Genomic DNA, 56990 nt, shown 5'->3' with positions numbered 1-56990 from the left:
GGTTAACCCCCCAGAAAAGGGGAGCATTATTCACGAATGAACTGTTATAGTCTGCGCCAGTTGAATTGAACGGCTTGACTGTACGCGCCATCATGGCCGACGCACGGTGAGCCAAAAGACCCCACGTCTGGCCCTTAAAAGCCGGACGGAAGCCTCGTGAAGCCGATTGCAGGGCGGCTCCACGAGGCTTTAATTTTTGGGGCGAATGTCCGCTATTTCGTTCGGGAGCGTTGCCCCGGTTGCAGCACGGCATTGCCGAGGCGCGTAATCGCCGCCCGCAGCGCGTCGCTTTCAATCCCTTCCATCATCGTTTCCAGACGCCGGGCTTCCGCCTTTGGAAGCGGGCACATTGTGCGGCGCAAACGATGGGTTTGCGACACCGGCTTCTGGACGATGCGGACCTGGCGGATGGCGGGATAGCCGAAGAAGCTGTTGATGCGGTCGATCAACTCATCCTGCGCATGGGTGAGAAACAGGGCGCGCGCACCCTCGCAGGCAATCACGAGCTGGCCGGGCCGGTAACCGTCTTCCTGACCGGGTTCGCCGCGCCGGGGCCAGACGATCCGTTCAGGCCGGGTGCAATCGGCGAACTCGGCTCCGGCAATTTCATCCCACGAGCCGAGCAACGCGGTGGAAATGCCGGCGCGCCTTGCCAACATGGGGTCCATCAGGCCGTTGGCGATGTCGGAAATGGGCTGCACGCCGCGCTTCTTGTAACTCATGTATAAAGCATTCCGACTGGTTGAACCGATGGGGTCTATAGGCCAACTATAGGGCAAAATTCCCAACGGCCCAAATCATGATCGCAAAAACGACCCAACCACCCGAGGCCGCCCGCCTTCTTGCCTGGTATGACCGTCACCACCGCGACCTGCCCTGGCGGGTTTCGCCGCCCATGCGCGCACGCGGCATCAAGGCCGATCCCTACCATGTCTGGCTGTCGGAGGTGATGCTGCAGCAGACGACCGTGACCGCGGTCAAGCCCTATTTCGCCAAGTTTCTGGCGTTGTGGCCGACGGTTTCGGATCTTGCCGCCGCCCCGACCGAAGCGGTCATGGCCGCCTGGGCGGGACTTGGCTATTATGCCCGCGCCCGCAACCTGAAGAAATGCGCGGAGGCGGTCGACCGTGATCATGGCGGACGTTTTCCGGAAACCGAAGCGGCGCTGAAAAGCCTGCCGGGCATCGGCGACTACACCGCCGCAGCCGTCGCAGCCATCGCCTTCGATGAACAGGCGGCGGTGATGGACGGCAATGTCGAGCGGGTGATTTCGCGCTACTACGCAATCTCCGAGCCGCTGCCCGGTTCGAAACCGGCGATGAAGGCGAAGGTGGCCGCGCTGACGCCGGCCGAGCGGCCCGGCGATTTCGCCCAGGCGATGATGGATCTCGGCGCGACAATCTGCACGCCGAAGCGGCCGGCCTGCGCGCTCTGTCCTTTCCGGGCGGAATGCCGCGCGCTTGGAGAAAGCGATCCCGAGCTTTTTCCGGTGAAGGCCGCGAAGAAGGACAAGCCTGTCCGCCGGGCCGCCGCCTTCGTCGCCTGTTCACCGCAGGGCCGCATTCTTCTGCGCCGGCGTCCGGAAACGGGTCTCCTGGGCGGCATGACGGAAGTGCCGGTGACACACTTCACCTCCCGCCGGGATGGCGAGACATCCCCCGATGCCGCCCCCTTCCCCGCCGCATGGCAACCGCGCGGCACCGTCATTCACGTCTTCACGCATTTCGAATTGCGGCTCGATGTCTATGGCGCCGAAACGCCCGAAACGCCGCTGGCCGACGGCTGGTGGGAACCGCTGGCCAATCTGGATGCGCAGGCCTTGCCTTCTGTCATGAAAAAGGCAATCGAAGCGGCTATGTCCCGCGTCTGAAATCATCGAGGAACACCGCCATGACCGCCCCCATCCGCCACATCGTCTTCGATATCGGCCGCGTGCTGATCCATTACGATCCGGACATTCCGTTCAGCCACATCATTCCCGACCCCGAGGAACGCCGGTGGTTCTTCGCCAATGTTTGCACCCATCACTGGAACGAAGAACAGGACCGGGGCCGCGAATGGGACGAGGCCGAGGCGGAACTGATCAGCCAGTATCCGGAATATGCCGACAAGATCCGCGCTTTTCGCGGCCACTGGCACGAAATGGTGCCGCATGCCCTGGAAGACAGCGTGTCCATCATGCTTTCGCTGATTGCCGCCGGCCATGACGTGACCATGCTGACGAACTTTGCCCGCGACACCTTTGCCGAGGCCCGGCAGCGCTTCAATTTCCTCAATGCGCCGCGCGGCGTGACGGTTTCGGCGGAGGTTGGCCTCATCAAGCCAGACCGGAAGATTTTCGAGCACCATGTCGCGACTTTCGGCCTGACGCCGGAAAACACGCTGTTCATCGATGACGTGCCGGCAAACGTGGCGGGCGCACAGGGCGCCGGCTGGCAGGCCGTTCAGTTTACCGGGGCGGAGAAGCTGCGGGCCGATCTGTCCGCTTTCGGGATCGCCGCCTGATGCCGGTCACGCGCGCCTGCGGCCAAAACCATGGGCACGCGGAATGCCGTTCTGGAGGGCCGGCGCGCCGCCACGGGAGCGCGTCTGGGCCGAAGCCTCCTTCAGAATATCGGGAATGCCGGCATAACGCGCCGCACGGACCGACACGCCATTGATGCGACGGTCGAGATCGTCCTCCTCATCCGCATCGAGAACGCGGCCGTGACCGGGCGGCATGCCATAGCGGTTTTCACCCGTTGTGCCCTGCATGCCGAAGGTCTGGGCCAGCCACCACACCGTTCCAACACCCGGAATGAACGCGATCAGCGTCCATAATCCCGAAAGATCACGATCGTGCAATCGCTTGCTCGACAGGGCGAGCGACGACCAGACTGCAAACATGAAGATGGGCGCCATCCACAGGCTCATAACCGTTTCATCGATCTTGGCGCCATGGCGGGTGAGGACGAAGGAGAAGACGAGCGTCGCAAAACCGGATGCAATGAGGATGATCTGGGCCAGCGTACCCAGTGCGAAACTCAGCCGGCCGATCCGCCCGCTGAACGAAAACAGAAGATAGAACAAACGGGACATGATCGCCTCCGATGCCTTTGCCAATGGGGCATGTTCACCGGATCAATATCCAGTCCGGTCATGTCATGCCTGATTTTTCCAAATGGCTGCCGAACTCAATCCTCGCGTCCGAAACCGCGGGCTCAAGGGCGGGCGGTTTGTCCCGCAGACATCGCGGGTGCATATCCGACCTTCACTCTCCCACAAATTGTTTTAAAAAATGATTGCGCCCGATCCGTGTCCGGACCGGGCGCCTGTTCCCCCAATGGGACTGAAGGTACTAAACCATCGGGGGCACACTTCGAGCAGGCCTGCAGCCAGGGATTACTCCAGACCTGCCAGTTCCTTGCGAATGCGGGCGCGCAGGTCGTCGATCGGACGCAGGCACCCCTCCTCTTCAAAGTGCCAGAATGTCCAGCCGTTGCAGGCATCGAGACCCTGGACACGCGCACCGAGCCTGTGGATCGACCCGGATTCCCCACCGGCAGCCAGCGTGCCGTCCGCGCGGATGATGGCGCTCCAGCGACGCCTTGCGTCGGTGAGCACCTGTCCGGGACGCACGAGACCGCTTTCCACCAGCACGTTGAAGGCAACGCGCGGTTCGGCCTTCTTGCCGGTCATCACCGTCAGTTCCGCCTTGCCCAACGGCTCGACGGCGGCGATGCGGGCGGCTGCCGCTTCAATATAGCTTTCCTCGCGCTCGATGCCGACAAAGTGGCGGCCGAGGCGCTTGGCGACGGCACCCGTGGTGCCGGAACCGAAGAAGGGATCGAGAACCACGTCACCCGGCTTGGTGGACGCCATGATGATGCGGGCGAGCAGCGCTTCCGGCTTCTGGGTGGGATGCACCTTCTTGCCGTCCTCATCCTTCAGGCGTTCGCCGCCATTGCAGATCGGGAACAACCAGTCGGAGCGCATCTGCACGTCGTCGTTCGACGCCTTCATCGCATCGTAGTTGAAGGTATAGCTCTTGGCCTTCGGATCGCGGCTCGCCCAGATCAGCGTCTCGTGGGCATTCTGGAACCGGCGGCCCTTGAAATTCGGCATCGGGTTCGTCTTGCGCCAGATGACATCGTTCAGGATCCAGAAGTTGAGATCCTGAAGCGTCGCGCCGACGCGGAAGATGTTGTGGTAGGAGCCGATGACCCAGATCGTGCCATGCGGCTTCAACACACGGCGGCAGGCCAGAAGCCAGGCGCGGGTGAAGGCGTCATAGGCCTCGAAGGAGGCGAACTGATCCCATTCGTCATCGACGGCATCGACCACCGACTGATCCGGACGGGTCAGCATACCGCCAAGCTGGAGATTGTAGGGCGGATCGGCGAAAATCGCATCGACCGACTGGTCGGGAAGCGCCTCGAGGGCTGCGACGCAATCCCCCTTGATGATGGTGTCGAGAAGAGACCGGGGGCCGGCGGACTGCTTGTACAGTTCGCCCAGACGGAGGACAGACGCCATTTTTGAACTCGCTCGTTACGCTTACTCGAAAAACTCTTTGTGGCTCCTATGGTTACTGAAGATGGTTACGAAAGTCTCAACGCCTTCGCACTGCCGCGAAAAAAGCGGGAGAAGCGTGGTTAACGGGTGGGTGCCTTGAGCAAGCCACCGACATGGGCTAAAAACCCTCCATCCTTGACGATGCGCAGTTGCACGGGCGCTGCCTTCCACATTTTCCAAAGCTGAAAGAAAGACGGCCATGAGCAGTTTCGACCTGATTATTTTCGATTGCGACGGTGTTCTGGTCGATTCCGAAATCATCGCCGCGGAGGTCGAATCCGCCCTGTTGCGTGATGCCGGCTATCCCATCACGCCCGAGGAAATGGGCGAGCGCTTCGCCGGTCTCGTGTGGCGCGACATTCTCTTCGCGGTGGAAAAGGAAATCGACGTGCCGCTTTCAGCCTCGCTGATCGACAAGTCGGAAAAGCTGCTCGACGCCCGGCTGGAGCGAGACGTACAGATCATTCCCGGCGCGGCCGAAGCCATTGCGAAGCTCGCCGGCCCGCGCTGCATCTGCTCCAATTCCGGCACCGACCGGCTTGCCATGATGTTGAAGAAGGTCGGGCTCCACAGCGCCTTCGCGCCGAACATCTTCTCCGCCAAGGACCTTGGCCCCGACCGGACCAAGCCGAAGCCGGACATTTTCCTGCACGGCGCCAAGAAGATGGGCGGCGATCCGCGCAAGACCGTGGTGATCGAGGATTCCGTCCACGGCATTACCGGCGCCCGCGCTGCCGGCATGCGCGTCATCGGCTTCACCGGTGCCTCGCACACCTATCCAAGCCATGCCAGCCGCCTGATGGATGCCGGCGCTGAAACCGTGATCGCCCGCATGAGCGACCTGCCCGCCACCATCGAGGCGCTGGCAGCCTGGGACGGGGTAGCTTGAGCCGTCGGCTCGCACTTTCAGCCGGCCTTCTTGTCTTCCTGCCCGGCACTGGGGCGCTGGCGGATGCAAAGATCGTGTGCACCCTTGTCGCGGATGCCGCGACAGGTGCTGTACTTTTGGAACAGGGCGACTGCCAGTCCCGCGTCACGCCCGCTTCCACCTTCAAAATACCGCTGGCGGTCATGGGCTATGACGCCGGCGTGTTGAAGGACGCAAACAATCCCGTAATGGCCTTCCGCAAGGGCGATCCGGACTGGGGCGGCGCCAACTGGACGCGCAACACCGATCCCGCAAGCTGGATGCGGTATTCCGTGGTCTGGTATTCGCAACGCATCACGCATACCATGGGCGCGGCCGAACTCACCCGCTATGCCCGGTCCTTCGGTTACGGCAATGCCGACTTCACCGGCGATACCGGAGAAAACAACGGGCTCGACCGAGCGTGGATCGGCTCCTCGCTCAAGGTTTCACCGCGTGAACAGGTGGCCTTTCTGCGCAGACTGATGTTCGGCACCCTGCCCGTGACCAAAACCGCGATGGCGAACACCCGCGCCATCATCGAGAGCCAGGCCGTCGATGGCTGGACTGTTCATGGCAAGACCGGAACCGCCTATCCCCGCAACAAGGACCGCAGCTTCGACTACGCCCGCGGCTTTGGCTGGTATATCGGCTGGGCGGAACGCCAGGGCACGACCCTCGTCTTCGCCCGTCTGACACAGGCCCGCGAACGCACCAGCGGTTCCCCCGGAATGCTGACGCGCGACGGGCTGCTGAACGACTGGCCAGCACTTGCCGCACGGTTCAAGCCATAGGTGCGGCACGGCACTGCTAGACGGAAACGCTTGACGGCTGGAGGCGCGCGCATCACCCTCTGCCGAAAGACAAGGGGAATTTCCGGATGGCCGCACCACTTCTCGTTCGCAACCACAATTACCGGCTGCTGTTTTCCGCTGGCGCGCTGACCAATCTCGGCGACGGCGTGATTTCGCTGGCGCTGCCATGGCTTGCGACGCTGATGACACGCGACCCCATGGCGATTTCTGCCGTGGCCGCCGCCGGGCGCCTGCCCTGGCTGTTTTTCGCGCTGCCCGCCGGCGTCATCATCGACCGGGCCGACCGGCGCAAGCTGATCGCTCGGGCCGACCTGTTGCGTGCCGCCATCATTCTCGCCATCATGGTCCTGGCGCTCGGTTCGCCGCAACCGGCGGCAGTCTGGGTTCTCGCGGGCCTTGCCTTCCTGCTCGGCTCGGCCGAGGTGCTGCGTGACAACGCCGCCCAGACCATCCTGCCCGCCATCGTCGCGCCGCAGGATCTCGAAGCCGCCAACGGCCAGATGTGGAGCGCGGAGCAGTTGACCGGCCAGTTCATCGGACCGCCGCTCGCCGGCCTTTTGATCGGCGCGGGCATAGCCCTGCCCTTCGGGCTCGATGCCGCGGCGCTCGTGCTGGCGGCGGGCCTCGTCTGGCTCATCACGCTGCCGCCGCAGATGCGGGTTTCCAGCCGGTTCTGGCCGGCGCTCGTCGAGGGCATCCGCTGGATGCGCGACGACAAGCCTTTGCTCCGGCTCGCCGTCGTGCTGGGACTGGTGAACTTTCTCTACATGATGGCAACGACGATCACCGTGCTCTTCGCGCAGGAGGTTCTCGGGCTTTCCGCCGCCGGGCATGGCGTTCTTCTGTCGATCGCTGCCGTCGGCGCCGTCGCCGGCAGCCTCGGGGCGCCCGCCATCGTCGCGCGGATCGGCACGCAGGCAAGCCTCTTTACCGCCCTGACCATCTGGGGCCTCACCTACGCGGTCATCGGACTGAGTTCGAACGCCGTCGTCGTGGCCGCGGCCCTCTTCACCCTCATGACCGGCTCGATGCTGTGGAACGTCATCACCGTATCCTGGCGGCAAAGGCGCATTCCGCCCGCCCTGCTCGGTCGGGTCAACAGCATCTATCGCTTCTTTGGCTGGGGCTCGATGCCGCTCGGCGCACTTGCCGGCGGTATGATCGTGTCGCTGGTGGAAACCGAAGCCGGGCGCGAGATGGCGCTTCGCGCGCCCTTCCTCACGGCAGCAGGCGGCAGCGCGCTTCTGCTTCTCTACGCCTTGTTCCGGCTGAGGTTGAAATAAGGTTTAGCCTTACTTCTTCTTTTTGCCGGTTGCCTGCGGGGCGGTATCGAAAGCGATATAGACCTTGGCGTTCTGGCCGGATGCGGCCGGGATCGAGACGTCGGTCTTGTTGAACAGGAACTGGCCGGAGAGCGAGTCAGCCGGAATGTCCACCGGGAAGGAAACGAGTTGCGAGTAGATCTGCTCCTCGACCTGCATCTGGTTGGTCTCCGTCACAGTGACACGCACCGGAAGGGTGATGCTGCCGGCCTTGCCGAGCGGGCCGGCGATGATGCGGCCCTGAGCCATCACATTGATGGTGAGCTGGTTACCGTCGGTCGAGCAGGTGCGCGTCGTATCGGCGAAGGAGGCCTGATAGACGAGCTTCGAGGGATCGTTCTCGCCGCCCTTGGCATAGGCGCGATGATAGGCGGTGCCGTCGCGCAGATAGATCTGCGGGCAGCTTGCCTGAACCACGGCGGCATTGATGGAGGATGAATTGGGCGGCAGGGGTGTCTGCGTTTTCGGCGCGGCATCGGAAAGGCTGGACGAAGAGTTGCAACCGGCAAGAACACCGAGAAGCGAGAGCGAAACAACAGCGCGCGAGACTTTGAACAACACGGAAACTCAACCCTTTTGCATTCAGGCGTCACACGCCCGCCACATCCGACGTTACAGGCCTTTCCTGACCCATGGTGATGGTCTATACCAGCGGCGCATTGAAAAATCGAGGGTAAGCGGCATCACGGACCTTTTTTCGCTGGGACGCGCGAAAACCGGACCGGGCCGATTTTCCCCCGCCAGAAATTTGGGAAGACGCCGTGGACTATATTTCGACCCGGGGGGAGGCTCCGGTCCTCTCATTTTCGGAAGCATTGCTGGCGGGTCTTGCCCGCGACGGAGGGCTTTACGTTCCGCGTGAATGGCCGCAGTTTTCCAAGCGCGACATTCGCGCGCTGCGCGGCAAGTCCTATCAGGAGATCGCTTTCACGGTGCTTTCGCCCTTCGTCGGCGACGAAATCGCACCGGAAAAATTCCGGGCCATGATCGATGAGGCCTATGCCACGTTCCGCCATCCGGCAGTAGCGCCGCTGGTCCAGACCGGGCCAAACGCCTTCATTCTCGAACTCTTCCACGGCACGACGCTCGCCTTCAAGGACGTGGCGATGCAGCTTCTGGCACGCCTGATGGACCATGCGCTGGAAAAGAACGGCGAGCGCGCAACCATCGTCGGCGCCACCTCCGGCGATACCGGCGGTGCGGCCATCGACGCCTTTGCCGGCCGCTCGCGCACCGATGTCTTCATCCTCTTCCCGGAAGGCAAGGTTTCGCCGGTGCAGCAGCGCCAGATGACGACACCGACCGCCGAAAACGTGCACGCGCTGGCGGTACGCGGCAATTTCGACGATTGCCAGAACCTCGTCAAAGCCATGTTCAATGATGGCGCCTTCCGCGACAAGGTGCGCCTTTCGGGCGTCAATTCCATCAACTGGGCTCGCATCATGGCCCAGATCGTCTATTATTTCACCTCGGCCGTTTCGCTCGGCGCGCCGGACCGCAAGGTGTCGTTCACCGTGCCGACCGGCAATTTCGGCGATATTTTCGCCGGTTATGCCGCCAAGCGCATGGGCCTGCCCATCGGCAAGCTCATCATCGCCACCAATGAAAACGACATTCTCTCGCGCATGCTGAAGACCGGCCGCTACGAGATGAAATCCGTGAAGGCAACCACCTCGCCCTCGATGGATATCCAGATTTCCTCCAACTTCGAACGGCTGCTGTTCGAGGCCTCCGGTCGCGACGCCGGCAGCGTGCGCAGCGCCATGGCCGGCCTCAAGCAGTCCGGCAGCTTCGAGATCGAGGCAAATACGCTGAAGGCTATCCGCCGCGACTTCCGCGCCGCCCGCGCCTCGGAAAAGCAGGTGGCCGACACGATCCGCGCCACGCTTTCCGACAGCGGCTATCTCGCCGATCCGCACACAGCCATCGGCGTGTTCGTGGCGAAGAAGTTCGAAAAGCCCGACAGCCCGATGGTGGCGCTTTCCACCGCCCATCCCGCCAAGTTCCCGGCAGCGGTGAAAAAGGCGAGCGGTGTCGACCCTGCCCTGCCGCTGTGGCTTGCCGGAATGATGGACAAGCCGGAACGCTTCGACGTTCTGGACAACGACATCAAGGCGGTCGAGGGCCATATCGGCGGGCTGACACGGGCGGGACGCGCCTGATGGACAACGCAACCGCTGCCAACCCGAATATCCAGAGCACGCGGCTCGCCTCCGGGCTTACGGTGGTCACCGAAAAGATGCCGCATCTGGAAAGCGCCGCGCTCGGCGTGTGGGTGCGTTCCGGCTCCCGCGACGAGACCGCAGGCGAACATGGCCTTGCGCATCTTCTCGAACACATGGCCTTCAAGGGCACGAGCACCCGCACCGCACGCCAGATTGCCGAGGAAATCGAGAATGCGGGCGGCGAACTCAACGCCGCCACCTCGACGGAAACGACCTCCTATTACGCCCGCGTGCTGAAGGAAAACGTGCCGCTCGCCGTCGATCTTCTGGCCGACATCCTGACGGATTCGGCCTTCGATGAAGAAGAGTTGAGCCGCGAGAAGAACGTCATCCTGCAGGAAATCGGCGCCGCCGACGATACGCCGGATGATGTGGTGTTCGACCACTTCTCCGCCACCGTCTTCAAGGACCAGACCATCGGCCGCCCGATCCTCGGCACGCCGGAAACGGTCGAGGGCTTTACGACGGACGACATCCGTCACTATCTGGCCCGCAACTACACCACCGACCGCATGTTCGTGGTTGGCGCCGGCGCGATCGATCACGACGCCTTCGTGGCGCAGGTCGAGGAACGCTTCGCAGCCCTGCCGCCCGCCCCTGCTGAAAAGCCGGTTGTCGAGCCTGCCCGCTACATCGGCGGCGACAGCCGCGAAACCCGCGACCTGATGGATGCGCAGGTGCTGATCGGCTTCGAGGGCAAGGCCTATCATGCCCGCGATTATTACGCGGCACAGGTGCTGGCCAACATTCTCGGCGGCGGCATGTCCTCGCGCCTCTTCCAGGAAGTGCGTGAAAAGCGCGGCCTGTGTTACTCCGTCTATGCCTTCCACTGGGCCTTCTCCGACTCCGGCATTTTCGGCGTGCACGCCGCCACCGGTGAGGAGGATCTTTCCGAACTGGTGGAAGTGATTGCCGGTGAACTGGTGAAAGCCACGGAAAGCATCGGCCAACAGGAAATCGACCGCGCCCGCGCGCAGACCCGTGCCCATCTGCTGATGGCGCAGGAAAGCCCGGCGGCGCGTGCCGGCCAGATCGCAAGACAGGTCATGCTCTATGGCCGCACCATCCCCAACCAGGAAGTGCTGGACCGTCTGGCTGCGCTGACGCCTGACCGGCTGACGGACCTGGCCTCGCGCCTGTTCCTGACCGGCAAGCCGACGATTTCGGCCATCGGTCCGATTGGAAAGCTTGCGGCGCCCGGCGATATCCTCTCTTCACTTTCGCGCGCGAAAGCGTAACTTCTCAACGAGAGCGGGGCCGAAAGAAGCCCCGTGACGTGACGGCAGGCAAACTGCCGCGCGTTTCCAAGGGGCGGGAGGTTTGGCATGGCGAGATCGGTCTTCCGCTTTCTGTCGCGGCAACCGGAATTTCCCGAACTGACGGGAGGCCGCTATTTTCTGCGCCTTCCGGATTATCTCGACTACAAGCAATGGCGTGTCCTGCGGCAGGGCAGCCGCGAGTTTCTGCAGCCGTGGGAGCCGACCTGGCGCGCCGATGAACTGAGCGAAGCGAGCTTCCGGGTACGGGTCAGCCGCAACCGGCAGGAATATTCCGCCGGGCTTTCGGTGCCTCTCTTCATCTTCGACCGTGCCGACATGACGTTGCTCGGCGGGATCACCATCGGCCACATTCGCAAGGGTGCCGCGCAAAGCTGCATGATTGGATACTGGATGGGCGCGCAACATGCCGGACATGGCCATATGTTCGCCGCAGTTGCCCTCGTAATACCCTACATCTTCGAGGGTCTCCGGTTGCACAGGATCGAAGCAGCCTGTATTCCGGAGAATGAGAGAAGCATAAGACTTCTGGAAAAGTCTGGTTTCGTGCAGGAAGGTCTTTTGCGCAAATATCTGAAAATCAACGGCGAATGGCGCGATCATCTGATGTTTTCCTTAATTTCGGAAGACGTGCGCCCCATTGGGAAAAGCTCAGCCCGATGATGATGCGCCGCCTTTTCGCTGCCTTTGCCCGTGGCCACCTCGCAGCTCTCGCCGTTGTGGCGCTGTCGCTGGCGATGGTTTTCATGGCCGTGCCCGCCGCCTTTGCCGTCGAGCCGGTAAAGATTTCCCGCGAGGACACCGCGCTGAACCTGACGGCGACGACGGAAGTCTACGCCAACCAGGGCGAAGCCTTTCAGGTTTCCACAGCCGCCGGCGCCGATGGCATTCGCCGCCGCATCGAGGTGCGCTCCGCCACCGAGGGCCATCAGGGCGACTGGGCCGTGTTCGCGCTTGCCAATGTTTCCGACGAACAGCTTGAGCGCGTGATCGTTGCGCCGCATTTCCGTCTCGTCGGCTCCAAGCTTTTCTGGCCCGACCTCGGTTCGCAGCGCATCAGCGCCATCACGCCGTCCGAAGGGTTTGCGCTCGACCGGCTGCCGAGCCCGGATTCCGACGTGTTCCGCATCACGCTGAACCCCGGCTCCGTCATCACCTTCGTGGCCGAACTGTCCTCGCCCGACCTGCCGCAGCTCTATCTGTGGGAGCCGAACGCCTATAAGGACACGGTCAATTCGTTCACGCTCTATCGCGGCATCGTGCTCGGCATTTCCGGCCTTCTCGCGGTGTTCCTGACCATTCTCTTCGTCGTCAAGGGCACCTCCATGCTGCCCGCTGCGGCGGCACTGGCCTGGGCCGTTCTCGCCTATGTCTGCGTCGACTTCGGCTTTCTGGAAAAGCTCATCAGCATCACTTCCGGTGACCAGAAGATATGGCGCGCATCAGCGGAAGTGGCGCTGGCGTCCAGCCTCGTCATCTTCCTCTTCACCTATCTGAACCTCAACCGCTGGCACACGCATCTTTCCTACGTCACCTTCGCGTGGATCATCGGCCTTGGCCTGCTCTTCGGCGTGGCGATCTACGACCCCTCGATTGCGGCGGGCATTGCGCGCATTTCCTTTGCGCTGACGGCGAGCGCCGGCATCGTGCTGATCGTCTATCTCGGCCTCAACCGCTATGATCGCGCCATTCTGCTGGTGCCCGCCTGGGCGCTGATCCTCGTGTGGCTGTTCGGCGCCTGGCTGACGGTGACGGGGCGCCTCGACAACGACATCATCCAGCCGGCGCTTGGCGGCGGCCTGGTGCTGATCGTTCTGCTCATCGGCTTCACCGTGATGCAGCACGCCTTTGCCGGCGGAGCCTATTCGCAGGGCCTGTTCTCCGACCTCGAACGGCAGGCGCTGGCGTTGACGGGCTCCGGCGATACGGTGTTCGACTGGGACGTGGCGCGCGACCGCGTTGTGACGACGCCCGATATTTCCAGCCGTCTCGGTCTGGAACCCGGCACGATGCACGGCCCGGTGCGCAACTGGGTGCCGCGCCTTCACCCCGATGACCGCGATCGTTTCCGCGCCACGCTCGACGTGCTGCTGGAACATCGCAAGGGCCGCCTCAACCACGAATTCCGCATCCGTGCCGAGGACGGGCATTTTCACTGGCTGAAGATCCGCGCTCGGCCGGTGGTGGGCGCGACCGGCGAAGTGATCCGCTGCGTCGGCACCATCATCGACGTGACCGAGCAGAAGAACTCCATCGACCGGCTGCTGGCGGATGCGCTGCACGACAACCTGACGGGCCTGCCGAACCGCCAGCTTTTCCTTGACCGCCTGCAATCGGTGCTCGCCATTGCGCCGTCTTCCGGCGTCAAGCCAACCGTGATGTCGATCGACATCGACCGCTACAAGCATGTGAACGATGCGCTGGGCATCGCGGCGGGCGACAACATCCTGATCGCGCTGACGCGCCGCCTGCGCCGGCTTCTGCGCCCGCAGGACACGCTGGCGCGGCTTTCCGGCGACCAGTTCGGCCTCATCCTGGTTTCGGAGAACGACCCGGTGAAGGTTGCCGATTTCGCCGATGCGATTTCCAAGGCCATCATGGTGCCGATCAACTTCGCGGGCCGTGAAATCATTCTGACCGCCTCTATCGGCCTTGCCTCCTATGTCGATCAGCAGGCCCACGCCAGCGATCTTCTGGCCGATGCGGAACTGGCCATGTACCGGGCGAAGCGCGCCGGCGGCAATCGCGTCGAACCCTTCCGCCCGGCCTTCCGCAACAACGGCGCCGACCGGCTGCAGCTTGAGACGGACCTGCGCCGCGCCATCGACCGCAAGGAACTGTCGATGGCCTATCAGCCGATCATCCGGCTCTCGGATGGCGAGATTGCCGGTTTCGAGGCGCTGATGCGCTGGGAACACCCCAAGCGCGGCCAGATCCCGGCGATGGAGTTCATTCCCGTCGCGGAAATGTCCGGCATGATCGGGGCGCTCGGCGCCTTTGCGCTGGAAAAATCCTGCACCGACCTGATGGCCTGGGAAAACCTGACGGGCGAATTGCCGATCTTCCTCTCCGTCAACGTGTCCAGCGCCCAGCTTCTGAACAGCGAATTGTGCAACGATGTGCGCTCTGCGCTTTCCAAGACCCAGTGCAAGCCGGAACGGTTGAAGCTGGAACTCACGGAAAGCGTGGTGATGGAGAACCCGGAGCAGGCCCGCCTCGTTCTCGACAAGCTGAAGGACATGGGGCTTTCGCTGGCGCTCGACGATTTCGGCACCGGCTATTCCTCGCTCGCCTATCTCACCCGCTTCCCCTTCGATACGATCAAGCTGGACAAGGCGCTGCTCAACGACGACATGGGCGACAAGCGCGGCATCATGCTGCGCTCCGTCATCTCCATGGCGCGCGAGATGGACATGCAGGTGGTTGCCGAAGGCATCGAGGCTGCGGAAGATGTGGCCGAACTGTCTCGCCTCGGCTGCGCCTTTGGCCAGAGCTACCTCTTCGGCGCGCCGATGAGCCCCGACTCCATCCTGCGACTGCTCAAGGAACGCTTCCCGCAGCAAAAGCGGGCGTAACGGTTTCAGCCAAGAAAGGCCTGAAGCCTGTCGAGCGGCATCGGCCGCGCATAGTGATAGCCCTGAAAGCGTGTGCAGCCGCAGGCCGCAAGGCATTCGGCCTCGGCTTCGGTCTCCACGCCTTCCCCGGTCACGGAGAGCCCCAGGTCCCGGGCCATGCTGCACAGCGCCTTCACGATGATCGCTGCTTTCGGCTTCAGGGGCAGGTTGGTCGTCAGCGAACGATCGAGTTTCAGGGTTGAAATATCCAGCGCCGCCAGTGTCGTGATATTTGCGTAACCGCTGCCGAAGTCATCGAGCGCAATGCCGACCCCATGAGCCCGCAATTCCCGGATCTTTCTTCCGATGCGCAAGGGGTCCGTTATGATCGCTTCTTCGGTAATCTCGATCACCAGCGCTTCGGGCGGCAGACGATAGCGCTCCAGCGCCTCCAGAACTTCGGTCACGATATCGAAGGAAAAATCGCTGGCAGCGGCGTTGATCGAGACATACTGTAATTGCCCTGCCGCAATCAGCGGCCGCATCTGTGCGACGCCCTTGTCGAGCATGACCCTGAAGATATCGTGGAGCATGCCGCCCTCATTCGCCAGTTCCAGAAAGGCACCCGGCAAGAGGAGTTTTTCACCGGCGATCCGCAATCGCACGAGCGCTTCGACCCCGACCGTTCTTGTCACCGGTCCCTGCACGATGGGCTGAAACCAGGGAACGATGTCTCTTTGCAGGTTGCTGTTCGCCAGTGCGGACGACATTTCCTGACGTTTCACGAGTTCCTCGAACATCGACCACTCGAAAACCGTGGCGGCGTTGCGACCGGCCGTCTTGGACCGATAAAGCGCGATATCCGCATTCCTGAGAAGGCTGCTGGCGCTTTCGCCATGATCCGGGAAGATAGCGATGCCAATGGAGCCGGCAATGGAAAAGGAGGTTTCCTCCTGCTCGTAGGGAACGTTCAGCCGTTCCCGAAAACGCCCAACAAGTGTCTCAATGTCAGCAGTCCCCTCGCCCACGGGAATGATGACGGCAAACTCGTCACCACCAAGGCGCGAAACCACACAGCCCTCCGGCAGGCTGGTGCGGACAATCCGGGCCACATGCCGCAATACGCCATCACCCGCATGATGGCCGAAACGGTCGTTGATTTCCTTGAAGTTATCAAGATCGAGCATCAGGAGCGCAAGCCGCTCCGGGCCGCCCGCAGCCCTGGCAATCGCTTCTTCGAGCCGGATTTCGTGTCCGCGCCGGTTATAGAGGCCGGTCAGGGGATCGTGATGGGCCTCGATCAGCGCCCTGTCGCGGGCTTCCTGAAGCTCGCGCGTGCGCGCCTCCACCCGTTCCTCAAGGCGTTCGGCCAGCGTGCGCAGTTTCTGGTTCACACTATAGAGCTCGCGGGCCTTGGTTTCGAGCAGGTCTTCGGCGGTCAGACGCGCGGCCTGCTCCCGCTGCCAGCGCTTTTCCAGCCGCGCAGCCTTCTGCCGCAGGGCGTCAACCGCTTCGGCATCGTCCATGCTCTGGTCTGCACCGTTACCGGAGCGTGATGTCGAAGCGCACATGCGTTGCGTTCCCCTGCGATACGGTGGCCTGCGTCAACTCAATGGCCGTATCATAATAACGCGCAGCACCTTCGATCAGCCCGGCCGCAAGACCGCTGAAGCAGCGACTGCTGTGATAATCGAGGCTCATGACACTGTCGTCGCGCCTGTTCGTGATGAAACGGGGCAACTCCGCATCGGGATAGAGTTTCAGCACCTCAACGTGGATCGTGTTTTCGACACTGTCGAGAAAATCGAAAAGGGTCGTCCGCTCCTCGAAGAAGAACGGAAAGCGGCGGGCAAAAGTCTGGCTGAGATGAACCCCGAAATCGCGCAGGATGGTAGGGGCTGGCACACCGGCCTGCCGGGACAAGGACAAGATGAGTTGAACCAGTTCGCGGTGGTCATAGGTCGCAACCGCCGTATAGGCGCCGCAATGGCTGAAATCGCAATCGTCGAGAAGATCGTCAACCATGTCGCGCCCGAAACAATCGGCGACGTAATCCAGGAACTCCGTGAAGACGATGCCCTTCATTGACAACCCTTCCCTGTCATGGTGCACGTCCCGCAACGCTGACACGCAGGCATTAAAACATAGTAAAGGTTGCGCCGGGCTTTTCAAGTATCGCCTGAAGGGAAATCTTGAAATTTTCAGGCATCTATCATGTATAAACACGGCCTCGGCATATGCATAGCAAGGGAAATATTTTCCGCCCGGTCAAAATCATCGCTGTGCGCAACACACCGACAGTACAATTTTGACCGGAACAGTCGCAGGTGCCCAGGCGGAAGCCGGCTGTCACCGCCAGCGCTCTCAGGAAGCCCGCCCCTGCAAAAGCCGGTGAACGTATTCGAGCTTTGCCGTCACCTCCGGCGTCAGCACGAAGGGGTAGATGTCGTTTTCACCAAGGCTGCGCTGAATGGAATTGATGGCAACCGAAAGCGGTATCCAGGCAGACACGAGTTGCTCGGCGCTTTCGGCGTGATAGGGGTCGAAAATCACGTCCGGGGTGGTGTGGTTTGCCGGGGTGATGGCGATACCGAAGGCGTTCGAGGTTTCCAGCGCATCGACGACGTGCAAATAATGCGCGAAACATTCCGCGAAATCCTCCCAGGGATGGGTCGTCGCGTAGGAGGAAATGTAGCTTTGCTGCCAGCCAGGCGGCGGGCCGTTCTCGTAGTGATGCTGAAGGGCGGCGGCGTAATCCACCTGCTCGTCACCGAAAACGGCGCGGCATTCCTCAAGGCGACCTGCGTCGCGCACCAGCTTGTTCCACACGAAATGCCCGACTTCGTGGCGAAAATGGCCGAGCATGGTCCGGTAAGGCTCGTCCATGTTTTCCTTGGCGGCCACGCGCACCACATCATCCGCTTCTGCCGCACGAATGGCGATCAGCCCCTCGTCATGCAGCGTCATGGCGGCCACCGTATTGCCGCTCTCATCCACCTTGTCCTCGAGAAAGTCGAAGACGAGACCGCCGGCCGGGTCTTCCTCTCGGGTCGGGTGCGGCAGGTTCAGCCGTAGGATGGAATAGAACAGGTGTCGTTCTGCCTGACCGATGCGCCGCCAGCGGGCCACGCCCTGTTCGGTATCGGTGTTCGGCACCAGCCGGTTATGGCGGCAGGCAAGGCAGAAAGTCTCCGTCCCTTCAGCGGGAACCGTCCAGTTGCAGATATCGAGCCCGGCATTGGCGCACGGGCGAAGCGGCGATGCGTCTGGCTCATTGACCGGCCGTAACGCGCCGTCGGCCCCCTCCTCCAGGGCCACCATGGCCAGCCGTTCGGGCACGAAGCCAAGGTTATGACCGCAATTGACGCAGACTCGATTGTCGAAATGCACGGTCTGGCCACAAGCGCCGCAGCTAAACAGTCTCATGAAAACTCCGTCCGGACATTGTCTGAGAAAAAACCGAAAAGGCCGCCGGTGTCGCGACATCGAAGGGACCGGGGCGGTCTCTCTTCGGCGCGACAACCGGCGGCGCCCCCGCCGGAGCGGGAACTCAATTCATTACAGGCGGTCGACCGCGTCCTTCAGCTTGTCCTTGACTTTGCCGGCGGCGACCTGCGCCTTGCCCTTGCCTTCCTGAACCGAGCCTTCAACCTGAAGGCTGCGATTGTCGGTTGCCTTGCCAACGGCCTGCTTGGCCTTGCCGGCAATCTCGTTTGCGGTACCCTTGATCTTGTCCGAGGTGCTACCCATTGGAAAGTTTCTCCTCTTTTTACCCACCGCCATATGCGATGGTCAGGGGAAAAACGGGCGGGCGCCGGATTGGTTCCTTGAAAAATGTCAGGGGAAAATATCAGGCGTGACCCGCTTCGCGCGACAGCATGGCCGGGTTGATCCCGAGAAGAGCGAGCGCCTGATCATATTTCGCATCCAGCGCCGTATCGAAAATAAGCCGTTCATCCGCCGGGCAGGTCAGCCAGCCATTGGCGGAAATCTCGCGTTCGAGCTGGCCCGGACCCCAGCCCGCATAGCCGAGCAGCATGGTGGCCTTGCGCGGTCCGTGCCCACCGGAAATGGCGCGGATGATATCGAGCGTCGCCGTCAGCGAAATCTCGTCGCTGACGGGAATGGAGGACTGGCTGGTGTAATCGTCGCTGTGCAGCACGAAGCCGCGTCCGGTCTCAACCGGCCCGCCGCTCTGGATCGGCACGCGCAGCGCGCTGTCCGGCAGGCGGATGTCCTCGTCATCCTTCACCATGTCGAGATGGAGAAGAACATCGGTGAAGCTTAGACGCTGGGCGCGGTTGATAATGAAGCCCATGGCGCCCTCGGAGGAGTGCGCGCAGATATAGACCACGCTGCGGGCAAAGTTTTCGTCCGCCATGCCGGGCATGGCGATCAGGAAGTGACCGTCCAGCAGACCGCGCTCTCTCTTGTCCACCAGCGTCGACAGGGTCATCCATGCCTCCGTACGGGCGACCGACTGTCCTCAGGCGGTTTCCTGACCCGTTTGTTCAGGATGCTGCATCCCGCCGCCGCAATCAACCCAAATCAACGGAAAATGATGGCCGCTGACGCGGGCGTGACTGGCAGGCGACCCCGCGATGCGCTAAATCCCGGTCATGAAGACAACCACCCGCATCCTCGCCTTTCTCGCCGCTTTCGCCACCGGCCCGACCATCGCATTCGCCGGTGTTTCCGATTGGGTGGACAATCCCGGCGGGCGTATGCGGCTTGCCGTTCTTGCCCCGGATGCCGATGGGACCGTGAAGGGCGTGATCGAGATCGAGCCGGCCAGTGGCTGGCTTACCTACTGGCGCGAGCCGGGCGAGGCCGGCATGCCGCCGCAGATGACGCCATCGCCAACCTCGGGCCTTGCGCTTTCGGAGCTGCGCTTTCCCCCGCCCCGCATCTTCGATCAGGCAGGCGTGCGCGATATCGGCTATAACGCTCCGGTTTCGCTCGTCTTTACACTCAAGGGCAAAGCGGCGGGCGACGCGCTGAAGGCCGGCGTCTTCATCGGCGTGTGCAAGGAAATCTGCGTGCCCTTCCAGGCCGATTTCACCGTGCCTTTCACCGGCAACGCGGCGGAAGAGGCCGAGGCGAAGGCCGCCCTCCTTGCCGCCGGGGAACGCTTGCCGGAAGCGCCATCCCGTGATTTCTTCGCGGAAAAGCCCCGCATCGGCGCAGATGGCAAGACCGTGACCGTGCCGGTCGGCCTACCCGATCTTCAGAACAAGCCGGAATTCTTCCTCACCGGGCCGGATGGCTATGTCTATGTCGAGCCGATCCTGGAACGCTCCGGCACAAGCCAGACCTATGCGACCTTCGAGCTCGGCGAACTGCCGCGCAATTACGACCTCCACGGCAAGACCTGGCGGCTTCTGGTCAAATCCGGGCACCGCTCCATGGAAACGGCGCTTGTTTTTGACTGACGTCAACCTATAGTCCCGTCATGCTTTGCGCGGGGTCGTTCCCGCCATCATGAGGAGACAGAAGACCATGACCATTGCCATCGGCGACAAGATCCCTTCCGCAACCTTCAAGGAAAAGACGGCGGACGGCCCGGTCGAGATCACCACCGAACAGCTCTTCAAGGGCAAGAAAGTCGTGCTGTTTGCCGTGCCCGGCGCCTTCACGCCCACCTGCACGCTGAACCACCTGCCCGGCTATGTCGAAAACTTCAATGCTCTGGTCGAAAAGGGCATCGACGAGATCGCCGTGGTGTCGGTCAATGACTGGCATGTCATGGGCGCGTGGGCGCAGGCGTCCGGCGGCTTCGGCAAGATCCATTTCCTCGCCGACTGGGACGCCTCCTTCACCAAGGCGCTTGGCCTCGATATCGACCTTTCGGGCGGCGGCCTCGGCGTGCGCTCCAAGCGCTATGCCCTGATTGCCGATGATGGCGTCGTCAAGCATATCGCCATCGAGGAAAATCCGGGCCAGGCCACGGTTTCCGGCGCACCGGCCATTCTCGAACAGCTCTGAGATCCGGGGCGGCAGTCGTGACATCCACCGGCTGCCGCCATCCCCACCAGAAGGGCACAGGCCCGCTCAAACATCCAGATCGTAAACGAGAACGCCGGCCAGACCGCCATGGGTGGCCTGAACGAGACGTTCGCTGACGGCCTGATGCGCGGGATGGGCAAGATAGCGATCACGGGCATCGGCGTTGTCGAAGGTGACGATGAAGCCATCGCAAAAGCCGCCGTCGAGCCGTTCGGACGACACGTTGGCTCCGGCCTTGAGATCGACCACGCCGGGGACGACACTCTTCAGGCTCGTAATATCGCGGTAAAGCGCGTCCCGTTCTTCCGAAGTCAGGGCGGCTTTCAGGCGAAGGAACACGCAGTGCAGGATCATCGGGGCTCTTCTCCTCGTGATGGTGGCGCTGGTTGGCCCTATTTCTTCTTGAACGGTTCCATGCCCCGGCGGGCCAGTTCATCGGCGCGTTCGTTTTCCGGGTGGCCGGCATGGCCTTTCACCCAGTGCAGCGTAACCTTGTGCCGCAGGCGGGCTTCTTCAAGAGCCTGCCACAGTTCCACATTCTTCACCGGCTTGTTATCGGCGGTTTTCCAGCCCTTTTTCTTCCAGCCGAAAATCCACTTGGTAATGCCGTCCTTTACATAGGCGCTGTCGGTATAGAGATCGACCTCACAGGGGCTTTTCAGCGCGTTGAGGGCGGAAATCGCCGCGAGCAGCTCCATGCGATTGTTGGTGGTGTCGGCCTCGCCGCCCGACAGTTCCTTCTCGACCTCGCCATAGCGCAGCACGGCACCCCAGCCGCCGGGACCGGGATTGCCGGAACAGGCGCCGTCGGTGAAGATATCCACATGTTTCATCAGAGTTCGATCCCGTATTCGCCGGGGGAAACGATGGCGCGGTGGAAGCGCAGCTTGCCGAGATATTCGAGCGGGTCCTTCTTGACCACCAGCGCGCCCTCCGGCGTCGTCAGCCAGTCATAAAGCCGCGTCAGGAAGAAGCGCAGCGCCGAACCGCGCGCAAGGATCGGCAGCGCCGCAAGCTCGGCATCCGACAGCGGGCGCACGGAACGATAGCCTTCCAGAAGCGCCATGCCCTTGGTGGCGTTGTATTCGCCGGTCTTCTCGAAGCACCAAGCATTGAGGCAGATCGAGACATCATAAGCCAGAAGGTCGTTGCAGGCGAAATAGAAGTCGATCAGCCCGGAGAGCGTATCGCCGAGGAAGAAGACGTTATCCTGAAAAAGATCGGCATGGATGACGCCGGCGGGCAGATCCTTCGGCCAATGGGCGGCAAGGAAATCGAGTTCCTCACGGATTTCGGCTTCCAGCCCCTTTTCCACCTCATCGGCACGGGCGGCGGATTTTTCCCACAACACCTTCCAGCCTTCCAGCGAAAGGGCATTGGGCCGCTTCAACGCGAAATCAGCGCCGGCCAGATGCATGGCGGCAAGGGCCGCGCCCACTTCACGGCAATGGCGGGCTTCCGGCTTGCGCAGCCACATGCCTTCAAGGAAAGAGATGAGCGCCGCCGGACGCTCCGAGAGTTCGCCCAGAAGTTCGCCATCCTTGCGCGGCAGGGGCAGCGGGCAGGTCAGGCCACGGCTGGCCAGATGTTCCATCAGTCCGAGGAAGAACGGCAGATCGTTGCGATCCACTCGCTTTTCGTAAAGCGTCAGGATCAGCGGGTCTTTCGTGGTGTGCAGCAGGAAATTGGTGTTCTCGACGCCTTCGGCGATGCCCTTGTAGGACAGAAGCTCCCCCGCATCATATTGCGAGAGGAAATCCTTGAGGTCGACCTCGTTGATGTCGGTATAGACTGCCACGGTTTTGAGACTCGTCAGTGATGAAAATCGGAAGCTAGGGGATCGCATCCGGGGCGAGGGAGGTCAAGGGTGGGAGGGAATGAGGGGTGCCCCTGCGTTCCTCACACCCGCGGCGGCGGGGCGTGGTCGCCGTTGACGAAGGCCATGTCGGCAACGGTCAGATCCAGCCCGCGCAACTCGCGATTGACGAGGAAATGCTCGTTTTCCTCCGCCGTGATCGCCAGATCGACGGTCGCCTCGAAGCGTTCCTTGAAGGCGGAGATGATCTCGTCGACGATCACCTCCGGCGCGGAGGCCCCGGCGGAGAGGCCAAGCGTGCGGATGGGCCCGAGCGTCTCGATCTCGTCCCAGTTCAGTTCTGAGGCGCGTTGCACCAGAATGGAATGCGTCGCCCCGGCCTTCAGCGCCACTTCCACCAGCCGCTTGGAGTTGGAGGAGTTCGGCGCGCCGACGGTGATAAAGAGATCGCAGCCGGGAGCTGCCTGCTTCACCGCTTCCTGCCGGTTGGTGGTGGCATAGCAGATGCTGTCGGCGGCGGGCGCCGTCAGCGCCGGGAAACGCTCCTGAAGCCTGGCGATGACACCGGCGGTGTCGTCAACCGAGAGCGTGGTCTGGGTAACATAACCGAGATGGGCGGGATCGACCGGCGGCTCCCAGATGCTGGCGTCCTCCACGGTTTCCACCAGCGATACCGAGCCTTCGGGAAGCTGGCCCATGGTGCCGATCACTTCCGGGTGGCCGGCATGGCCGATGAGGATGACGTGGCGGCCAAGGCGCTGGTGGCGCATGGCCTGCTTGTGCACCTTGGACACCAGCGGACACGTTGCATCGAGATAGAAGAGATTGCGGGCCACCGCATCTTCCGGCACGGATTTCGGCACGCCATGGGCGGAAAACACCACCGGCTGGGCGCGATGTTCGGCGGGGATTTCGTCCAGTTCCTCCACGAAGACGGCGCCCTTGGCTTCCAGCCCTTCCACCACATAGCGGTTATGGACGATCTCGTGGCGCACATAGACAGGCGCGCCATAGGCCTTCAGGGCCAGAACGACGATCTGGATGGCGCGGTCCACCCCGGCACAGAAGCCGCGCGGGCCGCACAGGCGGATGGTCAGGGGAGGCTTGATCGCGGGTGAGGTCATATCCGTTCCATTCGTTATGACTTATCCTCTACAGAGACGCGGAAAAATCGGCAATGCCATTTCGCCAGCGCGCGCTTTCGCTCACGATGGCTTGAGGCAAGCTGCAAATGGTCCTATTTCCGCCCCGATCAATTGGAAATGAAGGCTTAGGCCTTTTCTTATGGGTCGACCGCCGCCAAGAATAGAAGCAATGATTCGCATTCCAGAGGTTTCCATGGGCCTTCCCCCCTTCGCCCGCGCCGGCATTCTGGCACTCGCCGCCGTGACGGCGCTCGCCGCCACCCCGGCCGGTGCGCAAACGGCGGCACCGAAGACCGGCCAGCCGGTTCCCGGCCAATCCACCACCGGCGCGCAGCCGCCCGGCGGCAAGACGTTCGGCGCGTGGTCCAGCGTCTGCGAAAAGCCGCCCGGAGCGCAGGCCGAGCAATGCCTTCTGATGCAGAACGTCATCGACCAGGAGCGCCCGGAAGTGGGCCTTTCCGTCGCCGTTCTGAAAACCGCCGACCGCAAGGTGCGGCTGATGCGCATTCTCGCACCGCTCGGCGTGTGGCTGCACGACGGCGTCGATCTCTATGTGGACGACAAGAAGGCCGGTCGCGCCTATTTCACCCGCTGCTTCCAGGAAGGCTGCACGCTGGAATTCGAGGTGCCCGACGACCTTTTGAAGACGCTGCGCGCCGGCAAGACCGCCATTTTCGCCCTCAAGGAATCGCCTGACAACGACGAGCGCATCGGTATCCCCGTCGATCTCGCCGGTTTCGCCGACGGTTACGACAGCCTGCCTTGAGCCGAAGGGGCAACAGTCCCATATGGGTGGTTCACCGCCCGTTTCACCGGAAGCCGCCCGATCGGAAATGACATGACCAGCACCGACCTTCTCTCGCTTTTCGATGCCAGCGAGAGCGAAATTCAGTCCATCGTATCCGATGCGCTTTCCGGCGCCGATGACGGCGAGCTTTACATCGAACACGCCCAGTCGGAATCGCTGACCATCGATGACGGACGCCTCAAGGGCGGCTCCTTCAACACCGATCAGGGCTTTGGCCTGCGCGCCGTGGCGGGGGAAACCGTGGGCTATGCCCATGCCGGCGAGCTTTCCGCAGCTGCGCTGAAACGCGCGGCCGATGCTGCAGGCGCGGTAACCCGGGGCCATGCAGGCACCTACAGCGAACCGCCGCAGGGCACCAACCGCAAGCTTTACGGCGAGGAAAACCCGATCGGTTCGCCGAGCTTCGAGGAGAAGGCAAAACTTCTCCAGACCATCGACCGCTATCTGCGCGACAAGGACGCCCGCGTGCGGCAGGTGACAGCCTCCATCGCGGCAAGCTGGCAGGTGGTGGAAATTCTGCGCGCCGACGGCCACCGCGTGCGCGATATTCGCCCGATGACCCGGCTCAACATTTCCGTCGTTGCCGGCGAAGGCGACCGGCAGGAATCCGGCGGCAACGGTTTTGGCGGCCGCATGGGCTTCGACAGCTTTTTGACCGAAGAACACTGGCAGCGTGGCGCCGACGATGCGCTGCGTCAGGCGCTCGTCAATCTTCAGGCCATCGATGCGCCGGCGGGCACCATGGATGTGGTTCTCGGCAACGGCTGGCCGGGCGTGATGCTGCATGAGGCGGTCGGTCATGGCCTCGAAGGCGATTTCAACCGCAAGAAGACCTCGGCCTTTGCCGGGCTGATGGGCGAAATGGTCGCCGCACCCGGCGTCACCGTGGTGGATGACGGCACGATTGGCGAGCGGCGCGGATCGCTCACCGTCGATGATGAAGGCACGCCCTCCGGCTACAACGTGCTCATCGAAAACGGCCGCCTCGTCGGCTACATGCAGGACCGGCAGAACGCCCGCCTGATGGGCATGAAGCCGACCGGCAACGGTCGTCGCCAGGGCTATTCGCACCGGCCCATGCCACGCATGACCAACACCTACATGCTGGGCGGCGACAAGAGCCCGGAAGAAATCATCGCCTCGGTGAAGCGCGGTCTTTACGCCGTCTCCTTCGGCGGCGGACAGGTGGACATCACCTCCGGCAAGTTCGTGTTCGGCTGCACCGAAGCCTATATGATCGAGGACGGCAAGATCGGCGCGCCGGTGAAGGGCGCGATGCTGATCGGCAACGGCCCGGAGGCGATGAAGCGCGTTTCCATGGTCGGCAACGACATGAAACTCGACACCGGCATCGGCAATTGCGGCAAGGCCGGCCAATGGGTTCCGGTCGGCGTCGGCCAGCCGCATCTCAGGATGGACCAGATCACGGTCGGCGGCACCAAGACCTGATGGGCAACGCGCTCGTTCCCGAGCTTGCCGTTTCCAACTGGCTGAAAAGTCGTGCCTTCTGTTGCGATATCATCGGATTTACCGTGCGCTACGAGCGTCCGGAGGAAGGTTTCAGTTTTCTGGAACTGGGTGGCGCCGAACTGATGATCGATGAAATCGGCGTTGGTCGCACCTTCGCCGTGGCCGATGCCCCCTTCGACTATCCGCTGGGGCGTGGCGTGAACCTGCAAATCCACGTTGCCGATGTCTCTGCCATCCTCGACCGGCTGGCGGTGGCGGGTCACCCGCTTTACCTGCCGCTGGAGGAAAAGTGGTATCGTCGCGATGATCACGAAGTGGGTAACCGGCAGTTTGCCGTGGCCGATCCCGATGGCTATCTGCTCAGGCTCTATGAGGGGCTGGGAGAACGCTCTCTCGAGGAGTAGCCCATCCCTCATAGCGCCGCAGCGCGGCCTCTCATCCCGTCCGGACCCGGCAAACAGCCCTTGCCAGAACCGGGCTTCCCAAGTACCATTTTGCGATATATCGCCATTCTCAGGGTGTTTTTCCTAAAATACCCTATCTCGGGAAATCACCATGTCCTTCCTCGCCACCGCCGGTCTGACGGAGGGTGCCGCCGCCCTTCTTGTTGCTGTTGCCCTCATGGCCGGGCTGGCGCGCGGTTTCTCCGGTTTCGGAGCGGCGCTGATCTACATGCCGCTGGCAAGCGCCGTCGTCGGTCCGAAAATCGCGGCGGTTTCGCTGCTGGTGGCGGATGCGGTGATGACGGTTGGCATGTTGCCGGAGGGCTGGCGCAAGGCCAACCGGCATGAAGCACTCCTGATGCTGGCCGGGGCGGTGGTCGGCATTCCGCTGGGCGCCATGGCGCTGGCCAACCTGCCCACCATGGTGCTGCGCTGGGGCATCTGCCTCATGGTATTCCTGATGCTGGCGCTTCTGCTTTCGGGCTGGCGCTACCGGCAGAGCCCGACGGCGCCCCTCACCGTCGCGGTGGGGGCTGTTTCCGGCTTTTTCGGAGGTGCGGCGCAGCTTGGCGGGCCCGCCGTCGTGGCCTATTGGCTGGGGGGCGCCCTGCCGGCTGCGAACATGCGCGCCAGTATCGTGCTTTATTTCGGCATGGCAACGATCATTTCCGGCATCAGCTATTTCACCGGCGGCCTGTTTGTCCTGCAGGCCTTCGTCGTCGCGCTCATCGTTGGACCGTCCTACGGCATCGGGCTTTATGCGGGGTCGCGGCTGTTCGGCCTGGCCAGCGAGGCAACCTTCCGGCGCATCTGCCTCGGCCTCATCGCCGCGGCGGGTATTCTCGGCCTGCCGATCTTCGGGTGAGATCGGCAGGTATCATTTTTTCGCATTTCCGGACGCAAAACCGTTTCACACTTTTGCTGGAAATGCTTTTCACATCAAGGATAAAGGCGCGCTTTCGACCAAGCTGCATCCGGTGTTTCCCGCTCGAAGAGAACACGGTCATGCAGGCGGAAAGGCCGGTCGTGCCAGAACTCGATGGAGACCGGACGGATACGGAAACCCGACCAGTATTCAGGACGCGGAATTTCACCGATGGCGAATTTCGCCGTATGTTCGGCCACGGCCTTTTCCAGCGCGAAACGGCTTTCGAGCGGGCGGGACTGTTTTGAAGCCCAGGCGCCGATGCGACTGCCACGGGGACGCGAGGCGTAATAGGTATCCGCCTCCTCGTTCGTCACCACCTCGACGGGGCCGCGAATGCGGACCTGCCGGCGCAGCGATTTCCAGTGAAAACACATGGCCGCCTTCTTCTGGCCCAGAATTTCGCGACCCTTGCGGCTCTCGAAATTGGTGTAGAAGACGAAGCCCTGGGCGTCATAGCCTTTCAGGAGAACCATGCGCACATTCGGCAGGCCGTCCTCATCTACCGTGGCAAGCGCCAAGGCGTTGGGATCGTTGACTTCCGAGGCTTCCGCATCCTTCAGCCACTTTGCGAAGAGGGCAAACGGCTCGTCCTCAGCGGTGAAGTCACCGCTTGTTAACCCGTTATCCGACATATTAACTCAAATGCTCCGAACTTGGCCTGGCCGGGATTCGGTTGCCAGCACGCGACACGATGAAAGGTGATCGTCATAACAAAATGCCGGAAATCCAGAAAGGGCATGTTTTCACACGGCATCCGTTTTTTTGCCGTGCTGCCGCTCTGTGTAGCACTTTCCGGCTGCATGAGTTTCGACCTTTTCTCCTCACGCGCCGATAGTTCGCTGACCACCAGTTCCGTTGCGCCGAAGAAATCCACCGAAGCCATTTCCGACGAGGTGACGGTGCGCAATGCCGTGACCTCCGCCGATCTGGAAAAGCTTGCCGGCGCTTCCCTGCCCTGGGCCAATGCTTCCACCGGCAGCGCCGGTGTCGTGGCATCGATCAACGAGAGCCGTGCGAACGGTGCGGTCTGCCGCAGTTTCGTCACCACCCGCCATGCCTATGACGGCATCGCCAACTTTATGGGCGACACCTGCCTGGATACTTCGGGCGAATGGAAGCTCATCCGTTTCATTCGACAGAACTGATCAAGTCTTCATAAACGCTCAGTTAGTGAATTTGGCCTAACCTTGACAATAGTAAGCAGTCCGTTGGCGTTGTCCGGTTGCGTAACCACGGTTTGCGAGTGTTCGAGTAGCGTTGCGGCTGTGCCAGACCGGGAGCACGGCCGTCGGAGTTTTCGGTGGCCCAAATGCGTGATCCCTATGCCGTGCTCGGCGTCAGGCAGGACGCCCGCGAGGATGAGATAAAAGCCGCCTGGCGTGCCCGGGTGAAAAGCGTCCATCCCGACCACAACCGCGACGACCCGCAGGCGGCAGCACGCTTCGCTGAAGTCGGTGCGGCCTATGACCTGTTGCGAGACCCCAAGAAACGCAGTCGTTACGACCAGCGCCATCGCGGCAAGGGCGAGGAAGACGGCCAGACCATCATGCAGAAGCGGCAAGCGGCCAAGGAGGCCGCCGAACGCGCCAAGGCCGCCCGCGAGGAAGCCGCCCGCGTGATGGAAGAGCTTGCCCGCGCCAACGCCCAGCGCGCCGCCAAGGCCGCACAGGAAAGCGCCGCGGCAGCCGGGCCGGAAACGCCGGCCGGCGAAAGCCCCGAAGCGGTGGTGAACCGCATCTTCGGCACCGGCGAACAGGCAGGCGCCAAGGACCAGACGAACGCCTCTTCCGCCAAGGCCCAGGGTCCGGGGCAAACGCAAGGTGCGTCCGTAGACGACAGCGCCACGGCGCCGAACGAGACGACCCAGAAATCCACTGAAGAAAGTGAAGCAAGCCGCGCCGGATCCGTACCGCTTCCGGTTCAGGCGGTCGAACTCATTAGCTACTGGATCCGCAAGCTGCGCGGCATCGAGCCCGCGCCGGAAAAGGCGCCGGATATCGTTACCGAAGCCGTCGTTTCCATCGATGACCTGATCGCCGGCCGTACGGTTTCGGTGGTGCTGTTCGATGGCCGAGAAGTGCGCGTGCGGCTGGAACCCGGCATGACCGAGGACCATGTGGTGCGCCTCGAAGGTCAGGGGCACCGTTTCCAGGGCATGCAGCGCGGCGATGTCCGCGTGATGTTGAAGGTTGCCGAAGATCCGCGCTTCGAGGTCGAGGGCTTCGACATCCACACGGTTCTGCCGGTTTCGCTCGAGAATGCGGTGCTCGGTTGCGACAGCACCGTTGAAGCGCCGGAGGGCCCCGTCGCCATCACCATTCCGCCCTGGTCGGATTCGAACCGTTCGATCCGCATCGAAGGCAAGGGACTGCCGCAGACCGCCGACAAGCGCGGCGATCTCGTCGTCGAACTGCGCCTGACCCTGTGGGACAAGCCGGATGACAAGGTGACGGACCTGATGCGCCTGATGCGTGAAGGCCTCTACATCTGAAACCGCCAATGTTGCGCGGCGGTCGCGCCGCGCAAGCATTATTATTACAACAGCTTGCATGAGATGATCCGGGCCCGCTTGAACGGTCTGGCGGGCTATGCCATAGGCTTGGGCATTCAAGATGCCCGCCTCTTCCCGTTTTTTGGGATATGCGCGGGTCAACCGACGACGATCCCGGCCCGCCCCCCTGGCGTTGGGCTGAAAGAAACATGGAGTAAGACATGGCTGAGCTTTCCGGTCTGCTGGCAGGCAAACGCGGTCTCATCATGGGTGTTGCGAACAACCGTTCCATCGCCTGGGGTATCGCCAAGGCCGCCCGCGACGCAGGCGCCGAACTTGCCTTCACCTGGCAGGGTGACGCTCTGAAGAAGCGCGTGGAACCGCTGGCCGCAGAACTCGACGCCTTCCTCGCCGGCGATTGTGACGTCACCGATCTCGCCAGCATCGACGCGGTGTTCGACACGCTGGAAAAGAAGTGGGGCAAGATCGACTTCGTCGTTCACGCCATCGCCTTCTCCGACAAGGACGAACTGACGGGTCGCTTCATCGAAACCAGCCGCGACAACTTCACGAAGACGATGGACATTTCCGTCTATTCGTTCGTCGCCGTGGCGCAGCGCGCCGAGCGCATTCTCAACGACAACGGCTCGATCATCACGCTCACCTATTACGGTGCCGAGAAGGTGATGCCGCATTACAATGTTATGGGCGTTGCCAAGGCCGCGCTTGAAGCGTCCGTGCGTTACCTCGCCGTCGATCTGGGCGGCCGCGGCATTCGCGTCAACGCCATTTCAGCCGGCCCGATCAAGACGCTGGCCGCTTCGGGCATCGGCGACTTCCGCTATATTCTCAAGTGGAACGAGTACAATGCGCCGCTCAAGCGCACGGTGACGATCGAGGAAGTCGGCAAGTCCGCGCTCTACCTCGTGTCAGACCTTTCGACCGGGGTGACCGGCGAGATCCACCATGTCGATTCCGGCTATCACACGGTTGGCATGAAGGCGGTGGATGCGCCCGACATTTCCGTCGTCAAGGAATAACAGGTTTCCGGGGCGCCCTCGCTGACCGGCAAGGGCGCCCCTCCCTTTTTCGCGCCACGCAATTTCGACGTATCCTGGAGGCGGACATGCAAATCTACGTGATCCGTCACGGTCAGACCGACTGGAACGCCGATGGCCGCATGCAGGGCCAGCGCGATATTCCATTGAACAGCCTCGGCCGCGCCCAGGCAAATGGCAATGGCGTGGCGCTGAAAGCGCTGCTCGGCTCTTCCGCCACCGCCTTCGATTATGTGGCGAGCCCCCTTTCCCGCACCCGTGAAACCATGCAGCGCGTGCGCGGCGCGATGGGTCTCGATCCACGCGGTTACACGACCGACGAACGGCTTCTCGAAGTCTGCTTTGGTGATTGGGAAGGTTATACGCTGGAGGAACTGGCCCGCCGCTTTCCGGAACGGGTTGCCGAGCGCGAGCGTTCGAAGTGGGATTTCATTCCTCCGGGTGCCGAGGCGGAAAGCTATGAAATCCTGTCCTGGCGGGTGGCCTCCTGGCTTTCATCCGTCACACGCCCTACGGTGTGCGTCTGCCATGGCGGCGTCATCCGCAGCCTGTTCCGCATCGTTGCCGGCCGGGGCACGGAAGAATCGGCCATGACCGAGACGCCGCAGGACCGCATTCTTTCGCTCGATCCGACACAGGGCCGGATCGGCTGGGTCTGATTATTCGGAAATCTGCAGATCATCGACAACGCGGCGGCCATCGACCACCGTGTAGAAGACGATGACCTTTTGCCCTGCCTTCAGGCCTTCGAAGTTGAATTCCTCGGGAACCTGATAGCTCTTTCCGTCATCCAGCATGATCGTCAGCTTGTCGGTGTCGATCTTGCTGATCTTCGCCTCGACATCCGCGCTCTGCGCAAAGGACGCCACCGGCAGGAAGATGGTGAGTGCGAGAATGAAGGCGAAAACGATGTGCACGGAGAGGGCTCCCTTCCGGTCCAGACTTGAGCGGTGGAACAAGGATACCCTCCTGAATGTGGCGATTTGCAGCCGGTACGATGACATTACAGCAACGATTGATGGACCGGATTCGGGCGTCTTTCAAGGGAGATGCTTCTCTTTGCAACCAATGAACCCAGTTTTCTCCCGGGATTTCGGGTTGTTGGGGCAAGGCTATGTTAACTTGCGGTTCCTATTGTCTTTCCGAATAATGGCAAAGAGGTCCGTGTGGGGCATTGGCAACTTCAGGGGCGGCGTATCCGCAACTACTGGCAGAGAACCGGTGTCGCGCTTGCAGGCGCAGCGCTGGTCGCTTTCGCTATTCTGGCCATCAGTGTCGCGCTCGATCGGCAAAACAGCGAAACCTATCGCGCCAACCTGCGCGAGAATGCCGACCGCACCGCCTTCTTCCTGCAGCAGCGCCTTGCCGGCCAGATCAAGGCCGACCAGAACACCGCCGCAAACCTGGCTCGTGATTTCGCCGTAAACGCGGAGAGCGCCATGGCGCTGTTCGATGATCAGGCCCAGTTCGTCCTGTCCGGAAACCGCCATTTCGACCACATCGCCATCACGAAGGGCCGCAGTCTCGCGCGGATTCTGCCCGTGACCGATGCCAACAACGAAATCGGCCAGACGCTCGCCTCCCGTTATCCGTATGACCAGAAGCGCGTCCATCACGTCGAGACCTATCTTGCAAAGGGGCGGCCTGCGCTGATGGCGACGGAGGACGGCAAGCTCGTGTTCATCACTCCGGTGACAAGGAATGTGACTGACGCGACGAAGCGTATTTGGGGCTTTGTCGAGATCGCCATCCAGAAGAAGGACTTCTTCAACGCCGCCGGCTTCACCGTCATGTCCCCGGAAATCTTCCATGAGCTTCCGGAAATGCGGGTGGCGATCCGCGATGTCTCCGGGCGTGGCAACGGCGTTACCCCGTCCTATGTGTTCGGCGATCCCTCGATGGCGGATGCCACCCCGGTGAGCCGCCGCATTCCATTCGATGGCGGGGCGCTGGAAGTGCTAGTGATGCCGGAGGCCGGCTGGGACATTCCCTGGGCCAAAAAGGCCGCCTTCCGCTTTGCCCTTCTATTGGCCGGCATCGCCATCGTGGTGCCGATCTTCGGCGCGAGCATGCTGATTGCCGAGCGCAATCGCAACATCATGGCGCTTGAAGGCCGCGAGGCCAAGCTGCTGGAACTGTCGCAGCGTTTCAACCTTGCCATGGAATCCTCCAATATCGGCATCTGGGAGATGCAGGACGGTTCCGACGACATCTACTGGGACGAGCGCGCAGCCATGCTGCAGGACGAGTTGCCTCAGGAGGTGGTGAGCCCGCTCGACACCTGGCTGGTCCGCGTCGTGCCGGAAGACCGTGACATGGTCGCCGCCCATTTTCGCGATTACAAGCTGACCGGTTGCACCTACAAGGTCACCTATCGCATCAGGCTTGACGATGGCTCCATCCGCTACCTGCGTTCGGTCGGCGCCCGCTACGAAAGCACGGATGTCTCGACCCGCACGACCGGTATCGTCTGGGATGTGACCTCCGACGAAATGATGACGCTGACGCTGCGCGAGGCCAAGGAAAGCAGCGACATCAAGAATGCCGAACTCGAGCTGGCGCTGCAGGAGCTTTCCAGCCGCGAGCAGGAACTCGAGGACTTGTCACGCAAGCTCGATCTGGCGCTCGAATCCTACCATTGCGGCATCTGGGAAACGGATCTGGCTGAAAATGTCGATCTGTGGGATGCCCGCATGTCGCAGCTTTACGGCCTGCCGCCCGAGCCACGCCGCATCGCCTATGAAGACTGGTTCGCCCTGATCGATCCGCGGGACCGGGCAAACGCGCTCGCCGGCACCCGCATCTTCCGCGATGGCCAGCAACGGCCGCCGCTCCTCGTGCGCGTGTACCAGCCGGACGGCACGCTGCGCTACATCCGTTCCGTCGGACAGTCCTACATCAACCAGCAGGGCGTTCGCCGCATCGTCGGCATTGCCTTCGATGTGACCGAAGACCAGATCATCACCGCCGAACTCAAGGCGGCCAAGGATGAAGCCGAAGCCAAGAACGTCGAGCTGGAACTGACCAAGAGCCGCATCGAGCACAACGCCCTGCACGATCCGTTGACCGGGCTGGGCAACCGCCGCAAGCTGGATGTGGAACTGGAGCGTCTTTCGCAGGAAAGTCAGGGCAGGCGCGTCACCTTCTCCATTCTCCACCTCGATCTCGACCGCTTCAAGCAGATCAACGACACGCTCGGCCACGCTGCCGGCGACGCGATGCTCGCCCACATTGCCGGGGTTCTGCGCGCCAATGTGCGCAGCGGCGACAGCAGCGCCACCCATGACATCGTGGCCCGCATCGGCGGCGACGAGTTCGTCATCCTCTTGCCCGGCATGGAATCGCGCAATGCGCTCAAGGAACTGTGCACCCGCATCGTTCAGGAAATCAGCCAGCCGGTGGATTTCGAAGGCTTCTCCTGCCGCTGCGGCGTTTCCATCGGCATCGCCATGGCGTCGGGCATGTCCGTCGATGCCCGCAAGGTGCTGATCAACGCCGATATCGCGCTTTATCGCGCCAAGCGCATGGGTCGCAACCGTTTCGAGTTCTTTACCCAGAACCTCCAGGCCGAAATCGTCAACAGCAAGCGCACGGCGGACGAAATTCTCGCCGGCATCGAGCGGGATGAATTCACCGCCTGGTATCAGCCGCAATTTTGCGCCCGCACCATGCAACTGACCGGGGTCGAGGCGCTGGTGCGCTGGCAGCATCCCACCCACGGCCTCATCACACCGGACCGCTTCCTCGGCATCGCCGAGGAACTGAACGTGGTTGCAACCCTCGACCAGCTCGTGATGCAGACCGCGCTCAAGGACCGCATGCGCTGGGCCGCCATGGGCATCAACGTGCCCAAGGTTTCGGTCAACGTTTCCTCGCGCCGCCTGCATGACGAGGCGCTGATCGCCTCGCTCAAGGGCCTGTCCATCACGCCGGGCGAACTGTGCTTCGAACTGGTGGAATCGATCTTCCTTGATGACCGTGAAGCGATCACCGACATCAATCTCGAACAGATCAAGGCGCTCGGCATCGACATCGAAATCGACGATTTCGGTACCGGTCATACCTCCATCGTCAGCCTGCTGAAGCTGAAGCCCAAGCGGCTGAAGATCGACCGTCAGCTCGTCATGCCCATTCTGGAATCGACCCGCGAGCGGGCTCTGGTGCGCTCGATCATCGATCTTGCCCGCTCTCTGGGCGTCGAGACCGTGGCCGAGGGTGTGGAAACGCTCGACCACGCGCGGATGCTGGCGGAACTCGGCTGCGACATGCTGCAGGGTTACGCCTTCGCCCGCCCGCTTTCCTTCGACGCTTTCAGCCAGCGCACCATCGATACCGGATGGAAATTCGCCGTTTAAGGCGATTGTTCTCAAAAAAACGCCTGCTGCGTCACCTTTTGAGGGAAAGAAAGCCTTTTGCTTGGGTGGCGTTTTCCACTATGAGTGTGCCCGTCCATTGCATCCGGAAGAAGCACGCAAGCTCCCATGTCGCATAACACGTTCGGTCACCTTTTCCGCGTTACCACCTGGGGCGAAAGCCACGGCCCGGCCCTTGGCTGTGTCGTCGATGGCTGCCCGCCCGGCCTGACCTTTACGCTGGCCGACATCCAGTCCTTTCTCGACAAGCGCAAGCCCGGCCAGTCGCGCTTCGTGACGCAGCGCCGCGAGGCCGATGAGGTAAAGGTTCTCTCGGGGGTCTTCCCCTCCGGCGATGGCGAAACCTATACGACGACCGGCACGCCGATCTCCCTGATGATCGAGAACACCGACCAGCGCTCGAAGGATTACGGCGAGATTGCCCAGCAATATCGCCCCGGCCACGCCGATTTCACCTATGACGCCAAGTACGGCATCCGAGACTATCGCGGCGGCGGTCGCTCTTCGGCCCGCGAAACGGCGGCGCGTGTCGCCGCTGGCGCCGTTGCCCGCCTTGTCATTCCCGGCGTGAAGATCCGTGGCGCGCTGGTGCAGATCGGCAAGCACAAGATTAACCGCAGCCGTTTCGACTGGGACCAGGTGGACCAGAACCCGTTCTTCTGCCCGGATGCGGAGACCGTGCCGGTGTGGGAAGCCTATCTGGACGAGATCCGCAAGGCCGGCTCGTCCGTCGGCGCCGTCGTGGAAGTGGTGGCCGAAGGTGTTCCCGCCGGTCTCGGCGCACCGCTTTACGGCAAGCTCGACCAGGACATCGCTTCGCTGCTGATGTCGATCAACGCCGTCAAGGGCGTTGAAATCGGCAACGGTTTCGAGGCCGCCGAAATCACCGGCGAGGAAAATGCCGACGAAATGCGCATGGGCAATGACGGCGCTCCGCTGTTTCTTTCGAACCATGCCGGCGGCATTCTCGGCGGTATTTCCACCGGCCAGCCGGTCATCGCCCGCTTCGCCGTCAAGCCAACCTCCTCGATCCTGACGCCCCGCCAGTCCATCGACGCGAGCGGACACAATGTCGATGTCCGCACCAAGGGCCGCCACGACCCCTGCGTCGGCATCCGTGCTGTTCCCGTGGGCGAGGCGATGCTCGCCTGCGCCATCGCCGACCATTATCTGAGAGACCGCGGCCAGACCGGCCGTCTGAAATAAGCAAGGACACCCGAAATGAGCTTTGACCAGAAGCGCGTCGTGGACGCCATCCGCGCCTTCGAGGCTGGCGAAATCGTCGTTGTGACCGACGACGACGACCGCGAGAACGAAGGCGACCTCATCGTCGCCGCCGTGCATTGCACCGCTGAAAAGATGGCCTTCATCGTGCGCCACACCTCCGGCATCGTCTGCGCGCCCATGCCGAAGGAAGAAGCCAAGCGCCTCAACCTCAACGCCATGGTGGCCGAGAACGACAGCGCCCACACCACGGCCTTCACCGTGACCGTCGATTTCAAGCACGGCACGACCACCGGCATTTCCGCCGATGACCGCACGCTGACGGTGCGCAACCTCGCCAACCCGAATGTCGGCCCGGCCGATTTCACCCGCCCCGGCCACATCTTCCCGCTGGTGGCCCGCGAAGGCGGCGTTCTCATGCGTTCCGGCCACACCGAAGCCGCGGTCGACCTCTGCAAACTGGCCGGCCTGCCGCCCATCGGCGTGATCTGCGAACTCGTCAACGACGACGGTACCGTGACGCGCGGCCCGCAGGTGACGGCATTCGCGGAAAAGCACGGCCTGAAGCAGGTTTCCGTCGCCGATCTCATCGCCTATCGCCAGCGCAAGGAAACGCTGGTGGAGCTGGAATCCAGCTTCACCATCGAAACGCCCTTCGGTCCGGCCAAGGCGCACACCTATTCCCTGCCCTGGGACCCGATGCAGCACATGGCCGTGATCTTCGGTGACATTCGCGACGGCGAGGACATTCCGGTGCGCCTGCACCCCGAAAACGTGGCCGACGACGTGTTCGGCATGCGCCAGCCGGTGGCGCATTACATGAAGAAGATTTCCGAACTCGGTCGCGGCATCATTGTCTATCTGCGCGAAGGCTCGGTGGGCGTTGGCCAGAGCGAACGTTCGCGCAAGGTGCGCAGCGCCGCAGAAGATCACGAACAGGCCAAGACCCGCGAGCACGAGTGGCTTGAAATCGGGCTCGGCGCGCAGATCCTCAAGGATCTCGGCGTCTCCTCGATCAAGCTGCTGACCAGCCGCGAGCGCCACTATGTCGGTCTTGAAGGTTTCGGCATCAAGATCAGCTCGACCGATATCGGTTAAAGCCTTACGCTGCCGGCTCTCCGGAGCCGGCAGTCTTCTGCCCGGAAAGGGCCAAAGTTTTTTTACCGCCGATTCAGCATAAGCAAGCCTTTGGGCCTAAGCGCCCGGATCATTAAAATTGCGCCTATTATCTTATCGGTTCTTCTAGGGCCTTGCGGTCACGCTCCTCCAAACTAAAGGAGCACCGCAGTGGCCACGACATCGAATTTTCTCGACTCCCTCGGCGTCAACACTCATGCCTCTTTCGGCACCGGCGCCTACACCAATTCGAGCCTGACGGTTCAGTCCCTCAACTATCTCGGCATCTCCTCCGTTCGCGACGGGTTCAGCGCCTACGGTGTGCAGAACCAGACGCTCTCGGCCCTCGCCGATGCCGGCATCAAGATCAATGTCGTCGTCGGCAGCGACGTGCCGGCCACCGGCCTGGCGAAATACATTTCCGCCCTCGAAAGCTTTGCGACCTCCCATGCCGGCTCACTGCTGGCGGTCGAGGGCCTGAACGAGGCGAACCTCTTCAGCTTCAGCTATAACGGCAGCTCCTCGATGGAAGCCGCCGCAGCCTTCCAGAAGGCGTTCTATACCGCCGTCAACGCCAGCAGCGTGCTTGGCGATCTGCCGGTTCTGAACATGACAATCGGAAATGACAATGCCGCGGCCTATGCCGCGCTCGGCGATCTCTCGCAATATTCCGACTACGCCAATGTGCACAGCTACTTCCTGACCTACGGCAACGGCGATGCGCGCCAGGAGGATCAGATCGCGCTTGCCAAGACCGTGAACAGCACCGACCCGCTGATCATCACCGAAACCGGCTTCACTACACTCAAAACCGTCGATGGCATCGGCATCAGCGAGACAGGACAGGCAAAGCTCATTCTGAACGGCTTGTTCGACGCCTGGGAAAACGGCGCGCAGAAGACCTATCTCTACGAACTGTTCGATGGCAATTCGAGCGATACCAGCGATGCCGAAAGCCATTTCGGCCTGTTTTCGAGCGATGGCACACCCAAGCAGGCGGCCACCGCCATCCATAACCTGACGACGATCCTCTCCTCCGGCAGCGACAGCAGCGTATCAACGCAGGACGCGCTCAAATACACGCTTTCCGGCATGCCCGGCGCCTCGCATTCGATGGTTCTGAACAAGGCCGGCGGTGTGTTCGATCTGGTTCTGTGGGCCGAGCCGAAGATCTGGGACGACGTGCTGAACAAGGACATCGCCGTTGCCAGCAGCACGGTGACGATCAACCTCGGCGCCGTTTACGGCAAGATCTACGTCTACGATCCGATGAAGGGCACGGCGCCGATTGCCGTCTTCTCCAACACCAGCAAGATCACGGTGGCCCTTAGCGATCATCCACTCATCATCGAAGTCGGCGCGACGGCCCCGATCTCGACCCCGGCCATCACCGTCGATCCGGTCCTGACCCTTTCGGCCGATGATTTCGTCGCGCAGATCGACACGCTTGCAACCGCCCAGGGCCTGCAGGAAGTGAAGCTGACCGGCGACCATGTGCTCCACGTCTCTTCCGAAGCCACCATGCGCTACATCCTGACGCATTGTCAGGACGTTCTCGACAAGGTTGCCGGCGGCTACTCCTTCGTGGTCGAGAACCCGCAGGAAACCTGGCGCACCTTCACCTACTACTCCGCCGAGGGCGCCGTGACGTCGAAGGTGGAACAGGGGCTTTCCAGCGGCGTGGTCACCAGCCAGAGCACCTTCTATCCCGATGGCTCCAGCTATACGGAAGTGTTCAAGAATGGCGTCGTGGTGTCGGCAAGCGCCGTCTCGACCGAGGGCGACCAGACCTATTACACCTTCAAGGACGGCATCAAGGCCAGCGAAATCGTCCAGCACAAGGACGGTTCCTACGACGTCTTCGAGTTCGCCATTACGGGCCAAGCCTATACGACCCAGCACCAGAGCTTCAACGCCGCCGGCAAGATCGTCGCCCTGGAGCGGGATGGCGACCACGGCTTCCGCCAGTCCTGGACCTTCGATGCCAGCACGGGCAAGGCCATCACCTTCTCCCAGGTCAGCGTCGATGGCACCAAGAGCTATTACACCTACACCTCGACCGGCGCAGCCAAGACCACCAACATCATCTATGCCGATGGCCACTCCGAAGCCTATGACTACGGTATTACCGGCCAGAGCTACACGACGGTGCATCAGGTTTTCAACGCCAGCGGCAAGATTACCCTGCTGGAACGCACTGGCAGCAATGGCTTCTTCGAAAACTTCAAGTTCGACGCCAGCACGGGCAACGTCATCTCGCACAATCTGAAGACCACGGATGGCGAGACGGTCAACCAGACCTATTATTCCGATGGCAGCGCGAAATCGGCGATCTTCTACCACGCCAACGGGTCCTACGACACCTACGACTACAATATCACCGGCAAGACCTACTCGACCCAGCACCAGACCTTCAACGCCGCCGGGAAGATCGTCAACCTCGTGCGGGACAGCGACAACGGTTTCCACCAGTCCTGGAAGTTCGATGCCAGCACGGGCAAGACCGTTGCCTTTACGCAGTTCGAGACGGACGGCACCCAGAAGTACACCACCTACACCTCGACCGGTGCGGCCAAGACCCTGAACATTGTCCACACCGACGGCCACACCGAAGCCTTCGACTACGGCATTACGGGGCAGGCCTATACGACGCGGCACCAGGTGTTCGACGCCAATGGCAAGCTGACCCTGCTGGAGCACTCAGGCAATGACGGCTTCAAGCAGACCTACACCTTCGACACGACGACGGGACGGTATGTGACGCTCGAACAGCACGACACAAATGGCACCGATCGCTTCTACAGCTACACAGCGAACGGCAACTCGAAGCTGAAGATCATCCACGACGCTGCCGACACCTACAATATCACGGCCTATGTCAAGGGCCTGACGCTGGACGGTGGCGTGCACAACGACACCTTCACGTTCAAGTCCTCCGTCGCCGGCACCGTTCTTTACGAAAGTGGCAACGACACGGTCGTCGGCTTCTCGGCGCGTTCCGGCCATATCGATCTGGCCGATGGTCTGGTTTCCAGCCTTTCGCAGGTGGATGTTCACCAGTCGGGTGCGGATACGATCGTCTTCATCGACAATGCGCACTCGCTGACGCTGAAGAATGTGACCATGACCTCGCTGCACGACGGCTGGCTGACACTCTGATCCCGTTCGTTCCGCTGCGGCTGCCGCAGCGGAACGGCGTTGCTCTCATGTCGCGGCATCGCCGCGCCAGCCATCGCGATAGGCGACGTGCTCCACGCCGCAGAAACGGGCGACCCGCTGCAATTCAGCTTCCAGCCTTTCCAGCCGCCTGGCAGAGGCCCGCACGCCCGGCTCAAGCCACAGCCGCTTGACGGCCAGCACGCCCTCGCCCCGTTCGGCCTTCATGTCGATGCGACCGATGAGGCGGTCGCCTTCGAGAAGCGGGAAGACGTAATAGCCGTATTGCCGCTTTTCCTCCGGCACGAAGACCTCGATGCGGTAGAAGAAGCCGAACAGACGCTCCGCCCGATTGCGATCCCGCAGCAGCGGATCGAAGGGCGAAAGGACGCGGATACGGGCGGGCGGCTCGGCAGCATCCCTGATCCGCCCGGCGACGCCCGTAAAGGCAAAGGCCATGCGCGGCCTGTCGCCGCCTAAGGTCTCGATCGCGACCTCTTCCAGTTCATCGCGATGGCGTGTGACCCAGGTCTTCGCCTCTTCCGGGCTGACGAGATCGAAAAAGGCGGCAATTTCGCCAGAGGTGGCAAAACCCAGTCGTTCCAGTGCGCTGCGGCAGGCAAAATCCACAAAGGCTTCCTGATCCACCTCGCCGGCATAATGATCCGGCAACAGGACGCGCTCGGATAGATCGTAGACCTTCTGGAAATTCCGCCGCCCGGCAATGGCGAGGCGGCCGGTGTGCCAGAGAAATTCCAGCGCCGTCTTGGAGGGGTGCCAGTTCCACCAGCCACCGGAAACGTGATCCTCGGCTTTCAGATCGCGCGCCATGACCGGCCCGCCTTCCCGGATCCGGTCCAGCGTGTTGTTGAATTCGGCGTCGAAGCCTTCGCCATGCCATTTGCGCCAGCGCTCCAGAATGATCGGCTCGCGACGCCGGAACCGCCATTTCCAATGGGGAAAGAAGGCCGACGGCAGGATAGAGGCATCGTGTGTCCAGTGTTCGAACAGCAGCCGGTCCTTTTCCAGCAGCGCTTCCAGATGGGCGGGCCGGTAGGTCTGATTGCGGGAAAACAGGATCATGTGGTGAGCACGTTCCACCGTGCGGATACTGTCGACCTGCACGAAGCCCAGCGACGTGATGAGGTCGGCAAGGCCGGCCTTGTGCATGGCCCTGCCCGGCGGGGCGGCAAGGCCCTGCCTTTCGAGGAAAAATCGCCTTGCATCGGGGTTCGAAACGGGAATCGCCATGAACAGAGACTAGGAAACCGATCACAGAAAGGCAATGTTCTTTTTATGTTCCGACTTCTCTTTTATCCCGCCACGCGGTATAAGCGCCCCGAGCTTTTGAGAGGACAGAGCGTGGACATTCGTTTCGAAGCGGCGGGCGTCGATTTCGGCGGCCGCACGGTGCTGGAGCCGCTGACGCTTTCGCTGAGCCAGCGGCGGATCGGCGTGATCGGCCTCAACGGTTCAGGCAAGTCGACCTTCGCCCGGCTGATTACCGGCCTTCTCAACCCGACGCGCGGCGCCGTTGCGCTCGATGGTCTGGACACGGTGAAGGATGCCGGCGCGCTTTCCGGCCGCACCGGCTATATCTTCCAGAACCCCGCCAACCAGATCATCATGCCGGTCGTCGCCGAAGACATGGAATTCGGGCTGAAAGGCCGGGGTATGGACAAGGCCGCCCGCGCGGCCGCCGTTTCCCGAACACTCGAGAGCCTTGGCGTTTCCCATCTTGCCAGCCGGCGCGCGCATGAGCTTTCCGGTGGCGAATTGCAGCTTGCGGCGCTTGCCGCCGTACTTGTCACCGGGCCGGACACCATTATTCTCGATGAGCCGACCAACCAGCTCGACCTCAAGAACCGCCGCGTTGTGGAGCAGACCATGGCGGGGCTTTCGCAACAGCTCGTCGTCATCAGCCACGATCTGCCGCTGCTGGACGGGTTCGACCGCGTGCTGCTGTTCCATGAAGGCCGGCTTGCAGCCGACGCTCCACCGGCGGAGGCCATCGCGCGGTATATGGAGATAGCGAGCCCATGAAATCACTCCATGTCGAGGGCAACGGGCTCTTCCATCGCCTGCCCATTCGCGCCAAGCTGCTGCTGCTGGCCGCGCTCGGCATCGGCCTGTTCCTGACGCGCGATCCGCGCCTTCTGGCGCTGGGGCCAGCGCTGGGCGCGCTTGTCTGGTTCACGCTCGGCCTGCCGTTGCGCGAAGCGCTAGGTCGCCTGCGGCCGGTTTTCCTCACCATCGTCATCGTCGCCGCTTTCAGTTTTCTGGTGAACTCGAAGGAAGAGGCGCTACTGCAACTGCTGAGGCTGACGACGCTGATGCTGTTTGCCGCCACCGTCACGGCGACCACGACCGTCAGCGCCTTCATCGAGGAAATCACCGCGCTCGCCCGCCCCTTCGAGAAGCTCGGACTGGTGAAAGCGGACGATATCGGCCTTGCCTTCGGGCTTGTCGTGCGCTTCGTGCCGGAAGTTCTCAGCCGTTACGAGGCGATCCGCGAGGCGCACAAGGCGCGCGGCATCAAGCTTCGTCCGCTGACACTGATTGCACCGCTTATCATACTTACGTTGCGCGAGGCCGATCAGATTGCCGCCGCCATTGACGCGCGCGGTCTTCGCCGTCATTAAGACTTCATTAAATTCTGGAGGAAACCCCCGTCATGAACACCCGCGATCTCGTGCTCGTCTCGCTGTTTGCCGCCATCATCGTGGCGCTCGGCCTGCTGCCGCCCATCACACTGGGCTTCATTCCCGTTCCGATCACCGCACAGTCGCTCGGTGTCATGCTGGCCGGCACCATTCTCGGCGCCAGGCGCGGCACGCTTTCCGTGGCGCTCGTCATCCTGCTGGTCATCATCGGCCTGCCGGTGCTTTCGGGCGGTCGTGGCGGTCTTGCCGTGTTTGCCGGCCCCACCGTCGGCTTCCTCATCGGCTGGCTGCCGGCTGCTTTCGTGACGGGCTACCTTTCCGAGCGTTTCGCCGCTGGCCGTGCAAACGGCTTCGCCCAGCTCGCCAACCTCTTCATCGCCGCCGTCGCCGGTGGCGTGGTGGTGCTCTATGCCTGCGGCATCGTCGGCATGATGCTGGTGGCCGGCCTGCCGTTCATGAAGGCGCTTTCCGGTTCGCTCGCCTTCGTGCCGGGCGATCTCATCAAGGCCGGCGTGGCCGCCCTTGCCGCCCGCGCCGTGCAGGCTGGTTACCCGCTGCTGCCGGTGCGCAGCTAATCCAGCGTCCGCGAAGGCCGCCTCCGGGCGGCCTTTTCGTTTACGGCAGAAAATCGTAGAGCCAATCGCGCAGCCGCTCCGGCAGGGCGACTTCCTCGCCCTTTTCCCGGTCATAGGCCATCCAGACGATTTCGACGCGGGCGGCAAGCTGGCCTTCCCGCTCGATCTTCACCGCAAAGCCCACCGTCTGCATGCCGATCTTGTCCACCTCGACCCTGAGACTGGCGAGATCGTCATAGCGCAACGGCTTGTGGAAGCTGCATTCCATGCGCTTCATGGTGAAGGCCGGCTCGCCTTCCACCGCCGGACGGTGGCTCCAGAAAGCGACCAGCGCCTGCTCCGCGAGCGTCAGATAGGCGGCATTGTGCATCTGGCCGAGCAGATCGATGTCGCGATAGGCGATCCGCGTCTCCATCGTGTCGAAACGTTCATTGGCTGTCATTGTTTCACCCCTCTTTAACGCCATCTAGAGCATTTCCAGCAAAAGTGCGCAGCGGTTTTGCGTGCGGAAATGCGAAAAAATGCGGCGCGGAGAAGAACAAGGCTTACCGCCCAGGGGACGAACGCCATGACGACACGGCTTTACGAACACGCGGATTTTCTGCTGCATGAGGTGCCGGAAGGCCATCCGGAGCGGCCCGACCGGCTGCGGGCGCTGAACCTTGCGCTGGAACATCCGAACTTTGCCCGGCTGGAACGGGTGGAAGCGCCGCGCGCCAGCGAGGATGCCGTTCTTCTGGCCCACACCGAGGAACATCTCTGGCACGTCATGCGCGGAATGCCGGAGGAAGACGGCGACATCCGCCGCATCGCCGAGGACACCTATGGTTCCGCCGGCACACTGCAGGCGGCGTTTCGCGCCATTGGCGGGGCAATGGCGGCTGTCGATGCCGTGATCACCGGCAAGGCCGACAATGCCTTCGTGGCCGCCCGCCCGCCGGGCCACCATGCGGGCCGGGCAAAGACCGCCGGCTTCTGCCTGTTCAACAATGTCGCCATTGCCGCCGCCCATGCGCGCGCCGCGCATGGCGTGGAACGCATCGCCATCATCGACTGGGACGTGCATCACGGCGACGGGACGCAGGACATCATCTGGAACGATGCGCATACGCTGTTCGCCTCCCTCCACGAAGCGCCGCTCTATCCCTTCACCGGCACGATGGAGGAAACCGGGGGCGCCAACAACGTCATCAACGCACCGCTTTCGGCGGGCGCCACCGGCGACCAGTTCCGCGAGGCCTTCCGCGACCGCATCCAGCGCAGATTCCACGATTTCGGCCCCGACCTCATCCTCATCTCCGCCGGTTTCGACGCCCACCACCGCGACCGGGTGAGCCATATCAACCTGACCGGCGAGGATTTCGACTGGGCGACGGGCCGCGTCATGGAAATCGCCGAGGATAGAGGCCATAACCGGGTCGTCAGCCTGCTTGAAGGCGGCTATGATCTCGAAGGTCTGGCCGAATCGGCCGGGCTGCATATTTCAAGACTGATCCGAGGTTGACCATGACGGACATCGCCGCGCCCGCCGATATCGCTGCCCTTTCCTTTGAAAAGGCCGTGGCGGAACTGGAAAACATCGTGGCCCGGCTGGAACGCGGCGATGTGGCGCTGGACGAGAGCATCGCCATCTATGAGCGCGGCGAGGCGCTGAAGAAGCATTGCGAGGCGCTGCTTTCCGCCGCCGAAAACCGCATCGAAAAGATCCGTCTCGACCGCGCCGGCAAGCCGCAGGGCACCGAGCCGCTCGATAACGGCTGATTTCCACAGCTTTTCCCCATCGCAACTTCCGGCACCCCGCCCGCCTCACGAAAATTCGTGCCGGGGTGATTGACGCCAATCGCCGGATGCGCTCTGAATAAAGACGCATCACCGGTTGGGAGGAACCGACGTATTGCGTAGGGTGGACCGCCAAAGGCGGCAGCCCGGTTCAGGTTCTGGACCCCGGAGGCATACCACATCATTTCAGGCACGGCAGCGGCCTCACGGCGCCCGTGCGGGCACGCATCGAACCCGGTTCAAACGCGTGTTCTCCCCATGCGCGAGCGCACGCCGCCCGCGCCGTGGCCCGGCACCCCCGGCCACACCCCAAGCTTGGCGGCCGCCGGTTTACCGGCCCCCGCCCCGCGCGCGGCCAGGAGGAGGGGCCGCGCGCACCTTTTTAGCTAGGTGCGCCCGTTCGTTCATCATATTGGATTATCGCTTCGATCATTTCGAAAACTGCATTAAAAGCGTCGAACGCTTGAACATCAAATGAGGGCACAACCACGTTTGCAAAATCTGCTTTCCCACTTCCAACGTCTTTAAAATGGGTCCTATCTTCCAACAGATGTTCAACTTTTTTCTGACCAACCATTATTGAAGCCTTTTTACGATTAAGCGTCAATTTCTTGCCATCAACTTCTTCATTAAGGTGTTGATCTCTAAATAAAAATTCAATCGGCATATTACCATACTCTTCGCACTCATTCCGAAAGCTAGGTGCGGGCAATGTGGCAGCATAAGCCTTACCATGCATACCTCGCTTCACTCGATATCCACCAATCTCGCAATCAACGAAATTTTTATCGAAATTACAGGCCCGAATTCCCTCAGCGTCATAATCAAATAGCCCAATCACGACGTGTGGATGGTCAGAAGCAACACCTTTTATTCGTATTGCCAAGCTTTGAGCACCACCGTTTCCGCTCCCTGCATTTTCTCCGCCAGTCTCACAACTGCGAATGGCAAACGGTGGCGCTCCTTCTCGAAGCTTCCTCCAAGCCGTCAGCAAAATTTGTGCATCGGTTCGTCCCTCAGTTAAAACAACTGGCGTCGCGATTGCAGCCAATTCTGCCTGCAGTACACTAATCTTCGCTTCAGCTTGCTTCGCCTTAGCCTCGATAGCAGCAACATTTTTTAGCGATTCAGCCACAGCAGGAAGATAAAATCCCTCCCCAATTGCGATTTGCGCATCAAATCGCTCCATTTCACGACCTTGGAGTGCCGTTGAAACACCACCATCGTCCTTTCTAATATAGAACTTCGCAGCGCCGTCATCTTCAAGTAAATAAAATGATGGGCTATGCGTTGTTAAAAATACTTGAACACGATCACCTTTAGCCAACGAAAGAAGTCTTTTAGACTCCGATTGAGAAGCCACAAAATCTAGTGAATTCTCTGGCTCCTCAAATCCCCATATATGATAATCGTATTTATCATTCTCAGAAATGAAATTTAACAATTCTGGAATATGCCTCACCTTCACGCCATCACCGCGTTGACGCGTCAGAGATTTAGGAAATGATTCGCCAGCCGCCGTCGTTTCAAAATCCAAAGTTTGAAATAGTTGACTTAATTGAGTAGGCGCCCCGATTTTTGTACTGGCGGACACCTCTTTCGGTAACGTCTGAAACATTTCCCGCGTCAGATTATGCAATCTACCCGAAAAATCATCAACTGCACTGATAAATTCACTTGATCCAGCGATTGTCTCATGTATTCCTGCTAGTAAAATTTCAAATATACTTATATCTTTGATTGCTGGTACGTAAATAAATCTTATTTTGTTAAGCAGCCTCGCTACAATATGCTTTCTACTTCCCGGAATGTGCCCTGACAATTCCTCGCTATAATCGCCACCTCTCGAGACTGTCCACTGTCGTTTGACATAGAACTGATCCCCCAAAGATGTTCTGTATGATGGCGGAGTATTAAATGTAACTTTAACATACAAAAATTTTCGAACATCTTCAGATAGATCAGCTTCAGCCAATCTTTTCTCACAAAAATCAATAGGAAATTCAAATTTTTGTGTATACTCGGGAGCCCCAGAAAAAAACAAATTCAGGGCGCGGACAACATTTGACTTCCCTGAGTCATTTTTTCCAAAAATTACGTTTAAATCTTTTAAGTTACGAATTTTAAATTTATAAAAACTTCTAAAATATGATATTTCAACTTCATCAATTAAATGCACGCTAACCCCCAACATCCATTAAAATCACAATTATGAGAGCATTTTTGCCCCTTGCCCCATCTTACTAACGCCCATCCAAAGCTGCAATCCATCACTCTCTCAACTATTAAAGGCACAATGTAGTCCACTGCTGTTTTCTCAATATCGCCCCCCCCCAAAACGAAACACACCGTCACCCACATCCCTCTACCCCTCACCCGCTCCCCGCCTATATGTTCTTCTCCCACACACCAACGGAGGAGCGCGGCCATGTCCTTTTTTCCCGGAGACGATCCTGTTGCAGGCGATGCATTTTCCTGTTCGGCGATTGAGAACCTCATCATTCCGCGCACCAGCGATCTCGGGAATTTCGAGGTGCGGCGGGCGCTTCCTTCGCGGCAGCGGCGGCTGGTCGGGCCGTTCATCTTCTTTGACCGGATGGGGCCTGCGCTTCTGAAGGCGGATCAGGCGCTGGATGTGCGGCCGCATCCGCATATCGGGCTTTCCACCGTGACCTATCTGTTCGATGGCGAGATCAAGCATCGCGACAGTCTGGGCACCGAACTCGTGATCAAGCCGGGCGACATCAACCTGATGACAGCGGGCAAGGGCATCGTGCATTCCGAGCGCACGCCGGAAAACCTGCGCGGCACGCCGCATTCCATTTCTGGCCTGCAGACCTGGCTGGCGCTGCCGGACCATCTGGAGGAGATCGACCCGGCCTTTGCCCATACCGAAGCCGCCAACATGCCGGAATTTACCGATGGCGGGGCGACAGGCCGCGTGGTCATCGGCGCCTTCGAAGGGCTGAAATCGCCGGTTACGCCGTTTTCGGATACGCTTTACGTGGACCTGAAGCTTGAGGCGAACGCGCGCTTCCCCTTCCCCGCCGGGGCCGAAGAGCGGGCGCTCTATATACTGTCGGGCAGCCTGACAGTGGCGGGCGATCACTTCGCGCCCGACCAGCTTCTTGTTTTCCGGCCGGGCGATGCCATCACGCTTCAAGGCGGGCCTGAGGGCTGTCATGTCATGCTGTTTGGCGGCGCGGCGCTGAATTCGCAGCGTTATATCTGGTGGAACTTCGTTTCCTCCTCCAAGGAACGCATCGAAAAGGCCAAGGAAGAGTGGCGCACGGGGCGTTTTGACATCGTTCCGGGCGATGAAGAGGAGTTTGTCCCCTTGCCGCAAGGCTGATTTTCGCTAGAACGGTCTCTGAAGAGTGCGTTCCGCATTTCGCCCGATTCCGGTGCGAGAAGCGGAACCGCCCGGACTGGACCGGGCATAAGCCAAGAGAACCGCCAGTGACGCAATCGCCATCCGCTCCCCTGCCGCAAACGCCGCTGCTCGATCAGGTGCATTTTCCCGCCGATCTGAAAAAGATCGACGACCGCGACCTGCCGCAGCTTGCGCGTGAACTGCGCGACGAGATGATCGACGCCGTTTCGCGCACAGGCGGGCATCTGGGCGCCGGGCTTGGCGTGGTGGAACTCACCATCGCCATCCACAAGGTGTTCAACACGCCCGATGACCGGTTGATCTTCGATGTCGGCCACCAGTGCTATCCGCACAAGATTTTGACCGGCCGGCGCGACCGCATCCGCACACTGCGCCAGGAAAACGGCCTTTCCGGCTTCACGCGCCGGGCCGAAAGCGAATATGACAATTTCGGCGCGGGCCATTCCTCCACCTCGATTTCCGCCGGCCTTGGCATGGCCGTTGCCGCCGAACTCGACAAGTCCGACCGCAAGGTGATCGCCGTCATCGGCGATGGGGCCATGTCCGCCGGCATGGCGTTCGAGGCGCTGAACAATGCCGGCGCGCTCGATGCGCGCCTCATCGTCATCCTCAACGACAACGATATGTCGATTGCGCCGCCGACGGGGGCGATGAGCGCCTATCTCGCCCGCCTCGCCTCGGGCCGCACCTATATGGGCATCCGCGATTTCGGCAAGAAGCTGACGGCCTATCTCGGCAAGACCGTGGACCGCGCGATTACCCGCGCGGTCGGCCATGCCCGCGGCTGGGCCACGGGCGGCACGCTGTTCGAGGAACTCGGCTTCTACCATATCGGCCCCATCGACGGGCATTCCTTCGACCACCTCCTGCCCATTCTGCGCAATGTGCGCGACAATGCGAAAGGTCCCGTGCTGATCCATGTGGTGACGCAGAAGGGCAAGGGCTACGGCCCGGCGGAAGAGGCTGCCGACAAGTATCACGGCGTCAACAGGTTCGACGTCATCACCGGCGCGCAGGCCAAGGCCAAGCCGAATGCGCCGAGCTATACCTCCGTCTTTGCCGAGGCGCTGGTGGAAGAAGCCCGCCACGACGAGAAGATCGTCGGCATTACCGCCGCCATGCCCTCCGGCACGGGGCTGGACAAGCTGGCGAACCTCTTTCCCGAGCGCTGTTTCGACGTGGGCATTGCCGAACAGCATGCCGTGACCTTTGCCGCCGGTCTTGCGACCGAGGGCTACAAGCCATTCTGTGCGCTCTATTCCACCTTCCTGCAACGCGCCTATGACCAGGTGGTGCATGATGTGGCATTGCAGAAGCTGCCGGTGCGCTTCCCCATCGACCGTGCCGGCTTCGTCGGCGCCGACGGGCCGACCCATGCCGGTTCCTTCGACACCGCCTTTCTCGCCACCCTGCCGGGCATGGTGGTGATGGCCGCCGCCGACGAGGCGGAGCTGAAACACATGGTGCGCACCGCCGCCGCCTATGACGAAGGCCCGATCTCCTTCCGCTATCCGCGCGGCGAAGGCGTTGGCGTGGAACTGCCCGTGCGGGGCGACATCCTTGAAATCGGCAAGGGCCGCATCGTCAAGCAGGGCTCCAAGGTGGCGCTGCTTTCCTTCGGCACGCGGCTTGCCGAAGCGTTGCAGGCGGCGGAAGATCTCGATTCCGCCGGGCTTTCCACCACGGTGGCCGATGCGCGCTTCGCCAAGCCGCTCGATACCGATCTCATTCGCCAGCTTGCGCGTCACCACGAGGTTCTGGTTGTGGTGGAAGAAGGAGCTGCCGGCGGCTTTGCCGCACAGGTGCTGCATTTCCTCGCCGCACAGGGTCTGCTCGACAACGGGCTGAAAGTCCGCTGCCTGACCATGCCGGATGAGTGGGTGGAACAGGCAAAGCCCGAGGCGATGCTCGCCCGCGCCGGCCTCGACCACACCGGCATCGTCGCGACCGTTTTCACCGCGCTCGACCACAAGACCGTTTCCTTCGGCACCGCGGGCTAAGGCCCGCTTTCCCTTTCCAGACATTGCGGACAACAAACATGGGCCAGACACAGCCGAGCGAGCGCATCAAATATGTCGTGGAAGGCGGGCACGCGCTGAAGGGCGAGATCGAGCCGAGCGGCAACAAGAACGCGGCGCTGCCGATCATCGCGGCTGCCCTTCTGACCTCCGAACGGGTGGAACTGACCAATGTGCCGCGCATTCGCGATGTCGAGGCGCTGGTGGAACTGATCCAGACCGTGGGCGCCAAAGCCCGCTGGACCGGCCAGAACGCGCTGGAAATCGAGGCCCGCGAAATTCGCCCGGCCGATCTCGATCCGGTTCTGTGTTCGCGCATCCGCGCCTCCATCCTGCTGGCCGGGCCGATGCTGGCGCGTTGCGGCGAGGTGACCCTGCCGCCGCCGGGTGGCGATGTCATCGGCCGCCGGCGCGTCGATACCCACTTCCTCGTTCTCCAGCAGTTGGGCGCTGAAGTTCATCTGAACGGCGCCTATGAATTCCGCACCTCCGGCCTTGCCGGCGCGGATGTGTTCTTCGACGAACCTTCGGTAACGGCGACGGAAAATGCGCTGTGTGCTGCGGTGGCGGCCACGGGCACCACCATCCTGCGCAACTGCGCTTCCGAACCGCATGTGCAGGATCTGGCCCGCTTCCTCATTGCCATGGGCGCGCGCATCGAGGGCATCGGCACCAACACCATGGTCATTCATGGCGGCACCGCCCTTTCCGGCACACGCCACCGCATCGGGCCGGATCACATCGAGGTCGGCTCGCTGATCGGCCTTGCCGCCGTCACGCGCTCGGAAATCACCATCCGCAATGCGGGCGTGGAACATCTCCGCTCGACGCTGATGAATTTCGAACGGCTGGGCATCCGCTGCCGCATCGAGGGTGACGATCTCGTCGTGCCTGCGGGTCAGGAGATGAAGATCAAGCCGGATTTCGGCGGCCACGTGCCGAAGATCGAGGATCAGCCCTGGCCGGCTTTCCCCGCCGATACGATGTCGATTGCCATCGTCACCGCCACGCAATGCGAGGGCATGGTGCTTCTGTTCGAAAAGATGTTCGAAAGCCGCATGTTCTTCGTGGACAAGCTGATTGCCATGGGCGCGCGCATCGTGCTGTGCGATCCGCATCGGGCCGTGGTCTCCGGCCCGGCGAAGCTGACGGGAGCCCGCGTGGAAAGCCCGGATATTCGCGCCGGCATGGCCATGCTCATTGCCGCCATGTGCGCCGAGGGCACCAGCACCATCGAAAACGCCCAGCAGATCGAACGCGGTTACGAGCGCATCGACGAGCGGTTGAACGCGCTTGGCGCGCGCATCACCCGCATCCCGCCGCGCGGCTGATCAGTCCGTGGGGGTGGCGACGAGGAAAAGGATGTCGATATCCTTTTCCGGATTGAAATCCGTTGCTTCCATGCGGAACGTGGTCGGCCCCACCTTCTTGACGCCTGCGCCGCAGAAGCTGACGAAATTGTCGGGCGCGCCCTTGTCCACCGTCAGGCTGAAGTGGCCGATGGGACCGGACCAATTGGCGCCCGTGCTCAACACGTAGGACATCCAGTTTTCGGTGTAATAAGGCCCCTTGCCGGCCTCATGGGCCTTGCCGATCCGCACCGCTGTCTTGGCGAAATCCTTGTCGACACAGTATTGCGCGTTGCGCGCGGCGCCTTCCGGCGTATCGCCGTCATAGGTCGACAGGCCGACCGTGCCGCCCACACTCGGCTTGTAGCGATGGCTGACGCGAACCGTGCCGCTTTTCGGGAACACGGTTTTCCACCAGTAGGTGGAACGCAGGGTCCAGACCGGCGTGTATTCCGTGACCCGCTTGCCGTCCTGTTCGTAGGAGCTTGCCAGAACCAGTCCCTTGGCGACGAGATCCTGACGGGTCTGCGCGGACGCCGCCGCAATGGCCTCGATCGTCTTTTCGGCAAAGGGCAGAAGCGGGATGCCGGCGGCGCGCAGATCTTCCGTCCGGTCGATGTTCATGGCCAGAACGCGCTGGTCAAGCTGCGGCGTGATGGCCTGCCCGTCCTGCGTCACCGAGAAGCCGAGAAAATTATCCGCCTCGGCATCGCCGGTATCCGCCATGCTTTCCGGAGAACCAATCAGATCGGGCATCGGAAAGGCGACGACCCCTTCCACATCGTGGTCAGACGTGTTGCGGAACACATAATCCACCCGCACTTCCGCCATCGACAGGAAAAGGTCTTCCTTCTCCATCACGACGTCCTCGCTCTGAACATAGACAAGACCACCGGTCTTCATCTCGGCCATGGTGTCGTTGGCGAGACAGGGCACGGCCAAGGCAAGGATCGCCAGAGCGGTAAATGAGAGCGTTTTCATCAGGTTCCCCCGGATTGGATAAGGCGTCAGGATAGAGGGTACGCGCGGGCTGCGAAAGGTAGAAATAGGGGGAGTGTTTTGCAAAGCAGTCAGCGCTCAAGGTCAGGCCTTGCCACCCCGCCCCTAGCCAACGTGGTTCCTCGCCTGTAAGAGACCGGCATCGCCCCCTTTGACGAGAGTTTCCCATGCTGCCCTGGATCGAGCTGGACCGTGCGACCATTCCCGGTGAGGACGGGACGTTGCGGCTGAAGCAGCGGGGACAGGAATTTTCGATCATGCTGGGGCCGATCGAACTGATGAACAGCCGATTGAGCGGTTCGGAGGAAGCGCTGGCGACCTTCAGTTGCGAACGGCTGGCGGGGCGCAGCGCACCGACGATGCTGATAGGCGGGCTTGGCATGGGGTTCACGCTTCGGGCGGCGCTGAGCGCACTGCCTGCCGACGCCAAGGTGACGGTGGCCGAACTGGTGCCCGCCGTGGTGGACTGGGCGCGCGGACCGATGGCTGAGGTGCACAAGGGCACGCTGGACGACCCCCGCGTCGATATTCATGTCGGTGATGTCGGCGCACTGATCCGCTCGAAAAAGGCGGCCTATGACGCAATCCTTCTCGATGTGGACAATGGCCCGGACGGACTGACGCGCGCCTCCAATGACAGCCTCTATTCGCTGACCGGCCTGCGCGCCGCCTGGCAGGCGCTGCGGCCCAGAGGTGTTCTTGCCGTCTGGTCTTCCGCGCCCGATGCCGCCTTCACCCGTCGTCTGCGCGATGCGGGCTTTCAGGCCGAGGAAAAGCATGTGCGCGCCAACGGCAAGCGCGGCGGCGCACGCCATGTGATCTGGATGGCGGCCAAACGCTGAAACGCCCGCACTCCGATACGGAGCGCAGGCGTTTTCTGTCATCTTATGTCGGTTGATCCGGTCAGAACTCCGTCCAGTCCGGCTCGGACTTGCCGCCGGTTTCCTGCTTTGCGCCGAGTGCGCTGGCAAGCTTCTGGTTGAGCGCCAGTGCCGGAGACGGCACCGGGCGGGCTGTTGCAGGAGCAGGCTGCGGCGTGGTGATCTTACGCACCGGCTGGCGGGCAATGGGTTCGGCAAAGGGCCGCGGGGCAGAAGCCGGACCGCTTGAGGGCGGCGCGGAGCGGTTCACCGGTGCGGGCTGGGCAAAGCCGCCGCCGTCATCCATCTTGAATTGCGAGAGAAGCTCGTTCAGCGATTGGGCCTCGCGGGCCAGCGTGTGGCTTGCGGCGGTCTGCTGTTCGACCATGGCGGCGTTCTGCTGCGTGCCGTGATCCATGGTGTTGACGGCGGCATTGATCTCCTGAAGGCCGGTCGACTGTTCGCGGGCGGCGGTGACAATGGCCGAGACATGGCTGTCGATTTCCTCGACCTCGGAAATGATCGCCTCGAGCGCCTGGCCGGTTTCATCCACCAGCGCCACGCCGTTGTGAATCTGCTGGCTGGAGGCGCCGATGAGCATCTTGATTTCCTTGGCGGCATTGGCCGAGCGCTGGGCAAGCTCGCGCACTTCCTGCGCCACGACCGCGAAACCCTTGCCGGCCTCGCCCGCCCGCGCCGCCTCGACGCCGGCATTCAGAGCCAGCAGGTTGGTCTGGAAGGCAATTTCATCGATCACGCCGATGATGTTGCCGATGGCCTGCGACGACTTCTCGATCTCGCGCATGGCGGCGACGGCGCGGCGCATGACATCGCCGGATTTTTCGGCCTCGCCGCGGGCGCGGGCCACGAGTTGTCCGGCCTGCTCGGCGCCGCGGGCGGAATCGCGCACGGTGATGGTCACTTCTTCCAGCGCGGCGGCGGTTTCCTCGACAGAGGCCGCCTGCTGCTCGGTGCGGCGGGCCAGTTCATCCGTGGCGGCGCGGATTTCGGACGAACCGGTCTTGATGGTGGAAGCCGTGACGCCCACCGTTTTCAGCGTGGCCTGCAGCTTTTCCAGCGCGTTGTTGAAATCGACACGCAGTTCATCGAGATGCGGTGCAAACGCCTGGTTCAGCCGGCAGGAAACGTCGCCATCCGAGAGGGCCTTCAGGCCGGATGCCAGCGTTTCCACGGCAAAGCGGGCCTGATTGTCACGCTCGGCGCGATAGGCCTCGTTGCGGTGGCGCTCCTCATCGGTTTCGGCTCGCATGCGGTCGGCTTCGCTGGAAAGGCGCAGCTTGTCGATGGCGGCCTGCTTGAAGACCAGTACGGCCTTGGCCATGCGGCCGAGTTCATCGCCCCGATCAAGGCCGGGCACGTCGATATCGTTGTGGCCGGCGGCCAGACGCGTCATTGCGGCCGTCATGCCGACAACCGGAGTGACGAGCGACCGGGCGAGCAGCCAGATGAGCGCGACGGCAATGAGGCCGGCCAGCACGCCACCGAGAACGAGCGCCATGTAAATGGCGCTGTGGGCCGTCTGCTGTTCGGCAATCAATGCGCCAAGCCTTGCGCCGACCTTCTGCTTGAATTCGGCGGCGGTGGAGCGGAAGGCATCGAGCTGGCCCCTGGACGCATTGCGGCCGATCTCGATGATCTCCTCGATCGGCTTGTCGGTGTCCTTGCGGGCGGCGAGCTGCGGAACGGTCAGTTCCTTGTGAAAGACATCGGCGGCCTGACGGAGTGCGGCGATGGCGGCCAGTTCTTCCGGCCGACCAACGGCCAGCGTTTCGGCTTCGCCAAGGGCCGTCAGCATCTTTTCACGGTTGACGAAAACGTCCTTGTAGGTGCTTTCGCTGCGAAACAGCACGTAGCCGCGCTGGTTGACCGCCTGTTCCAGCATGGCCGAAAGCGCGTCATCCACCTTCAGCACCATCACGCCGATGCGGTTCACCTCATCGGAAACCACCCTGTTCTGTACCGAGGTCCAGAGAACACCGGCGGAGGCAAGGGCGCAGACACTCATGATGGCGGCAAAGGTCAGCACCAGCTTGAGGTTGATCGAGAGATTCTTCAGCGACATCAGCACAGATTCCAGAACGGCGGAGCGCAGAGGCAGCCCCGCAGCGGCGTTACCGCCGGCTCGAGCGTTGAAAGTCATTGGTCGATACGGCCGCCGTCATGGCGCCGTGCCGGGACTCGGCATGTGATCAGCGCAATTTTCCCGTGCTAATGTTGACATCCCCTTAAACACGCACCCCAAGAAAGCAGCCTGAATGCCCGCCTTCCGCGTGTTTTCGGGCCTTCCGGCGCCCGCCATCGCCACCATCCACAACAATTTTCTTGCGCCCGCCGCAAAGGCCGGTCATTGACGGTCGCATGGGACAAGACAAAGAAATTTTCCGCCTCGACCAGCTTCTCCTCAACCGCGGTCTTTTCGAAAGCCGCTCGCGGGCACGCGATGCCGTGCAGCGCGGCACGGTGAAGGTGAACGGCAGGGTCGTCAGCAAGCCATCCGCCAATGTGGCCGCCGATGTGGTGATCGAAACCGACGATCCGGCGCAGACCTATGTGTCGCGCGCCGCGCTGAAGCTCGTTGCCGCGCTCGACCACTTCAAGCTGTCGCCGGAGGGGCTCTCCTGCCTCGACGTCGGCGCCTCGACCG

At 61.9% G+C, this 56990-nt stretch carries 53 protein-coding genes (1 of these 53 running past the window's edge); 33 read left to right on the top strand and 20 right to left on the bottom strand.

Annotated features, from left to right (window positions below):
• Nucleotides 1-212: 212 nt before the first annotated feature.
• Nucleotides 213-722: a DUF721 domain-containing protein gene (locus GGQ66_RS14600; protein ID WP_183793457.1), complete on the bottom strand. Its 510-nt coding sequence runs from the start codon at nt 720-722 to the stop codon at nt 213-215.
• Nucleotides 723-799: 77 nt separating this feature from the next.
• Between GGQ66_RS14600 and mutY the strand changes: the two genes are divergently transcribed.
• Nucleotides 800-1870: an A/G-specific adenine glycosylase gene (mutY, locus tag GGQ66_RS14595; protein WP_183793456.1), complete on the top strand. Its 1071-nt coding sequence runs from the start codon at nt 800-802 to the stop codon at nt 1868-1870.
• Nucleotides 1871-1890: 20 nt separating this feature from the next.
• A complete protein-coding gene (locus tag GGQ66_RS14590) occupies nt 1891-2505 on the top strand; it encodes an HAD family hydrolase (RefSeq protein WP_183793455.1) in 615 nt (204 codons plus the stop codon).
• A gap of 6 nt (nt 2506-2511) precedes the next feature.
• Here GGQ66_RS14590 and GGQ66_RS14585 read toward each other — a convergent pair whose 3' ends face one another.
• Nucleotides 2512-3078, bottom strand: coding sequence for a DUF805 domain-containing protein (locus GGQ66_RS14585; RefSeq protein ID WP_183793454.1), 567 nt, complete (start codon nt 3076-3078; stop codon nt 2512-2514).
• A 303-nt stretch (nt 3079-3381) separates the two neighbouring features.
• On the bottom strand, nt 3382-4515 hold the full coding sequence (locus GGQ66_RS14580; protein WP_183793453.1) for a site-specific DNA-methyltransferase: 1134 nt from the start codon (nt 4513-4515) through the stop codon (nt 3382-3384).
• Nucleotides 4516-4753: 238 nt separating this feature from the next.
• Here GGQ66_RS14580 and GGQ66_RS14575 point away from each other — a divergent pair, with 238 nt between their 5' ends.
• The 3 genes from GGQ66_RS14575 to GGQ66_RS14565 all read left to right on the top strand — a co-directional run bounded on the left by GGQ66_RS14575 (nt 4754) and on the right by GGQ66_RS14565 (nt 7559).
• Complete coding sequence (locus GGQ66_RS14575; RefSeq protein ID WP_183793452.1) at nt 4754-5443, top strand: HAD family hydrolase; 690 nt, start codon at nt 4754-4756, stop codon at nt 5441-5443.
• Nucleotides 5440-6255, top strand: a complete 816-nt coding sequence (gene blaOXA / locus GGQ66_RS14570) for a class D beta-lactamase (protein WP_183793451.1) — start codon at nt 5440-5442, stop codon at nt 6253-6255. The genes GGQ66_RS14575 and blaOXA overlap by 4 nt, the downstream gene beginning before the upstream one ends.
• 86 nt (nt 6256-6341) lie before the next feature.
• Entirely contained in the window at nt 6342-7559 is a 1218-nt protein-coding gene (locus GGQ66_RS14565) for an MFS transporter (protein WP_183793450.1), read from the top strand.
• Between the two features lie 9 nt (nt 7560-7568).
• Here GGQ66_RS14565 and GGQ66_RS14560 read toward each other — a convergent pair whose 3' ends face one another.
• Nucleotides 7569-8159, bottom strand: a complete 591-nt coding sequence (locus GGQ66_RS14560; RefSeq protein ID WP_183793449.1) for a hypothetical protein — start codon at nt 8157-8159, stop codon at nt 7569-7571.
• Between the two features lie 200 nt (nt 8160-8359).
• Between GGQ66_RS14560 and thrC the strand changes: the two genes are divergently transcribed.
• The 4 genes from thrC (at nt 8360) to GGQ66_RS14540 (ending at nt 14675) form a co-directional block, all read left to right on the top strand.
• A complete protein-coding gene (gene thrC, locus GGQ66_RS14555; RefSeq protein WP_183793448.1) occupies nt 8360-9760 on the top strand; it encodes a threonine synthase in 1401 nt (466 codons plus the stop codon).
• Nucleotides 9760-11061, top strand: a complete 1302-nt coding sequence (locus tag GGQ66_RS14550; protein WP_183793447.1) for a M16 family metallopeptidase — start codon at nt 9760-9762, stop codon at nt 11059-11061. Before thrC ends, GGQ66_RS14550 begins: the two co-directional genes overlap by 1 nt.
• 87 nt (nt 11062-11148) lie before the next feature.
• The gene (locus tag GGQ66_RS14545; protein ID WP_183793446.1) at nt 11149-11763 is read left to right on the top strand and encodes a GNAT family N-acetyltransferase; all 615 of its coding nucleotides are present in this window, start codon (nt 11149-11151) and stop codon (nt 11761-11763) included.
• A gap of 74 nt (nt 11764-11837) precedes the next feature.
• Nucleotides 11838-14675, top strand: a complete 2838-nt coding sequence (locus GGQ66_RS14540) for an EAL domain-containing protein (RefSeq protein ID WP_370686356.1) — start codon at nt 11838-11840, stop codon at nt 14673-14675.
• A gap of 5 nt (nt 14676-14680) precedes the next feature.
• Here GGQ66_RS14540 and GGQ66_RS14535 read toward each other — a convergent pair whose 3' ends face one another.
• The 5 genes from GGQ66_RS14535 to GGQ66_RS14515 all read right to left on the bottom strand — a co-directional run bounded on the left by GGQ66_RS14535 (nt 14681) and on the right by GGQ66_RS14515 (nt 19110).
• Complete coding sequence (locus tag GGQ66_RS14535) at nt 14681-16225, bottom strand: putative bifunctional diguanylate cyclase/phosphodiesterase (protein WP_183793445.1); 1545 nt, start codon at nt 16223-16225, stop codon at nt 14681-14683.
• Complete coding sequence (locus tag GGQ66_RS14530) at nt 16197-16739, bottom strand: heme NO-binding domain-containing protein (RefSeq protein ID WP_183793444.1); 543 nt, start codon at nt 16737-16739, stop codon at nt 16197-16199. Before GGQ66_RS14530 ends, GGQ66_RS14535 begins: the two co-directional genes overlap by 29 nt.
• 279 nt (nt 16740-17018) lie before the next feature.
• The gene (locus tag GGQ66_RS14525; protein ID WP_183793443.1) at nt 17019-18080 is read right to left on the bottom strand and encodes a zinc-binding metallopeptidase family protein; all 1062 of its coding nucleotides are present in this window, start codon (nt 18078-18080) and stop codon (nt 17019-17021) included.
• A gap of 132 nt (nt 18081-18212) precedes the next feature.
• Nucleotides 18213-18404 (bottom strand): CsbD family protein, encoded by a 192-nt coding sequence (locus GGQ66_RS14520; protein WP_183793442.1) that lies wholly within the window; start codon nt 18402-18404, stop codon nt 18213-18215.
• A gap of 100 nt (nt 18405-18504) precedes the next feature.
• Nucleotides 18505-19110 (bottom strand): YqgE/AlgH family protein, encoded by a 606-nt coding sequence (locus GGQ66_RS14515; protein ID WP_183793441.1) that lies wholly within the window; start codon nt 19108-19110, stop codon nt 18505-18507.
• Between the two features lie 163 nt (nt 19111-19273).
• Here GGQ66_RS14515 and GGQ66_RS14510 point away from each other — a divergent pair, with 163 nt between their 5' ends.
• Together GGQ66_RS14510 and GGQ66_RS14505 are read left to right on the top strand one after the other, a co-directional pair.
• Nucleotides 19274-20086, top strand: a complete 813-nt coding sequence (locus tag GGQ66_RS14510; protein ID WP_183793440.1) for a protein-disulfide reductase DsbD domain-containing protein — start codon at nt 19274-19276, stop codon at nt 20084-20086.
• Between the two features lie 67 nt (nt 20087-20153).
• Nucleotides 20154-20639 carry a peroxiredoxin gene (locus GGQ66_RS14505; protein WP_183793439.1) on the top strand — a complete coding sequence of 162 codons (486 nt, stop codon included), beginning with the start codon at nt 20154-20156 and terminating at the stop codon, nt 20637-20639.
• 66 nt (nt 20640-20705) lie between these two features.
• Here the strand turns inward: GGQ66_RS14505 and GGQ66_RS14500 are convergent, their stop codons facing one another.
• The 4 genes from GGQ66_RS14500 to ispH form a co-directional block, all read right to left on the bottom strand.
• Nucleotides 20706-21014, bottom strand: coding sequence for a Dabb family protein (locus tag GGQ66_RS14500; protein WP_183793438.1), 309 nt, complete (start codon nt 21012-21014; stop codon nt 20706-20708).
• A gap of 38 nt (nt 21015-21052) precedes the next feature.
• Entirely contained in the window at nt 21053-21493 is a 441-nt protein-coding gene (gene rnhA / locus GGQ66_RS14495) for a ribonuclease HI (RefSeq protein ID WP_183793437.1), read from the bottom strand.
• A complete protein-coding gene (locus GGQ66_RS14490; RefSeq protein WP_183793436.1) occupies nt 21493-22458 on the bottom strand; it encodes a homoserine kinase in 966 nt (321 codons plus the stop codon). Before GGQ66_RS14490 ends, rnhA begins: the two co-directional genes overlap by 1 nt.
• Before the next feature lie 101 nt (nt 22459-22559).
• Entirely contained in the window at nt 22560-23600 is a 1041-nt protein-coding gene (gene ispH / locus GGQ66_RS14485) for a 4-hydroxy-3-methylbut-2-enyl diphosphate reductase (RefSeq protein ID WP_183793435.1), read from the bottom strand.
• A 214-nt stretch (nt 23601-23814) separates the two neighbouring features.
• Between ispH and GGQ66_RS14480 the strand changes: the two genes are divergently transcribed.
• The 4 genes from GGQ66_RS14480 to GGQ66_RS14465 all read left to right on the top strand — a co-directional run bounded on the left by GGQ66_RS14480 (nt 23815) and on the right by GGQ66_RS14465 (nt 27207).
• Nucleotides 23815-24387 carry an invasion associated locus B family protein gene (locus GGQ66_RS14480; protein WP_237358929.1) on the top strand — a complete coding sequence of 191 codons (573 nt, stop codon included), beginning with the start codon at nt 23815-23817 and terminating at the stop codon, nt 24385-24387.
• 72 nt (nt 24388-24459) lie between these two features.
• Nucleotides 24460-25878: a metalloprotease TldD gene (tldD, locus tag GGQ66_RS14475; protein ID WP_183793433.1), complete on the top strand. Its 1419-nt coding sequence runs from the start codon at nt 24460-24462 to the stop codon at nt 25876-25878.
• On the top strand, nt 25878-26303 hold the full coding sequence (locus GGQ66_RS14470; protein ID WP_183793432.1) for a bleomycin resistance protein: 426 nt from the start codon (nt 25878-25880) through the stop codon (nt 26301-26303). Before tldD ends, GGQ66_RS14470 begins: the two co-directional genes overlap by 1 nt.
• Nucleotides 26304-26454: 151 nt before the next feature.
• Nucleotides 26455-27207, top strand: a complete 753-nt coding sequence (locus tag GGQ66_RS14465) for a sulfite exporter TauE/SafE family protein (protein WP_183793431.1) — start codon at nt 26455-26457, stop codon at nt 27205-27207.
• Nucleotides 27208-27281: 74 nt separating this feature from the next.
• On the opposite strand, the gene pdxH is transcribed toward GGQ66_RS14465, so the two are convergent.
• On the bottom strand, nt 27282-27902 hold the full coding sequence (gene pdxH, locus GGQ66_RS14460) for a pyridoxamine 5'-phosphate oxidase (protein ID WP_183793430.1): 621 nt from the start codon (nt 27900-27902) through the stop codon (nt 27282-27284).
• 105 nt (nt 27903-28007) lie between these two features.
• On the opposite strand from pdxH, the gene GGQ66_RS14455 reads away from it, so the two are divergent.
• From GGQ66_RS14455 to GGQ66_RS14440, 4 genes are all read left to right on the top strand, one after another.
• Nucleotides 28008-28415, top strand: a complete 408-nt coding sequence (locus GGQ66_RS14455) for an RT0821/Lpp0805 family surface protein (protein ID WP_183793429.1) — start codon at nt 28008-28010, stop codon at nt 28413-28415.
• Between the two features lie 164 nt (nt 28416-28579).
• Nucleotides 28580-29761: a DnaJ C-terminal domain-containing protein gene (locus GGQ66_RS14450; protein ID WP_183793482.1), complete on the top strand. Its 1182-nt coding sequence runs from the start codon at nt 28580-28582 to the stop codon at nt 29759-29761.
• 221 nt (nt 29762-29982) lie between these two features.
• On the top strand, nt 29983-30801 hold the full coding sequence (gene fabI, locus GGQ66_RS14445; RefSeq protein WP_183793428.1) for an enoyl-ACP reductase FabI: 819 nt from the start codon (nt 29983-29985) through the stop codon (nt 30799-30801).
• 86 nt (nt 30802-30887) lie between these two features.
• Nucleotides 30888-31478: a histidine phosphatase family protein gene (locus tag GGQ66_RS14440; protein WP_183793427.1), complete on the top strand. Its 591-nt coding sequence runs from the start codon at nt 30888-30890 to the stop codon at nt 31476-31478.
• Here the strand turns inward: GGQ66_RS14440 and GGQ66_RS14435 are convergent, their stop codons facing one another.
• Nucleotides 31479-31736, bottom strand: coding sequence for a DUF1344 domain-containing protein (locus tag GGQ66_RS14435; protein ID WP_183793426.1), 258 nt, complete (start codon nt 31734-31736; stop codon nt 31479-31481).
• A 249-nt stretch (nt 31737-31985) separates the two neighbouring features.
• Between GGQ66_RS14435 and GGQ66_RS14430 the strand changes: the two genes are divergently transcribed.
• The 4 genes from GGQ66_RS14430 (at nt 31986) to GGQ66_RS14415 (ending at nt 40691) form a co-directional block, all read left to right on the top strand.
• The gene (locus GGQ66_RS14430; RefSeq protein WP_370686354.1) at nt 31986-35174 is read left to right on the top strand and encodes a putative bifunctional diguanylate cyclase/phosphodiesterase; all 3189 of its coding nucleotides are present in this window, start codon (nt 31986-31988) and stop codon (nt 35172-35174) included.
• 126 nt (nt 35175-35300) lie between these two features.
• The gene (gene aroC, locus GGQ66_RS14425; protein WP_183793425.1) at nt 35301-36398 is read left to right on the top strand and encodes a chorismate synthase; all 1098 of its coding nucleotides are present in this window, start codon (nt 35301-35303) and stop codon (nt 36396-36398) included.
• A 15-nt stretch (nt 36399-36413) separates the two neighbouring features.
• On the top strand, nt 36414-37514 hold the full coding sequence (gene ribB / locus GGQ66_RS14420; RefSeq protein WP_183793424.1) for a 3,4-dihydroxy-2-butanone-4-phosphate synthase: 1101 nt from the start codon (nt 36414-36416) through the stop codon (nt 37512-37514).
• Between the two features lie 189 nt (nt 37515-37703).
• The gene (locus GGQ66_RS14415; RefSeq protein WP_183793423.1) at nt 37704-40691 is read left to right on the top strand and encodes a glycoside hydrolase family protein; all 2988 of its coding nucleotides are present in this window, start codon (nt 37704-37706) and stop codon (nt 40689-40691) included.
• 45 nt (nt 40692-40736) lie between these two features.
• Here the strand turns inward: GGQ66_RS14415 and GGQ66_RS14410 are convergent, their stop codons facing one another.
• A complete protein-coding gene (locus GGQ66_RS14410) occupies nt 40737-41939 on the bottom strand; it encodes a winged helix-turn-helix domain-containing protein (RefSeq protein ID WP_183793422.1) in 1203 nt (400 codons plus the stop codon).
• Between the two features lie 111 nt (nt 41940-42050).
• Between GGQ66_RS14410 and GGQ66_RS14405 the strand changes: the two genes are divergently transcribed.
• Genes GGQ66_RS14405 through GGQ66_RS14395 form a run of 3 tightly spaced genes read left to right on the top strand, consistent with a single transcriptional unit; the run spans nt 42051 to nt 43926 of the window.
• A complete protein-coding gene (locus GGQ66_RS14405; protein ID WP_183793421.1) occupies nt 42051-42731 on the top strand; it encodes an energy-coupling factor ABC transporter ATP-binding protein in 681 nt (226 codons plus the stop codon).
• Nucleotides 42728-43330 (top strand): CbiQ family ECF transporter T component, encoded by a 603-nt coding sequence (locus tag GGQ66_RS14400; protein WP_183793420.1) that lies wholly within the window; start codon nt 42728-42730, stop codon nt 43328-43330. The genes GGQ66_RS14405 and GGQ66_RS14400 overlap by 4 nt, the downstream gene beginning before the upstream one ends.
• A gap of 32 nt (nt 43331-43362) precedes the next feature.
• On the top strand, nt 43363-43926 hold the full coding sequence (locus GGQ66_RS14395; RefSeq protein ID WP_183793419.1) for a biotin transporter BioY: 564 nt from the start codon (nt 43363-43365) through the stop codon (nt 43924-43926).
• Nucleotides 43927-43966: 40 nt separating this feature from the next.
• On the opposite strand, the gene GGQ66_RS14390 is transcribed toward GGQ66_RS14395, so the two are convergent.
• The gene (locus tag GGQ66_RS14390) at nt 43967-44368 is read right to left on the bottom strand and encodes an acyl-CoA thioesterase (protein ID WP_183793418.1); all 402 of its coding nucleotides are present in this window, start codon (nt 44366-44368) and stop codon (nt 43967-43969) included.
• A 126-nt stretch (nt 44369-44494) separates the two neighbouring features.
• Here GGQ66_RS14390 and GGQ66_RS14385 point away from each other — a divergent pair, with 126 nt between their 5' ends.
• Nucleotides 44495-45430: a histone deacetylase family protein gene (locus tag GGQ66_RS14385; protein WP_183793417.1), complete on the top strand. Its 936-nt coding sequence runs from the start codon at nt 44495-44497 to the stop codon at nt 45428-45430.
• Nucleotides 45431-45432: 2 nt separating this feature from the next.
• Nucleotides 45433-45687 (top strand): exodeoxyribonuclease VII small subunit, encoded by a 255-nt coding sequence (locus GGQ66_RS14380; protein WP_183793416.1) that lies wholly within the window; start codon nt 45433-45435, stop codon nt 45685-45687.
• Nucleotides 45688-46087: 400 nt separating this feature from the next.
• Here the strand turns inward: GGQ66_RS14380 and GGQ66_RS14375 are convergent, their stop codons facing one another.
• Complete coding sequence (locus tag GGQ66_RS14375; protein WP_183793415.1) at nt 46088-47884, bottom strand: ATP-dependent nuclease; 1797 nt, start codon at nt 47882-47884, stop codon at nt 46088-46090.
• A 249-nt stretch (nt 47885-48133) separates the two neighbouring features.
• Here GGQ66_RS14375 and GGQ66_RS14370 point away from each other — a divergent pair, with 249 nt between their 5' ends.
• The 3 genes from GGQ66_RS14370 (at nt 48134) to murA (ending at nt 52448) form a co-directional block, all read left to right on the top strand.
• Nucleotides 48134-49057: a pirin family protein gene (locus GGQ66_RS14370; RefSeq protein ID WP_183793414.1), complete on the top strand. Its 924-nt coding sequence runs from the start codon at nt 48134-48136 to the stop codon at nt 49055-49057.
• Between the two features lie 131 nt (nt 49058-49188).
• Entirely contained in the window at nt 49189-51099 is a 1911-nt protein-coding gene (dxs, locus tag GGQ66_RS14365; RefSeq protein WP_183793480.1) for a 1-deoxy-D-xylulose-5-phosphate synthase, read from the top strand.
• A 38-nt stretch (nt 51100-51137) separates the two neighbouring features.
• Nucleotides 51138-52448, top strand: a complete 1311-nt coding sequence (gene murA / locus GGQ66_RS14360) for a UDP-N-acetylglucosamine 1-carboxyvinyltransferase (RefSeq protein ID WP_183793413.1) — start codon at nt 51138-51140, stop codon at nt 52446-52448.
• On the opposite strand, the gene GGQ66_RS14355 is transcribed toward murA, so the two are convergent.
• The gene (locus GGQ66_RS14355; protein WP_183793412.1) at nt 52449-53447 is read right to left on the bottom strand and encodes a DUF4424 domain-containing protein; all 999 of its coding nucleotides are present in this window, start codon (nt 53445-53447) and stop codon (nt 52449-52451) included.
• 185 nt (nt 53448-53632) lie between these two features.
• Here GGQ66_RS14355 and GGQ66_RS14350 point away from each other — a divergent pair, with 185 nt between their 5' ends.
• Entirely contained in the window at nt 53633-54307 is a 675-nt protein-coding gene (locus GGQ66_RS14350) for a spermidine synthase (protein ID WP_183793411.1), read from the top strand.
• Nucleotides 54308-54368: 61 nt separating this feature from the next.
• Here the strand turns inward: GGQ66_RS14350 and GGQ66_RS14345 are convergent, their stop codons facing one another.
• Nucleotides 54369-56408, bottom strand: coding sequence for a methyl-accepting chemotaxis protein (locus tag GGQ66_RS14345; protein ID WP_183793410.1), 2040 nt, complete (start codon nt 56406-56408; stop codon nt 54369-54371).
• A 296-nt stretch (nt 56409-56704) separates the two neighbouring features.
• Between GGQ66_RS14345 and GGQ66_RS14340 the strand changes: the two genes are divergently transcribed.
• Nucleotides 56705-56990 carry the 5' end (the start) of a TlyA family RNA methyltransferase gene (locus tag GGQ66_RS14340; protein WP_183793409.1) on the top strand. The gene runs 467 nt beyond the window's last position, so only the first 286 of its 753 coding nucleotides appear in the window; the start codon lies at nt 56705-56707; its stop codon lies off the right edge, out of view.

The organism is Allorhizobium borbori, from assembly GCF_014196535.1.
GTDB lineage: Bacteria > Pseudomonadota > Alphaproteobacteria > Rhizobiales > Rhizobiaceae > Ectorhizobium > Ectorhizobium borbori.
The sequence above is the reverse complement of the archived record's forward strand: the minus strand, read 5'-3'. Positions and strand labels throughout refer to the sequence as shown.

Coding starts and splice junctions, on each gene's coding strand:
- GGQ66_RS14600 (WP_183793457.1), bottom strand. CDS start 722: ATGAGTTACAAGAAGCGCGGCGTGCAGCCCATTTCCGACATCGCCAAC.
- mutY (WP_183793456.1), top strand. CDS start 800: ATGATCGCAAAAACGACCCAACCACCCGAGGCCGCCCGCCTTCTTGCC.
- GGQ66_RS14590 (WP_183793455.1), top strand. CDS start 1,891: ATGACCGCCCCCATCCGCCACATCGTCTTCGATATCGGCCGCGTGCTG.
- GGQ66_RS14585 (WP_183793454.1), bottom strand. CDS start 3,078: ATGTCCCGTTTGTTCTATCTTCTGTTTTCGTTCAGCGGGCGGATCGGC.
- GGQ66_RS14580 (WP_183793453.1), bottom strand. CDS start 4,515: ATGGCGTCTGTCCTCCGTCTGGGCGAACTGTACAAGCAGTCCGCCGGC.
- GGQ66_RS14575 (WP_183793452.1), top strand. CDS start 4,754: ATGAGCAGTTTCGACCTGATTATTTTCGATTGCGACGGTGTTCTGGTC.
- GGQ66_RS14565 (WP_183793450.1), top strand. CDS start 6,342: ATGGCCGCACCACTTCTCGTTCGCAACCACAATTACCGGCTGCTGTTT.
- GGQ66_RS14550 (WP_183793447.1), top strand. CDS start 9,760: ATGGACAACGCAACCGCTGCCAACCCGAATATCCAGAGCACGCGGCTC.
- GGQ66_RS14545 (WP_183793446.1), top strand. CDS start 11,149: ATGGCGAGATCGGTCTTCCGCTTTCTGTCGCGGCAACCGGAATTTCCC.
- GGQ66_RS14540 (WP_370686356.1), top strand. CDS start 11,838: ATGGTTTTCATGGCCGTGCCCGCCGCCTTTGCCGTCGAGCCGGTAAAG.
- GGQ66_RS14535 (WP_183793445.1), bottom strand. CDS start 16,225: ATGTGCGCTTCGACATCACGCTCCGGTAACGGTGCAGACCAGAGCATG.
- GGQ66_RS14530 (WP_183793444.1), bottom strand. CDS start 16,739: ATGAAGGGCATCGTCTTCACGGAGTTCCTGGATTACGTCGCCGATTGT.
- GGQ66_RS14525 (WP_183793443.1), bottom strand. CDS start 18,080: ATGAGACTGTTTAGCTGCGGCGCTTGTGGCCAGACCGTGCATTTCGAC.
- GGQ66_RS14520 (WP_183793442.1), bottom strand. CDS start 18,404: ATGGGTAGCACCTCGGACAAGATCAAGGGTACCGCAAACGAGATTGCC.
- GGQ66_RS14515 (WP_183793441.1), bottom strand. CDS start 19,110: ATGACCCTGTCGACGCTGGTGGACAAGAGAGAGCGCGGTCTGCTGGAC.
- GGQ66_RS14510 (WP_183793440.1), top strand. CDS start 19,274: ATGAAGACAACCACCCGCATCCTCGCCTTTCTCGCCGCTTTCGCCACC.
- GGQ66_RS14505 (WP_183793439.1), top strand. CDS start 20,154: ATGACCATTGCCATCGGCGACAAGATCCCTTCCGCAACCTTCAAGGAA.
- GGQ66_RS14500 (WP_183793438.1), bottom strand. CDS start 21,014: ATGATCCTGCACTGCGTGTTCCTTCGCCTGAAAGCCGCCCTGACTTCG.
- rnhA (WP_183793437.1), bottom strand. CDS start 21,493: ATGAAACATGTGGATATCTTCACCGACGGCGCCTGTTCCGGCAATCCC.
- ispH (WP_183793435.1), bottom strand. CDS start 23,600: ATGACCTCACCCGCGATCAAGCCTCCCCTGACCATCCGCCTGTGCGGC.
- GGQ66_RS14480 (WP_237358929.1), top strand. CDS start 23,815: ATGGGCCTTCCCCCCTTCGCCCGCGCCGGCATTCTGGCACTCGCCGCC.
- tldD (WP_183793433.1), top strand. CDS start 24,460: ATGACCAGCACCGACCTTCTCTCGCTTTTCGATGCCAGCGAGAGCGAA.
- GGQ66_RS14470 (WP_183793432.1), top strand. CDS start 25,878: ATGGGCAACGCGCTCGTTCCCGAGCTTGCCGTTTCCAACTGGCTGAAA.
- GGQ66_RS14465 (WP_183793431.1), top strand. CDS start 26,455: ATGTCCTTCCTCGCCACCGCCGGTCTGACGGAGGGTGCCGCCGCCCTT.
- pdxH (WP_183793430.1), bottom strand. CDS start 27,902: ATGTCGGATAACGGGTTAACAAGCGGTGACTTCACCGCTGAGGACGAG.
- GGQ66_RS14455 (WP_183793429.1), top strand. CDS start 28,008: ATGTTTTCACACGGCATCCGTTTTTTTGCCGTGCTGCCGCTCTGTGTA.
- GGQ66_RS14450 (WP_183793482.1), top strand. CDS start 28,580: ATGCGTGATCCCTATGCCGTGCTCGGCGTCAGGCAGGACGCCCGCGAG.
- fabI (WP_183793428.1), top strand. CDS start 29,983: ATGGCTGAGCTTTCCGGTCTGCTGGCAGGCAAACGCGGTCTCATCATG.
- GGQ66_RS14440 (WP_183793427.1), top strand. CDS start 30,888: ATGCAAATCTACGTGATCCGTCACGGTCAGACCGACTGGAACGCCGAT.
- aroC (WP_183793425.1), top strand. CDS start 35,301: ATGTCGCATAACACGTTCGGTCACCTTTTCCGCGTTACCACCTGGGGC.
- ribB (WP_183793424.1), top strand. CDS start 36,414: ATGAGCTTTGACCAGAAGCGCGTCGTGGACGCCATCCGCGCCTTCGAG.
- GGQ66_RS14410 (WP_183793422.1), bottom strand. CDS start 41,939: ATGGCGATTCCCGTTTCGAACCCCGATGCAAGGCGATTTTTCCTCGAA.
- GGQ66_RS14400 (WP_183793420.1), top strand. CDS start 42,728: ATGAAATCACTCCATGTCGAGGGCAACGGGCTCTTCCATCGCCTGCCC.
- GGQ66_RS14395 (WP_183793419.1), top strand. CDS start 43,363: ATGAACACCCGCGATCTCGTGCTCGTCTCGCTGTTTGCCGCCATCATC.
- GGQ66_RS14390 (WP_183793418.1), bottom strand. CDS start 44,368: ATGACAGCCAATGAACGTTTCGACACGATGGAGACGCGGATCGCCTAT.
- GGQ66_RS14385 (WP_183793417.1), top strand. CDS start 44,495: ATGACGACACGGCTTTACGAACACGCGGATTTTCTGCTGCATGAGGTG.
- GGQ66_RS14380 (WP_183793416.1), top strand. CDS start 45,433: ATGACGGACATCGCCGCGCCCGCCGATATCGCTGCCCTTTCCTTTGAA.
- GGQ66_RS14370 (WP_183793414.1), top strand. CDS start 48,134: ATGTCCTTTTTTCCCGGAGACGATCCTGTTGCAGGCGATGCATTTTCC.
- murA (WP_183793413.1), top strand. CDS start 51,138: ATGGGCCAGACACAGCCGAGCGAGCGCATCAAATATGTCGTGGAAGGC.
- GGQ66_RS14355 (WP_183793412.1), bottom strand. CDS start 53,447: ATGAAAACGCTCTCATTTACCGCTCTGGCGATCCTTGCCTTGGCCGTG.
- GGQ66_RS14350 (WP_183793411.1), top strand. CDS start 53,633: ATGCTGCCCTGGATCGAGCTGGACCGTGCGACCATTCCCGGTGAGGAC.
- GGQ66_RS14345 (WP_183793410.1), bottom strand. CDS start 56,408: ATGTCGCTGAAGAATCTCTCGATCAACCTCAAGCTGGTGCTGACCTTT.